The 52,958-nt window shown below is 52.8% G+C and carries 48 protein-coding genes (1 of these 48 only partly in view); 32 read left to right on the top strand and 16 right to left on the bottom strand.

What is annotated here, in order from left to right; all coding sequences use genetic code 11:
• The first annotated feature begins 1,155 nt into the window (after window positions 1-1,155).
• Window positions 1,156-2,229 carry an RHS repeat domain-containing protein gene (locus G497_RS0103800; protein ID WP_500683358.1) on the top strand — a complete coding sequence of 358 codons (1,074 nt, stop codon included), beginning with the start codon at window positions 1,156-1,158 and terminating at the stop codon, window positions 2,227-2,229.
• 80 nt (window positions 2,230-2,309) lie between these two features.
• On the opposite strand, the gene G497_RS0103795 is transcribed toward G497_RS0103800, so the two are convergent.
• Both G497_RS0103795 and G497_RS0103790 read right to left on the bottom strand, forming a co-directional pair.
• Window positions 2,310-2,708: a hypothetical protein gene (locus G497_RS0103795; protein WP_027187149.1), complete on the bottom strand. Its 399-nt coding sequence runs from the start codon at window positions 2,706-2,708 to the stop codon at window positions 2,310-2,312.
• Between the two features lie 9 nt (window positions 2,709-2,717).
• Window positions 2,718-3,515: a hypothetical protein gene (locus tag G497_RS0103790; protein WP_027187148.1), complete on the bottom strand. Its 798-nt coding sequence runs from the start codon at window positions 3,513-3,515 to the stop codon at window positions 2,718-2,720.
• Window positions 3,516-4,240: 725 nt separating this feature from the next.
• Here G497_RS0103790 and G497_RS0103785 point away from each other — a divergent pair.
• Window positions 4,241-4,489 carry a CopG family ribbon-helix-helix protein gene (locus tag G497_RS0103785; protein ID WP_027187147.1) on the top strand — a complete coding sequence of 83 codons (249 nt, stop codon included), beginning with the start codon at window positions 4,241-4,243 and terminating at the stop codon, window positions 4,487-4,489.
• Window positions 4,479-4,757, top strand: a complete 279-nt coding sequence (locus G497_RS0103780) for a type II toxin-antitoxin system RelE/ParE family toxin (protein ID WP_027187146.1) — start codon at window positions 4,479-4,481, stop codon at window positions 4,755-4,757. Before G497_RS0103785 ends, G497_RS0103780 begins: the two co-directional genes overlap by 11 nt.
• A 72-nt stretch (window positions 4,758-4,829) precedes the next feature.
• On the opposite strand, the gene G497_RS0103775 is transcribed toward G497_RS0103780, so the two are convergent.
• Entirely contained in the window at window positions 4,830-5,435 is a 606-nt protein-coding gene (locus G497_RS0103775; protein WP_156907906.1) for a hypothetical protein, read from the bottom strand.
• Between the two features lie 212 nt (window positions 5,436-5,647).
• Entirely contained in the window at window positions 5,648-8,644 is a 2,997-nt protein-coding gene (locus tag G497_RS0103770; protein ID WP_027187144.1) for a hypothetical protein, read from the bottom strand.
• Between the two features lie 461 nt (window positions 8,645-9,105).
• Here G497_RS0103770 and G497_RS0103760 point away from each other — a divergent pair, with 461 nt between their 5' ends.
• From G497_RS0103760 to G497_RS16610, 3 genes are all read left to right on the top strand, one after another.
• Complete coding sequence (locus G497_RS0103760) at window positions 9,106-9,810, top strand: phosphoribosylaminoimidazolesuccinocarboxamide synthase (RefSeq protein ID WP_027187142.1); 705 nt, start codon at window positions 9,106-9,108, stop codon at window positions 9,808-9,810.
• Between the two features lie 305 nt (window positions 9,811-10,115).
• Window positions 10,116-11,210: an MBL fold metallo-hydrolase gene (locus G497_RS0103755; protein ID WP_027187141.1), complete on the top strand. Its 1,095-nt coding sequence runs from the start codon at window positions 10,116-10,118 to the stop codon at window positions 11,208-11,210.
• A gap of 83 nt (window positions 11,211-11,293) precedes the next feature.
• On the top strand, window positions 11,294-13,066 hold the full coding sequence (locus G497_RS16610) for a small ribosomal subunit Rsm22 family protein (RefSeq protein WP_027187140.1): 1,773 nt from the start codon (window positions 11,294-11,296) through the stop codon (window positions 13,064-13,066).
• Window positions 13,067-13,231: 165 nt separating this feature from the next.
• On the opposite strand, the gene G497_RS0103745 is transcribed toward G497_RS16610, so the two are convergent.
• Window positions 13,232-14,686: a DASS family sodium-coupled anion symporter gene (locus G497_RS0103745; protein WP_027187139.1), complete on the bottom strand. Its 1,455-nt coding sequence runs from the start codon at window positions 14,684-14,686 to the stop codon at window positions 13,232-13,234.
• A 435-nt stretch (window positions 14,687-15,121) separates the two neighbouring features.
• On the opposite strand from G497_RS0103745, the gene G497_RS0103740 reads away from it, so the two are divergent.
• The 7 genes from G497_RS0103740 to G497_RS18950 all read left to right on the top strand — a co-directional run bounded on the left by G497_RS0103740 (window position 15,122) and on the right by G497_RS18950 (window position 21,460).
• Complete coding sequence (locus G497_RS0103740) at window positions 15,122-16,090, top strand: methionine ABC transporter ATP-binding protein (RefSeq protein ID WP_027187138.1); 969 nt, start codon at window positions 15,122-15,124, stop codon at window positions 16,088-16,090.
• A 13-nt stretch (window positions 16,091-16,103) separates the two neighbouring features.
• Window positions 16,104-16,778, top strand: a complete 675-nt coding sequence (locus G497_RS0103735; RefSeq protein WP_034636504.1) for a methionine ABC transporter permease — start codon at window positions 16,104-16,106, stop codon at window positions 16,776-16,778.
• 40 nt (window positions 16,779-16,818) lie between these two features.
• Window positions 16,819-17,601: a hypothetical protein gene (locus tag G497_RS0103730; protein WP_027187136.1), complete on the top strand. Its 783-nt coding sequence runs from the start codon at window positions 16,819-16,821 to the stop codon at window positions 17,599-17,601.
• 120 nt (window positions 17,602-17,721) lie between these two features.
• Window positions 17,722-17,967, top strand: a complete 246-nt coding sequence (locus G497_RS20040; protein ID WP_156907905.1) for a hypothetical protein — start codon at window positions 17,722-17,724, stop codon at window positions 17,965-17,967.
• Between the two features lie 153 nt (window positions 17,968-18,120).
• Window positions 18,121-19,590 carry an outer membrane homotrimeric porin gene (locus tag G497_RS0103720; RefSeq protein ID WP_027187134.1) on the top strand — a complete coding sequence of 490 codons (1,470 nt, stop codon included), beginning with the start codon at window positions 18,121-18,123 and terminating at the stop codon, window positions 19,588-19,590.
• A gap of 176 nt (window positions 19,591-19,766) precedes the next feature.
• Complete coding sequence (lgt, locus tag G497_RS0103710) at window positions 19,767-20,570, top strand: prolipoprotein diacylglyceryl transferase (protein WP_027187133.1); 804 nt, start codon at window positions 19,767-19,769, stop codon at window positions 20,568-20,570.
• 74 nt (window positions 20,571-20,644) lie between these two features.
• Complete coding sequence (locus G497_RS18950; RefSeq protein ID WP_051257812.1) at window positions 20,645-21,460, top strand: hypothetical protein; 816 nt, start codon at window positions 20,645-20,647, stop codon at window positions 21,458-21,460.
• 1,037 nt (window positions 21,461-22,497) lie between these two features.
• Here the strand turns inward: G497_RS18950 and G497_RS0103700 are convergent.
• From G497_RS0103700 to G497_RS18945, 6 genes are all read right to left on the bottom strand, one after another.
• Window positions 22,498-23,166 carry a hypothetical protein gene (locus G497_RS0103700; protein WP_027187132.1) on the bottom strand — a complete coding sequence of 223 codons (669 nt, stop codon included), beginning with the start codon at window positions 23,164-23,166 and terminating at the stop codon, window positions 22,498-22,500.
• A 68-nt stretch (window positions 23,167-23,234) separates the two neighbouring features.
• Complete coding sequence (locus G497_RS0103695) at window positions 23,235-23,771, bottom strand: HDIG domain-containing metalloprotein (protein WP_027187131.1); 537 nt, start codon at window positions 23,769-23,771, stop codon at window positions 23,235-23,237.
• Between the two features lie 119 nt (window positions 23,772-23,890).
• A complete protein-coding gene (locus G497_RS16600; RefSeq protein ID WP_051257811.1) occupies window positions 23,891-25,357 on the bottom strand; it encodes an efflux transporter outer membrane subunit in 1,467 nt (488 codons plus the stop codon).
• On the bottom strand, window positions 25,350-28,517 hold the full coding sequence (locus G497_RS0103685) for an efflux RND transporter permease subunit (protein WP_027187130.1): 3,168 nt from the start codon (window positions 28,515-28,517) through the stop codon (window positions 25,350-25,352). The genes G497_RS16600 and G497_RS0103685 overlap by 8 nt, the downstream gene beginning before the upstream one ends.
• Window positions 28,518-28,676: 159 nt before the next feature.
• Window positions 28,677-29,906, bottom strand: a complete 1,230-nt coding sequence (locus tag G497_RS0103680; RefSeq protein WP_027187129.1) for an efflux RND transporter periplasmic adaptor subunit — start codon at window positions 29,904-29,906, stop codon at window positions 28,677-28,679.
• Between the two features lie 122 nt (window positions 29,907-30,028).
• A complete protein-coding gene (locus tag G497_RS18945) occupies window positions 30,029-30,553 on the bottom strand; it encodes a MarR family winged helix-turn-helix transcriptional regulator (RefSeq protein WP_156907903.1) in 525 nt (174 codons plus the stop codon).
• 231 nt (window positions 30,554-30,784) lie between these two features.
• On the opposite strand from G497_RS18945, the gene G497_RS18940 reads away from it, so the two are divergent.
• From G497_RS18940 to potC, 6 genes are all read left to right on the top strand, one after another.
• Window positions 30,785-31,216 (top strand): rhodanese-like domain-containing protein, encoded by a 432-nt coding sequence (locus tag G497_RS18940; RefSeq protein ID WP_051257809.1) that lies wholly within the window; start codon window positions 30,785-30,787, stop codon window positions 31,214-31,216.
• Between the two features lie 484 nt (window positions 31,217-31,700).
• Window positions 31,701-32,009, top strand: coding sequence for a helix-turn-helix domain-containing protein (locus G497_RS0103665; protein ID WP_027187128.1), 309 nt, complete (start codon window positions 31,701-31,703; stop codon window positions 32,007-32,009).
• Between the two features lie 67 nt (window positions 32,010-32,076).
• Complete coding sequence (locus tag G497_RS0103660) at window positions 32,077-32,490, top strand: hypothetical protein (RefSeq protein ID WP_051257808.1); 414 nt, start codon at window positions 32,077-32,079, stop codon at window positions 32,488-32,490.
• 622 nt (window positions 32,491-33,112) lie between these two features.
• A complete protein-coding gene (gene potA, locus G497_RS0103650; RefSeq protein WP_034636488.1) occupies window positions 33,113-34,216 on the top strand; it encodes a spermidine/putrescine ABC transporter ATP-binding protein PotA in 1,104 nt (367 codons plus the stop codon).
• A gap of 1 nt (window position 34,217) precedes the next feature.
• A complete protein-coding gene (locus G497_RS0103645; protein WP_027187125.1) occupies window positions 34,218-35,108 on the top strand; it encodes an ABC transporter permease in 891 nt (296 codons plus the stop codon).
• Window positions 35,109-35,110: 2 nt separating this feature from the next.
• A complete protein-coding gene (gene potC, locus G497_RS0103640) occupies window positions 35,111-35,881 on the top strand; it encodes a spermidine/putrescine ABC transporter permease PotC (RefSeq protein ID WP_034636436.1) in 771 nt (256 codons plus the stop codon).
• A 173-nt stretch (window positions 35,882-36,054) separates the two neighbouring features.
• On the opposite strand, the gene G497_RS0103635 is transcribed toward potC, so the two are convergent.
• Together G497_RS0103635 and G497_RS0103630 are read right to left on the bottom strand one after the other, a co-directional pair.
• Window positions 36,055-36,510 (bottom strand): hypothetical protein, encoded by a 456-nt coding sequence (locus G497_RS0103635; RefSeq protein WP_027187123.1) that lies wholly within the window; start codon window positions 36,508-36,510, stop codon window positions 36,055-36,057.
• A gap of 170 nt (window positions 36,511-36,680) precedes the next feature.
• Window positions 36,681-37,139, bottom strand: coding sequence for a hypothetical protein (locus tag G497_RS0103630; protein ID WP_156907901.1), 459 nt, complete (start codon window positions 37,137-37,139; stop codon window positions 36,681-36,683).
• 663 nt (window positions 37,140-37,802) lie between these two features.
• Between G497_RS0103630 and G497_RS0103625 the strand changes: the two genes are divergently transcribed.
• On the top strand, window positions 37,803-38,873 hold the full coding sequence (locus G497_RS0103625) for an ABC transporter substrate-binding protein (RefSeq protein WP_027187121.1): 1,071 nt from the start codon (window positions 37,803-37,805) through the stop codon (window positions 38,871-38,873).
• Window positions 38,874-39,164: 291 nt separating this feature from the next.
• Window positions 39,165-40,061 (top strand): glucose-1-phosphate thymidylyltransferase RfbA, encoded by an 897-nt coding sequence (rfbA, locus tag G497_RS0103620; RefSeq protein WP_027187120.1) that lies wholly within the window; start codon window positions 39,165-39,167, stop codon window positions 40,059-40,061.
• Between the two features lie 190 nt (window positions 40,062-40,251).
• On the opposite strand, the gene G497_RS0103615 is transcribed toward rfbA, so the two are convergent.
• Both G497_RS0103615 and G497_RS0103610 read right to left on the bottom strand, forming a co-directional pair.
• A complete protein-coding gene (locus G497_RS0103615; protein WP_027187119.1) occupies window positions 40,252-41,601 on the bottom strand; it encodes a phosphoglucose isomerase-related protein in 1,350 nt (449 codons plus the stop codon).
• 405 nt (window positions 41,602-42,006) lie between these two features.
• Window positions 42,007-43,179 (bottom strand): pyridoxal phosphate-dependent aminotransferase, encoded by a 1,173-nt coding sequence (locus tag G497_RS0103610; RefSeq protein ID WP_027187118.1) that lies wholly within the window; start codon window positions 43,177-43,179, stop codon window positions 42,007-42,009.
• A gap of 552 nt (window positions 43,180-43,731) precedes the next feature.
• Between G497_RS0103610 and sfsA the strand changes: the two genes are divergently transcribed.
• The 11 genes from sfsA to fliQ all read left to right on the top strand — a co-directional run bounded on the left by sfsA (window position 43,732) and on the right by fliQ (window position 52,351).
• Window positions 43,732-44,493 (top strand): DNA/RNA nuclease SfsA, encoded by a 762-nt coding sequence (gene sfsA, locus G497_RS0103600; RefSeq protein WP_051257807.1) that lies wholly within the window; start codon window positions 43,732-43,734, stop codon window positions 44,491-44,493.
• 434 nt (window positions 44,494-44,927) lie between these two features.
• Window positions 44,928-45,854, top strand: a complete 927-nt coding sequence (gene era, locus G497_RS0103595) for a GTPase Era (protein ID WP_027187116.1) — start codon at window positions 44,928-44,930, stop codon at window positions 45,852-45,854.
• Between the two features lie 11 nt (window positions 45,855-45,865).
• Entirely contained in the window at window positions 45,866-46,687 is an 822-nt protein-coding gene (locus G497_RS0103590) for a YggS family pyridoxal phosphate-dependent enzyme (protein WP_051257806.1), read from the top strand.
• Between the two features lie 381 nt (window positions 46,688-47,068).
• On the top strand, window positions 47,069-47,830 hold the full coding sequence (locus G497_RS0103580; protein ID WP_027187114.1) for a motility protein A: 762 nt from the start codon (window positions 47,069-47,071) through the stop codon (window positions 47,828-47,830).
• Between the two features lie 2 nt (window positions 47,831-47,832).
• Window positions 47,833-48,699: an OmpA/MotB family protein gene (locus G497_RS16585; RefSeq protein ID WP_051257805.1), complete on the top strand. Its 867-nt coding sequence runs from the start codon at window positions 47,833-47,835 to the stop codon at window positions 48,697-48,699.
• A gap of 2 nt (window positions 48,700-48,701) precedes the next feature.
• Window positions 48,702-49,430 carry an OmpA/MotB family protein gene (locus G497_RS0103570; protein ID WP_027187113.1) on the top strand — a complete coding sequence of 243 codons (729 nt, stop codon included), beginning with the start codon at window positions 48,702-48,704 and terminating at the stop codon, window positions 49,428-49,430.
• A 21-nt stretch (window positions 49,431-49,451) separates the two neighbouring features.
• Window positions 49,452-49,943 (top strand): flagellar basal body-associated FliL family protein, encoded by a 492-nt coding sequence (locus G497_RS0103565; protein ID WP_027187112.1) that lies wholly within the window; start codon window positions 49,452-49,454, stop codon window positions 49,941-49,943.
• 77 nt (window positions 49,944-50,020) lie between these two features.
• On the top strand, window positions 50,021-50,545 hold the full coding sequence (fliN, locus tag G497_RS0103560; protein ID WP_027187111.1) for a flagellar motor switch protein FliN: 525 nt from the start codon (window positions 50,021-50,023) through the stop codon (window positions 50,543-50,545).
• 4 nt (window positions 50,546-50,549) lie between these two features.
• The gene (locus G497_RS18935; protein ID WP_051257804.1) at window positions 50,550-51,149 is read left to right on the top strand and encodes a FliO/MopB family protein; all 600 of its coding nucleotides are present in this window, start codon (window positions 50,550-50,552) and stop codon (window positions 51,147-51,149) included.
• 103 nt (window positions 51,150-51,252) lie between these two features.
• On the top strand, window positions 51,253-51,996 hold the full coding sequence (gene fliP, locus G497_RS0103550) for a flagellar type III secretion system pore protein FliP (protein WP_051257813.1): 744 nt from the start codon (window positions 51,253-51,255) through the stop codon (window positions 51,994-51,996).
• A gap of 73 nt (window positions 51,997-52,069) precedes the next feature.
• On the top strand, window positions 52,070-52,351 hold the full coding sequence (gene fliQ / locus G497_RS0103545; protein ID WP_027187109.1) for a flagellar biosynthesis protein FliQ: 282 nt from the start codon (window positions 52,070-52,072) through the stop codon (window positions 52,349-52,351).
• 126 nt (window positions 52,352-52,477) lie between these two features.
• On the opposite strand, the gene G497_RS0103540 is transcribed toward fliQ, so the two are convergent.
• Window positions 52,478-52,958, bottom strand: partial view of a hypothetical protein gene (locus G497_RS0103540; RefSeq protein WP_027187108.1) — the 3' end only. It continues 1,034 nt past the right edge of the window; only the last 481 of its 1,515 coding nucleotides appear in the window; the start codon falls outside the window, past its right edge; it ends in the stop codon at window positions 52,478-52,480.

Genomic DNA, 52,958 nt, shown 5'->3' with positions numbered 1-52,958 from the left:
CGATACATGAATATGAAACAAGAGATTTCGGTATAAGCCACCAAAGCTAACCCACATGGCTGCTACAAAATGTGCGAAAAATTCTGGACACTACCCATTATGGACGATATAATTGCGAGGGCAAGAATAATTGCAAAACGGAAGGGAGAGAAATTAGAGGTAGAATAGCGCAAGGCAATTACACCCAGTCCCATAGTGTTTCATTTTCACTCCGCATGTAACAAGCCATAATCTAAATGGCTTGTTACACGCGGGATAGGTTACAATCCAATGTTAAGGATGGTATATAAAACAATCATAGATTCAGCATAGGTTAAAAACAAGACATACCAAAGAACACTTAAAAAAAATGTGTTTAGCAAAATATACAATATGCTTAAGTGGTTACTATGCAAAAAAAAGTAAGAAGACAAAAAAGCAAAAGCCAGTGCAATAATGTCATAATAGGGATACTCTGTAGAAAGAGAATTTTCAGATAGAGATTTTGAAAAATCGATTATAGGATCAGGAACGTTGAGGCACAACAAAAAAAACACAACTACCATCAAAACAAAACGCCGCACAGAAACTAGCTTGAAAAAACCAGAATAAAAAAAATAGATCAGCAAAAGTACGCTAATGGCAAGGCGAACAAGAAATTCAGTGAGCATTAAAGGCTCCTTGCTGGAAATTGTATATATAATAATACATGAAACCTTTTACGCTGGCAATGGTTGTGTTGCAGTCTTTTTTCCTGCAATCCTATGAACTCGGCGTCTTCGCCGCACCTTACAGATAATTCTCCGTGTTCCCCCCACCCCACGCGCGCTTTGCTGCGCTCGCCCACTCATGCGGAGTACTGTCGTTTCTTTTCCACTTCCCTACTGGGCATCACTTACCTTTTGTGGCACAGGCTTTTATTCCAGCAAGTAACCGATAAGCGCCCCTTTCTCATGCCCTGCACGATGGTTTCCCCGCGCGAATATATTTGTGCAGCGGACGAGTCTTCGAGTGAGCGGAACAAATCTACCTGAGCGCGGGCCGTAGCCTAGCTGGGTCACGGGGTGCAACCCCGTGGGTGTGGGGTTGTCAGGGGGCCGCACAAGGGCCCCCTGACCCAAGCGGAGCGGCAAACAAAACAAGAAACAACAGTCTGGGGCGGCGGCACGCCGCACGATCCCATGCCATTCCGCTCTTACACACGCTGATGCGGCGCTTGCACCACACAACCCAAGGGCTACAGACACCCTGCTCCTGCACATCGAGGCCGACCAAGTGGGCAGCGTGCGCACCCTGAGCACCGAAGACGGACGCATGGTGAAGGAAATAGAGTACGACAGCTTTGGCAATGTCCTCCACGATTCCTTCCAGCAACTGTCGTTCCCCCTCGGTTTTGCGGGCGGCCTTGTGGATGAACACACAGGCTTTATCAGGTTCGGTTACCGCGACTATGACCCGCAAACCGGACGCTTCACCGCCCAAGACCCGGCCCGCGACCTGCGTGGCGATGCGGATTTGTACGACTACTGCGTGGATGACCCTGTGAGTTGCATTGACCCGCAGGGGTTGCGTTTTACAGAGGCCGAGGCAAGCTCTGGCGGCGCTTCACATAAAGGAATCTCGCACCCCTTTGGTGCCCCACATGGGCAGAGTGCTGGCAATGGCGTTGACCAAAATGATGAAGATAAGAGTGCATCTAATACACTTTCCCCAGCGGGAAATGAACAACGCATTGGGGACAAAGTAAAAGAAGTAGAAAAAATTAAAGTAGAGAGCAAGTGGAAGGAATACTATGTAATTGGAAAACGGCCTTTGAAGGGCTGGGGGGGAGAAACAGGGTACGGTAAAGGAGAAAACAAACTACAGCATCGCCAGTTCATTAAAAATAATGGATATAACTTTGGTTTGTCTGGAGAGAATGGGGGTGTTGTTCCCTTTCAGGACAATGAAGATCAACTTAAGAAATATGAATACTTTGATGGAAATAAGTACAAGGCAGAGTTTATTGATGCAGCGAGGGCGGAACTTGAACAAGAGTGGCAGGAAGAATTTGGGAGCAGCAAACAGCATAACCAGGAAAGAATTACGCCCGCAAGAACAGGTGCAATATTCCATGGTATGGATGAAGGCCTTCAACGTGAAACAAGGTACCGCTTAATTAATTATAACTGCCAAAACTATGTTGACGATGTAGTTGCAAGGGCACGAAAGATTGCGGAACGAAAAGGAGAAAAACTAGAAGTTGAATAAAGTAGGGCATTGTTCCTAGCTTGTAGTGCTTTGTTTCCATTCCACAAGCAAGTTTGCTTCCAACTTGCTTGTGGAATGGATTATAGACCAATACCAAGAGCCGTGTACAATAAAATTGAGCCCCAGAAAATTGTTAAGAACAAGACGTACCATATAACAAACAAATAAAATGTGCATAGCAAAAAGACGTAATTATCCTTTGTTTTTTTATAAATAAATAACCGAGGGATAAAAATAGCTAAAATTAAGGCAACGAAATCATACGAAGGGTATTCTGTGCCAATAAATGAAAGATATTCTTTATCAAATGCGATAAGGGGAACGGTCAGAAATGATATAGCGCCATAGATTAGCGTATAAAACACAACTGTCATCAGAATAAAACGTCGTCCAGAAACCTGCTTGAAAAAGCCGGAATAGAAAAAATAAACCAGCAAAAGCACGCTTATGGCAAGACGAACAAGAAATTCAACCAGCATGGAAGGCTCCTATTTGAAATGGGTATAAGATGTAATACTACATGAAGTGTATTCTGTATTCCTACCAATCGGGGGGCGGCACTTCTTTCCAGTCGCCTTTCTTATATTTTTCCAAGCTGGGCTTACCACTTCAAACTCAGGAACTCCTGGTTCTATTCCTTTGTAGACAATATCACCTTGCAAGCGGTAGGGGCCGAGTCTCCCATCACCATTATAACCTGGTGCATTGGGGCAAAACATTCTTGAAAAGGGACCCGCCGAACCAAAGCCCATTTTACCATACAATACATTCCGTTGTTTTTTAGTATCTATAAAATACATCTGAAACATGGGCTCCTCTACGCATTCCACCGTGCCTTCTAAAGTTTGATAGGGCAAAACTCGCGTGTTACGGGGAATTCCAGGCCGGGTGTCAAGGCGAATAGCGCTGGGCCTTAGCCAGTCGATGCGAGGAACACCATTTTTTTCTTCTACCAGTATTTTTTCAGGCGTAATGATGAATTGCCTACCAAGGTTTTGCTCTCGTGCATTGGCGTCATAGGGGTCGAAGGTTGAAGAATATATTCCTATCTCCCCGCATAAATCCTTATTTTCCCCATCATCACATAAGAGAATAGTAAAATTATTGCCATCAGGTTCTGAAAAAACACAAGTGGCACTCCCTTGACCATAGTAACACGAAACAAACTCCGCCACGATATCACCCGGTGCCGGGGACACAGGGGCAGCACTTGCAGCAGCCAGCGCAGGGCTACCTGGAAGCAGTATACAAAAAAAGGTGAACAGGCAGAACAACATACGGCGCATATGGCCCCCGGATAGTTGGCGGTGCAGGGCAACGAGTAAATATACACATGACTATATATGAAGGCCAGGGCAGTAGCAATGGGTAAAGAATTGGGCTATCGCGGCGCTTCGCCGCACCTTACAGGTAATTCTCCGCGTTTCCCCTACCCCACGTGCGCTTTGCTGCGCCCGCCTACTCACACGAAGTGCGGTGTTTTTTCCCCGCTTCCCTAATCTATGGCAGTTACCTTTTGTGGCACAGCGCATTATTCCAGCAAGCAACCGATAAGCGCCCATTACTCATGCCCTGCACGGTGTGCTCCCTGCGCGAATATATTTGTGTAGCGTACGAGTCTTCGAGTGAGCGGAACAAATCTACTGAGCGCAGGCCGGGAGCTAAACGGGGTCTTGGGGCAGAGCCCCAAGGGTGTGGGGTTGTTAGGGGGCCGCACAAGGGCCCCCTGACCCAAGCGGAGCGGCAAACAAAACAAGAAAAGAGGAATGGTGTGGCGCTTGCGCCGCAAGAAATTAGCCTAACTCCCTAAGAATACTGGATCCCCGCCTGCGCGGGGATGACAGTGCTTAGGCCATGGCGGAGGCACGCCGCATAAAACTACGCGCTATCACATTGAAAATACTGGATCCCCGCTTGCGCGGGGATGACGGTGCTATTACACCTCCCGCCCCCCTACTTGCTTTATCACTTCAAAAGCACTATTTTCCATGTAGCAAGAAGGAGAAACCCTATGCTTCCACTACAGAGTATAAGCACTCAGGTCAGCCCGGATATTCGCGCACGGCTGGAACAAATAGCCCATGAAAAAAACTGCTCCAGTTCTGATATTCTCAAAGACCTTATTGAAGACTATGTGAGTTACAGAACCCATTTAGAAGCAAAAGTGAACCAGGGGCTTGAAGACCTGAAAGCAGGGCGCACAGTTCCCCATGAAGAAGTAAAAGAAATGGTTCGGGGCATGGGCTTTCATGTTGATTAAATGGGCGTTAAGGGCACAGGAAGACCTCAGAAGCATTCTTCAATACTTCATCGACGAGCAAGACGAAGAAACAGGTCAAAAACTTGTAACGAGTCTTTTTAGCGCAACAGCAAGACTTGAAAATTTTCCCCTCTCAGGAAAGCCAAGTGAAATCAAAGAAACACGTGAGCTTGTTTTACCTAAGCTCTCGTACATTTTGGTTTACAAAGTAAATTCTGCTACAGTTGAGATTATAAGCGTACTCCATACTTCCAAGCTGAAAGACTAATGAACTCTATCACGGCGGCCCGCCGCACAAAATTACATATTACCACTTATTAAAAAAACCGTCACATGGGGTCTACCCCACAATAGACTGGTGTTGCAACAACGCATGCAACGCCTCTTCTTCCGTGCCCACAGGCTGGGCGGCAAGCCCCCCTTGCGTGTGCTGCTCCGCATGGGCTCCCCCCGTAAGGGGGGCCTCACCCGCAGGCTGTTCACCCGCGTTTACAGGGTGTTCCTGCTGGGAAAGGGAAATTTCTGCGCCGTTAGGGGGCAGTTCGGCACTGCTTTGGGGGAACAGGTTCTCGTGTGGTTTGTCGTCTTCCAGCACGTCCTGAAAGCGCAAGGGCTGCGGTTGGCTGTCCGATGTGTGGGGTAAGTTGTGCAGCGGCGCGGCCTGAGGCAGGTAGCCGGGAACAGCGTCATGCGGCAATGCGGCCTCAGTGTGCAATCCTTCAGGCTGGGCAGCATCCCCCAGCAGGCAGGGTGCGCCATTGGGCCGGAATGATTCAAATGTGTTGTCTATCAGGGGCATTAAGTCTTTGGCTTCCACCAAAATGTCGCCGGGCAAAACAAACACAGGCATTTCTGTTTCATGGGCAAAGCCAAAAAAACCATCAAGAATAATATGGCCGCCATCTTCTGCTGTAATGATTAAATTTTTGCCACTCCGTTCGAACATCACCTCTTCCATGGAAAAAAGAAAGTGAATATGACAGTTGGGAGGTACATGTACCTGTACCTCTTTTCCCAGTGGCAATGCCAAGGTGACCTGTGTTGTCATATTCTCTCCCAAACGGTGCGTTGCTCTGTTTTGCCAAGTTGCCCAGAACTATAATAAGTATTCTTTCAGGCTATGGCAATGCTTGCAAAATAAGTGCCCAGGCTTTGCTATTAGGCCACCGGGGGTAAGCTGCGCAGTAACCGCTGTATTTCGTGTAAATATTCTTCATGTTTTTCCAGGTAAAAGGCCAGGGGCTTGGCAAATTCAAGCCCGGTCAGGCCGTCCACAAACATTTGGCTTACTTCCTGTACACGCAGCAGCATCATTTGGGTGCTGGCAAAAATTTCCCGTTCGTCACTGCTCATTCTTGCAAGGGCATGGGCAAGGGTTACTCGTGAACGGGGCTGGTACATCCAAAAATAGAGCAAGTCCAGGGCCGTAATACTCAGCCTTTTTTCCAGCTCGGCTACTTCTTCTGCGCCGCTTTGCAAGAACACCTTGGGCCGTTGCAGGTAGTCAGATGTATCTTCTTCCGGCAGCAGCAGGTCCAGCTGGGAATAGTCGGCAAACAGTTGGCGCAGTTTGCCGTTATAATCCCAATACCGCATGCGTAAATATTCTGCCTTGTCGGCAAAACCTTCAATAACTGCGGCTACGGAATCAGAGGCAAGTTTGGAAATAACAGAAGCGCCCTGTTGCAGCACAATCAGCTCTTCCGGGGTGCCCCAGCCAGCCAGTAAAAATAAATAGCCAAGGGCGGCGCTGTAAAAAACGGAAAGGGGAATGGCAAGAAAACTGCGAAAAATATTGCCCACCACGGCTTCCGCCGGAAGGCCCCGGATGAGGTTGTGGGAAGAAATATAGGCGCTGTTCACCAGGGACATAACCGTAAAAAAAAGGACAGGGCTGTTGGTGGAGTTTATGCCAAACCCCCATTCCAGCAGAAGCTTGCGTACCCCAAGTTCCAGAATGGGCACGGAAAGGCCCGTGAACATGAGGGAGTCGGCAATGCGCGACCAACTAATGCAGTTGTTCAGGCGCAGCAGGGGGGACCGCTTAATGCCCCCGGCCCCCAGCATGGTTTGCAGCACGTTGCGCAGGCCTGTAATGGCAAACCAGATGATGGGGCCAAACCAGGCCAGAAACCACCATGACTGGGTGTAGGCAAAGGTGGCTGCCGTAAGGAAAAAGCCAAAGGCCACTTTCAGCACATTTTGCCAGTTAGTGCTGAGGTAGCCAAAGGAAAGGCCCTGGTCTTTGTGGGAAGAATGCAGGGTGGGGGGCTTGTTTATGCCGCCAAGGGGGGTGATGTTGCCCGGCTCCTGGTAATGGCAGGTGCGTTCCTTTTCCACCCATTCTTCCTGCTTGCGGGTGTTGAAGTGGCGCAGCAGGGGTAACGTGCGCACAAAACTGGCCACCTTGTTGCCCATAAAGCTGTAGCGCTTGGGGCAGTGGGTGGTGCGCTCGCACACGTCCATGTGCAGGGGAATGGGGCGGCGGGGTGTTTTTGTGGCTGCCAGTTCTTTTCTGGCTTTGGGTGGCAGTGTTTCAGAAAAGGCAAAGCCCATGCCCAGGCTTTGGGAATAGCGGCTTGTGGAGTCGCTGCCAATGCGTACCCCCAGGGGGGTGGTGGTGTAATAGTTTTGCAGGCGGGGGATGTTGCGCAGTATTTCTTGAAAAATCACGCTGCGTTCCTGCGAATCTTTGGTGTTTTCCGCGTCCAGTTCTTTGAGCATGGTGCGAATAAGGCGCTTCAAGGCAACGGCGCTGCCTTCATTAATGGCCGTATGCAGGGCGCTTATTTCCCGCACGTGGGGCATGGAACCTGCCAGAAAGTTCTTCAGGTTGAACAGCTCTAAGTGGCTGATAGCCCCATCGCATTCATACAGCAGTTCCAGCACATCTTTTGCCGTGAGCTGGCTCAGGTTCAGAATAATGTGGCAGGGCGTGTGTATGGAAGTGAGCCAATCAATAAGGGTTGTGGGCAAAAGGCGCATTATTTCAGGAACATGCTGCCCGTCTGTGACCATCAGGGGCAGTTCAATGTCCGGGTTCTTGTGCAGGGAAAACCATACATCAATAATACTGTCTGGGGTAAGTGCTTCGGCCACGGCATAATTGGGGGGGCTGGCTGGCTGGGGCTGGGTGTGCAGGCTGGCTTCTTCCGCCGCTTGCAAGGCCGCGCGCACCCGCAGAAAAATCAGTTCTGCCAGGTGGGTGCGCGAGGTTTGCCCCACCCCTACAAAAGCCAGAATTTCGTTCTCTTCAATGGGGGCCAGGGCAAGGCCAAGCTCTTGGCCCATTTCATGGCGCAGCGCCACGTTGTAGCGCTCCAGCAGGCGCATGACATACTGGTGGTGGTAAAGTGAAGCTTCCTTGCCCATGCGCATAAGGTGGCGCATGGGCTTTTCTTCCATAAACGCCCGCATTTCTCGCACGGAATGAAAACCCCTGGGCTGCCAGATGAACTGCACATAACGCCCCCGGAAGCGGGCCTGAAATTCTACCCCCACCCGTACCTTGATGCCCACAATGTCTGCGGCGTGCAGCAATTCTTCCATGGCAACAGGTTCAATAAAATTGTAGTACACCACGTCAAGCTGGCGAATGCCCTTGATCCAGGCGTCCATAACCAGGTGGGTAGGCGATTTGCGCCCCTTGGTGTTGGCGTCGTGTACGTGGTGGTCAAAGCTGAGTTGGTTCCAGCTTTCCGGCATTTCCAGCAGGTGGTAGCGGCGCAGCAGGGAACGAATAATGCGCCTTTTGCCAGAGGCTGCCTTGCGAAAGTCGTGGGCAAGGCAAAGCTGCTTGGAATAATTACCATGGGCGCGCACCAGGTCTTTCATAAGCTGGATAAGCACGCGCCCCGTGTTGTGGCGAAAGGACGTTCCGGTGGAAAGCACTTCTTCATGCAGGGAACGCAGGGCCGCAAGCCTGTCTTTGGCCTGGCCTGCCTCAAGGGAATCCAGCAGGTTGATAACCGCATAGGCCACGCGAATTTCCTGGGAAACCGCCAGTTCCTTGATGCCGTGGGGGTGCAGGCTGGTGTGGAAAAAGGGGCGGGCGTGCTCTTCGGTTACCTGGTTATCGCGGTCTAAAAAACGGTTGATAACAGCAAGCAGGGCGTAGTCTTGTTTATCAAAATAAAAGGAATGGGTGTTATGCATAGTGCTTGCTCGTGCTGGTCAAAAGGCATGTGGTAAGGGAAGGATTACAGGGCATCGGAGAATGGGTGTACAAGCGTTTGTGAATACTGGCACATAAAGGGCTATTGGGTCAACTGTCCCATGGGAATATCCTTTGAAATGGGGCAAAGGGAAGGCAGCCCCGTGCGTTGTCTTTGCACACAACCTGCTACCAGCCTTTCTGGCTGCACTGGGGAACATGTTGCCCCTGCCGCTGGGTAATGCAAAAAGTGGGCAATGAAGGCGTGGCAGGAAAGGGTGTACTGGGCATAAAAAAATGAGATTTTTTTTATGCCCAAAGACAGCACCTAACAATTTGATATTACGGTTATATGTTTGTGATGCAGGCTGGGGGCGTAAAATTTTCCGTAAATAGGCACTTGTGTCATGCTGCCTATTGGGCGTATAGATTTTTTTTGGTAACAAAAGCAAGGAGCTATCCAATGCAACTGCTGTATCGAGGGAAGACAAAAGATGTCTACGAAGCTGGTCCAGAAACACTGCTGTTGCAGTTTACTGACCGCGTAACCAAAAATGACGCCGGGGAAATTGACCCAGGCGGCAATACAGTGGCGGAAGACACTGCTCCTGGTCAGGGTGGGGCTTGCCTCGCCATGACCTCTGTTCTGTTTGAAACGCTCCAGAAAAAGGGCGTGGCAAACACCCATTTGGTGGATTACGACTTGCAAAAACTTACCATGACAGTGAAAAAGGGGAAATTGTTCACCCCTGGGCTGGAATGGGTAGCACGCTGGGTGTGCACAGGCAGCTTTTTGCGCCGCTATAGCATGATAGCTGGCACTTATGACGGCATGGCCCTGCCAAACCCGGTGTTTGAAATAACCTTGAAAAATGACGCCGCAGGCGACCCGCCCATTGTGCCTTCTGCCCTTGTGGCACTTGGCATTGTGCCTGCTGCCACCATGGAAAAACTGTTGCCCCTGAACGAACGCACCCTGCAAGCCATTCGTGGCATGTTTGCAGAACGCGGGCTTGATTTATGGGATATTAAAATAGAGTGGGGGCTGGACGCAGCCGGTGAACCACTGCTGATTGATGAAGTTTCCCCCGGCTGTTGCCGTGCCTTCAAGGCTGGCACGAAAGAACGGGTGGCTGGCCTGGAATTGGCTTCCTACTTCAAAAAATAGCTTAAAACGCTGAGTTGTTCCGTTTGGCTTCGTTACTTCATTTTTCTTGAAACAGTCGAGGACAGAAGAGTCCACTCCTGCTTCAAGAAAAATTCGTGCCTTGCCAAACGAAAAACTGAGCGTTTCAAAAAAGCACTTGACCTCTTAGTGCTTTAAACGGAACATAACTAATAAGGCACACTCCATCATGGCATGGGGTGTGCCTTATTAGTTATTCCCCTGTGTGGTGGGCTGTGGTATAAAGAAACCTGCTTGGCAAAGGCACGTGCTGTTTTTTCATCCTGTTGCATAACCCACGGAATGTTATGTCTTTTTTTCTAGTCTTTTTCCTTGTTGCGTTGGTGCTGTATCGGCTGTACCCGCGTTTGACAAGTTTTGGAAAAGCACCCCGTGGGGAGCGGTTGGCACGCATTCAGCGCTCACCCAATTATATTCAGGGTCGTTTTCAGAATGAAACAGACCGGGGCCGCCTTGCCGAAGGCGTGAGTGAATGGCACATTTACCGGGACTTTTTTTTGGGCAAGCGTAAAAACACCCGTCCGGAAAGCCCCATGCCCAGCCAGAAAACTGATTTGCACAATTTGTCCCGGCAGGAAGATGTGCTGGTGTGGTTTGGGCATTCTTCCTACTTTTTGCAACTTTCCGGGCAACGGTTTTTAGTAGACCCGGTGTTTAGTGGGGCCGCTTCCCCTTTTCCTTTTTTCACCAAAGCGTTTGACGGGGCAGACATTTATACCCCGGAAGACATTCCTGAAATAGACTGCCTGCTTATAACCCACGACCACTGGGACCACCTGGACTACGAAACACTGCGGGCCTTGCGCCATAAGGTTGAAGCTGTTGTGTGCGGCCTTGGGGTGGGGGCGCACCTTGAACACTGGGGCTATTCTTCCCAGTGTATCACGGAGCTGGACTGGCACGATTCTTTGGCTCTTCGGGGTAGCATTACCGTGCATTGCCGGCCTACCCACCACTTTTCCGGCCGGGGGGCATGCGGCAACCCCACCCTGTGGGTTTCCTTTGTATTGCAAACCCCATGGGTGGTGGTATATTTGGGGGGGGATAGTGGCTATGGCCCCCATTTTGCCGCCATTGGGGAAGAATTTGGCGGGGTGGACGTGGCTGTTCTGGAAAATGGCCAGTACGACAAACGCTGGCCTTACAGCCACATGCACCCGCAAGAAGTGATGCAGGCCGCTGTGGACCTTGGTGCCAGAACCCTTTTCCCCGGCCATACCAGTAAATTTGACATCAGCTACCACCCCTGGAAAGAGCCCCTGGAAACCATAGTCCATTTGCCCCATGAAGGGATTCGGCTTATTACCCCCATGATTGGGCAAAAGGTGCTGCTGCACGACACAACCCAAACGTTTTCCCACTGGTGGGAACACGTGGAATAAATCAGCTATCCCAAAAGTCGTTTACGCAGCGCGTTCCTGCGGCACGCAAGTTTTTTTCACCTTAACGTAGAATCGAGCATACCTTGTCTTCTTCCCTTTTGCTTTCTCCTTCGGCACAAAGCCAAACCGTGCTGGACCGCCTGATGTACGCCGTAAAGGCTGTGCGCCCCATTCCCCGTGGGCACCAGCGCGACCTGCCTTTTGCCGTGCGCGACCTTTCCCGCATGCTCACCACAGAGCGGGGCAACCTGCACAAGCCCTATTGGGCTGCGCCCCGGTTTCTTTCTGCGTATATGCACTTTTTTATGCCATGGAACGTCTTCCGCCTTTCCTGCCTGCTGCCGGGGTTGCCCCTGCACCTGGAAGCAGACGACCTGATTCTGGACCTTGGCAGCGGGCCCCTTACTTTGCCCCTGGCCTTGTGGTGCAGCTTGCCTGCCCTGCGGGAAATTCCTTTGCATTTTGTGTGTACCGACGTGACCACACGCCCCATGGAAGTGGGGCTTGGCGTGTTCCGCCACCTGGCCGGGGAACAAAGCCCTTGGCGCTTTACGCTGCAAAAGGCCCCTGTGCGCCAAGCTATTGCCGGGCTGGAACGCCCCGCAGCCTGCATTATGGCGGGCAACGTGTTGAACGAATTACAAGCGCCCAAGCAAGGCACCCTGGAAGATGCCACCACCTCACTTATGAGCTTTGCCGCCCGCAAGCTTGTTCCCGGCGGCACCATGCTGCTGGTGGAACCGGGCACCCGCCTTGGTGGCAAAATGGTCACTCTGGCCCGGCAGGGATTGCTGGAAGCAGGGGTGGCCCCCTTGGCACCGTGCACCCATGCCGAAGCATGCCCCATGCAACCAGGGCGTGAACGCGAAGGGTATGGCCCCACCTACACAGGCTGGTGTCACTTTACCCTGCCCGCGGAGGCAGCCCCGAAAGCGCTGCATGGCTTGGGGGAACGGGCAGGTATTGAGCGGGAAAGTTTGGCTATAAGTTTCTTTTTGGGAGAAAAGGTGGGCCGCGGCCTTAGTAAAGGGAAAGATGCAGAAACCTTGGATGAACTGGAGGCGCTGTACGAGGAATTGCAGGAAGAAGACCACATGCAGCCAGAACAGTTTGCCCCTTCCGCCCAGCAGCCCCGTACAAAAGGGTTGCGGGGTGCCGCCACCTGGCCCCCAGTGGAACCGGGCACGCCCTTTCCTTTGCGGGTTATTTCTGCCCCCATCCGCCTGCCGGACGAACAGTACCCAGGCCGCTATAGCTGCGGGGAACATGGTCTTACGTTATTGCTGGACGCCCGCTATTACCACTCCGGTGCCGTGGTGGAAGCCGTGCCCCTGCCCTTTGCCCCAGGGGAGCGCCCTCAGCGCGACCGAAAAAGCGGCGCTTTGCTGGCAAAACCCACTAATCCCTTTGTGCCTAGACGCGAACCGCGTGACCCTGAGGGTGAGGGCGATACAGGTGGCCAGCGGCCCTATACAACAGCCCCTAAAGCGCCTTTTGCCAAAGGCCATGCAGGAAGCCGTGCATGGCAGGAAGAATCTTCCCGTACAGACAAGGGAAGACCTGCTCCTAGGCCAAATACACGGCCTGATGCTGGCCCAGCCTCCAGGCCAAAATTTGGGAAGGATGAACGCAGGCAAGGGGAAGGCGCACCCACAGGGCGCAAGCAGACCGGGAAAAAACAGTGGGAACAGACGGAAAGTGAGCACGTGAGGAGTGAACAGGGGCAGGGCGAGGGCAGGCCACGTGATGGCAAGCCACGCGAGCCAAGGCCACACGAACCCAGACAACAAGAGCCCAGGCAACGCGCGTTCAGGCCTGGTGATGGTTCCCCGCAAAAAGGGAGCAGACGCAAGTAGCGTAAATTGTTGTACCAGTAAATTCTGAATAACTGGTATTTGGGAAACTCGCCGTTATGTCGTTTGGCAAGGCACGAGTTTTTTTAAGGCGGGGCAAGACTTTTATGTCCTGCCCCGCCTTAAAAAAACGAGAAGCGAAGTCCAAATGAATGACTGCGCGTTTCCCTAGAACAGTCCCAGCATACGCCACCACACCAAACCAACAGTAAAGAAGATGATTTGGTTCAAAATGCTCACCACAAACCCGGTGCGCCACCATACGGATGTGGGCACATACCCGGCGCCATACAAAATGGGCCCGCGGGCATGGGTGTATTGGGTAAGGGAGCAGGAAAGGCTGCTGGAAAATGCCAGCATGAAGGCCATGGGGGCTGGCGGAATGCCAAGGCTTATGCCAACACTTAAAAATACGGAATACAGGGCCACAATTTGGGCATTGCCGCTGGCAAAAAAGTAGTGGGCATACAAATAGGCGGCATTGAGCAGCAGCATAATGAAAATCCAGTTGCTGCCGCCCATAACATGGGCAAGGCTACCTCCCACAAGGTCGCCAAACCAGGTCATAAAGCCGAGGTTCTTCAACTGGTTTGCCATCATCAGCAAGGCTGCAAACCACACCAGGGTGTCCCATGCGCCCTGTTCTTTTTTAATGTCGTCCCAGGAAAGTACCCCGGTGAGCAGCAAAAAGGAAAGACCCACAAAGGAAGCGGTTGTTGGGTCTATGCCCAGCATACCGCCAAAAATCCAAAGTACCAGCAAAAGAGCCACTGTGAGCAGCATAAGCCATTCCGAACGGCTTACGGGGCCAAGCTTGTGCAGTTCTGCCTGGGCCATGGCCGGGGCGTCGGCAGTGTTGCGAATCTCCGGGCGGGCAATCCAGTACACACACAATGGCACCAGCAGCAGGGAAACAAGGCAGGGCACTACAGAAGCTGCAAGCCAGCTTCCCCAGGTAATGGCAACCCCGGCGTTGGCTGCAAGTTTTACTGCCAGCAGGTTTCCTGTGTAGGCTGTCATGAACATGGCAGCGGTGGTGTCGTTAATATTGCCGATGCACATAATAAGGAATGTCCCTATTTTAGAACGGCTTTCATTTTCAGGAAAAGACTGGTAGCTGCGGGCAAGGGAGTCTGCAATGGGGTAAATAACCCCGCCGCAGCGCGCGGTGTTGCTGGGCATGGCTGGGGCAAGAATAAGGTCTGCCACAGCAAGGCCATAGGCCAGCCCCAGGGTACGTTTGCCAAGCAGGCGTATCATAAGCAGGGCAATGCGCCGGCCAAGCCCTGTTTTAATAAAGCCGCGGGCCACCATAAAGGCCACCACAATCAACCAGATAATGGAGCTATTCAACTCGCTCAGCGCGGCCTGAATGGCTTTGTCGGGCGAGGCTGCCCCGGAAGCATAGGTAAGGGCAAAAGCGGTAATGCCCAAAATACCAATGGCCCCAATGGGTAAAACGTCTGCCACAATGCACACAATAGTGGCAATGAACAGAACCGCCGTGTGCCATGCTTCTGGCTTAAGCCCTGCTGGGGCAGGCTGGAACCAGGCCACTGTGGCAACAATAACGATGAGAAGTAACGACAGCCAGCGCAATCCGTATGTAGTTGTTGATTTCATGGTGGGCCATTGTGTGAGAGAGTTCTCAGCAGATTAAAGGGTTAAGTAGTAAAGGGTGGGGCTTTGGCAAGCCCTAGAAACATGGGGAAAAGTATATAAAAGTTTTGCTCCAAATGATAGTGAAAAATATAACTGATTGTTCCCTTGCACTGAAAGCCACTGCGAAGGCGGCACTGCCTTGCGCAGGTTGTATTTTATAGCGCTGTCGTGTACAAACAAACTGTATTTAGGATTACTCGTGTCTGGCTACCTTTTTGTTCTCTGTCATGTATTGCAATACAAAAGTGAGGCAAAAAGAGGTGATTATAAAGGCAAACGACACGCTACGCAGAGCAATTTTGCCAGCTTGTTAGCCGGACAGCATTGATTTAGAATGTGAGGACGTTGCCCAATGGGTACTATTTTGTTTTTGAGCATTTCCCGCAGGCAGGCAGCATGATTGAAGTGACGAATCTTGAAAAATCGTTCGGCAGCGTGACCGTACTGAAAAACCTCAACTTTACCATAGAAAAAGGCGAGGTATTCGGTGTTGTTGGTCATTCCGGGGCGGGCAAATCGACCCTGCTACGCTGTTTCAATGCCCTGGAAGGCTATCAGGGGGGCAGCATAAAAGTTATGGGCAAGGAAGTGGCGGCGCTAGGCAGGGAAGGCATTAAAACCCTGCGCCGTGACATGGGGATGATTTTTCAGAACTTCAACCTGATGGCCCGTAAAAATGTGTTTGACAACGTGGCCTTTCCGTTAGAAGTGTGGCACACCCCTGCCCAGGAACGCAAGCGCCGGGTGCTGGAACTTTTGGACCTTGTAGGCCTTACTGACAAAGCCTACCAACGGGTGCAAAACCTTTCCGGCGGGCAAAAGCAGCGTGTGGGCATTGCCAGGGCCCTGGCCCTTTCCCCCAGTATTTTGCTGTGCGATGAAGCTACTTCTGCCCTGGACCCGCGTACCACCATTACCATTCTTGAATTGCTGGAAAACATACGCAAAAGCCTTGACCTGACCATTATAATGGTGACCCACCAAATGGAAGTGGTAAAGCGCATGTGCAACCGCATTCTGCTGCTGGATGGCGGGGAATGCCAGGGGCTTGGGCAAACGGAAGCATTTTTTCTGGCCCCCACCCCCAATGTGAAAACCCTCATCGAAGATGAATTTACCCTTATTCCCGGCGGCACCAACATTCGCATGTGGTTCCCCAGGGAAATTTCCCAGAATAGCGTGATAACCCGCATGGCCCGTGCCCTGGATGTGGACTTTGCCATTGTGGGTGGCAAGCTGGAACGCTATGTGGACGATGTACGCGGCTTCCTTATTATTAATGTAGATGATGAACACCTCGAAAAAGTACTGAATTATTTGCAGGAAAAAAAGCTGTTCTGGGAGGTAATGGACGATGCCAGCTAACAGCAACACCTTCATGGCTGCTTTGCAGGCGGTGCAGGCTTCCTACCTTGCCATACGTGACGATTTGTTCCAGGCCTTGTGGGAAACTGTGTACATGGTTTCCGCTTCCACCGTATTTTCCCTGGTGTTTGGCTTTTTGCTGGCGGTGGTTATGATAACCACAGGCCCCCATGGCTTGCGGCCCAACGCCCGGGTTTACCGCAGCATTGACATGGCCGTGAACCTGCTGCGTTCCTTGCCCTTTATTATTCTTATAATAGCCATAATGCCCCTTACCCGCCTTGTTATGGGCACGGGCATTGGCACCACCGCCACCATTATGCCCCTGACCATTGCGGCAGCCCCCTTTGCTGCGCGGCTTATTGAAGGGAGCTTTCTGGAAGTGGACAAAGGCGTGGTAGAGGCGGCCCGCTCCTTTGGGGCCAGCCGCTGGCAAACCATTTTTATGGTGATGCTGCCTGAAGCCATGCCTGCCCTGGTGCTGAACATTGCCGTGCTGGCCATTACCTTGCTGGGCTATTCTGCCATGGCAGGCACAGTGGGCGGCGGCGGCCTGGGCGACCTTGCCTACCGCCTTGGCTACAACAGGTTTCAAACCGATGTCACCATATGGTGTATTCTGCTGCTTATTGTGCTGGTGCAGGTTATTCAGTCCACCGGGAATTTTTTATACAAGCGCCTGCGGTAGCTCCCAAGACATTGTAATCAGCCATACCCAAGGAACCCTTATGAAAAAAATGCACCCACTCTTGCTTGGCGGCATTGCCCTGAACCTGCTGTATGCAGCCATGCTTTCCTTTGGCCTGTTCCATACCCTCATTGATACTATGCCAGGGGCACTGGCAGTGCGCCTGCTTTCATTGGTGGAATTTGTGCTGTGGTTTGGCCTTGGTTTGCAGGCCCTTTCCATTGCCCTTGTGTTATGGGTTCCTCGCGTGGCTCTTGCGGTGGGGCTTGTGGGCTGCGCCCCGTATTTTCCTGTGGGCCTTATTTTTGCCTGGGGCCTGCGCTTTACGCAGTATGAAGCCCAGTACGCAGCCTTTGAAAAAACATTGACACCCCCCACGCGCAGCCGTGCCACTTTGCATTATGCCCAGGGCGGCCTGCTTTTGCTCAGCGCTGTTATGCTGGTGGTGGTGGGTGTGGGCAGCCTGTATCTTCCATTTTTTGCCATCCTGGCAAAGCAGATTTTTGCAGCAGCCTGTGTTTTTTTGGCAGTGCAGGCGTACATTGTGGGCACAGCCATGCGCAGCCGGGCCTATTTTTATGTGCTGGAAGACAAGCTGGCCTTTGCTCCGGTACTGTGCCAGCCCCTGGTGTACATTCCCTTTTCCGCCATTGAAAAAGCCAGCGTAACCGACCGCGCCATAACCCTTACAGTATTTGCCGGGGAAACGCGCCGCACACTGCATGTGCCCCTTGTTTATGTTGCCAGGGAAAAACGCATGGAAACCAGCATAAGCATGCGGCATTTTATGGAGCAGGCAGTGGGGGCCACTACTCTTAGGTAATGAGCCGTTCTAACGAGCCCTTTTAGCCTGCCAAAACACCGTCAGAACGTCATTGTTCTGGCGGTGTTTTTTTGTGCTGTAGCGGATTTTGCTGCGGGCATTTACTGGAAATGAAAATATATGGTGGTTGTATTTGGGCCTGTTTCCCCTACATACACGCTGGGTGCAAAGTGCAAATTCTTATACCAAACCATTTTTGCACCGGAAAAATACCAGCATTTCCTTTGGCAGGTACAGTTTATGCAAAAGAGTACCAAGGCGTTTTTCAGGCGTTGGTGCCGGAATAAATTCCCTGCAATGGCGCATATTGTGGCCTGTATAAAAATTGCGACTTTTCTCGAGTTGCTCAAAAAACGGGGAAAATGAGTCTATTAATGTGTTTTTATTGGTTAAAAATAAAAATACAATAATATGCCCGGCAATGAAGTAAAAAAAATTAAACTTTTTACTTGCCAAACAGGACAACACACGCTATTGCTTTTTCACACCTGTTTCATGCTCTTAACAAAGGAGGAATGTATGAAACGTTTATCAACACTTCTGCTTTCAGCTGCCATGGTTTTTGGTGCTGTTAGCGCTGCCCAGGCCGTGGACATCAAGGCCAAGGGTCAGTTCGAATTTGCTTTTGGCTGGGCCAAAAACATCGCAAACCGTAGCTATGAGAACGGTACAAACGGTGGCTTTCAAAGCAACCGCGCTCACCAGGACTTCATTGCTCGCCAGCGTGTGCGTACCCAAATCAACTTCATCGCTTCTGAAGCTCTTCAGGGCGTATTGATGTTTGAAATTGGCGACACCAACTGGGGCCGTACTAATGCCAATAACACAGGTGGCGGTTCCGGCGGCGCACTTGATGCTGACGGCGTGAACATTGAAACCAAACGTGCGTACATTGACTGGATCGTGCCTAACACCGATCTGTCCATCCGCATGGGTATCCAGGGCCTGGCTCTGCCTTCCGCTACCGGCTTTGGCAACCCCATGTTTGACGCTGACGTAGCAGCTATTACTGCTAGCTACAAGTTTAACGACATGTTTGCTCTGACAGGTTTCTGGGCACGTCCTTTCGACGCGTATGCAGATCGTTACTCTGATAACGATGGCCGTCGTCGTCTTGATGACAGCATGGATATGTTCGGCCTTGTGGCCCCCATTACTGGCGAAGGTTGGGCAGTGACCCCCTGGACAGTGATGGCCAACGTGGGCAACTCTTCTGGTTATGCCAACTACCTGTTCAACGGTGCAAACCTGAACGATGCTGACGTTTCCCGTCGGTACATGACTCAGGAAAATGACCGTGCTTTTGCATGGTGGATGGGCACAGGCTTCGAACTGACCATGTTCGATCCCCTTACCTTTGGCATGGACGTAATGTACGGCCGCATGAGCGACCTCGAGAATGCTGATGGTGGCGACACTATCCGTGCTCGTGGCTGGTTCGTGGACGCACGTCTTGATTACAAAATGGATTGGGCAACTGCTGGCCTGTTCGGCTGGTGGAGCACTGGTGACGACGCTGGCGACCAGCGCGATGGTCACGCAAAGCTTGGTCGTATGCCCGTTGTTGGCACAGACGGCGGCTTTAACCCCACTTCCTTCGGCTTTGGTGGCAGCGACATCCGCGGCGACAACGCTGTGGCTAGCACCACTGGCATGGGCACCTGGGGCATTGGCGCACAACTGGCTAACATGAGCTTCATTGAAGACCTCAGCCACACCCTGCGTGTTGCTTACTACAAAGGTACCAACGACCGCGACCTGGCTCGTAACGGTTTTGGCTGGGCAGCAAGCTATTCCCCTGACCAACTGTACCTGACCACCGGCGACGCCGCTTGGGAAGTTAACTTTGACCACAAGTACCAGATTTACGAAAACCTGGCTGCTTACCTTGAAATGGGCTACATCAACCTCGACTTGATCAAGAACCACTTCCAGAGCGATTCCGACGACGCTTGGAAAGCTCAGGTTGGCTTCAAGTACGAATTCTAAGATTACCTGATTCAGTTTCACTTGCATTACGGGGGCCATGGTGGCCCCCGTTTTTTTGTTTCAGGCGTTACTGAGCGCATTTTCCTTATGGTTCATGCAGCATGGCGTAAAAAAGAGCATGGGGTTCCCCATTGCTCTTTTCTTGCTTGGTAACGGCTCTGCTGGTATTATACCGTATGCTAATGTACCCTGAATTTTCCCCAGAGGCGTTTCGCCTTGGCCCCATTGCCGTTCGCTGGTATGGGCTTATGTACCTGTTTGGTTTTTTCGCTGCTTGGCTTTTGGGCAGGCAGCGTTCTAAAACGCACCCGTTTATGACTCCGGCCCGGTTCGAAGACCTGCTTACTTACGGTATATGCGGTGTTATTTTGGGTGGGCGTTTGGGCTATGTGCTGTTTTACGACCTTTCTGCCTACCTCAGCCACCCAGCCTCTATTTTTGCCATATGGGAAGGGGGCATGTCCTTCCACGGGGGGCTGTTGGGCGTACTCATTGCCATGGCCCTGTGGGCACGGCGCATGAAGCGGCCATTTTTTGAGGTGGTAGATTTTGTGGCCCCCCTGGTGCCCCCCGGCCTTTTTTTTGGGCGAATTGGTAATTTTTTGAATGCAGAACTGTGGGGCCGCACCACCACAGCCCCCTTGGGCATGGTGTTTCCTGGGGCAGGGCCATTGCCGCGCCATCCTTCACAGCTCTATGAAGCTGTGGGGGAAGGGTTGTTGCTGTTTGCAGTGCTGTGGTGGTTTTCTTCCACCCCCCGGCCAAGGCGGGCAGTGAGCGGTGTGTTTGCCATGGGCTATGGCCTTGCCCGCTTCACAGCGGAATTTTTCCGTGAGCCGGATGCCCACCTGGGGTATGTTGCGTTCAATTTTCTTACCATGGGCATGGTGCTTTCCCTCCCGTTAATTTTCTATGGCGCATTTTTGCTGTGGCAGGCCTATGCCGCAGCACCCAATATACCCGCTCACCGTGCACAGTAACCTGTTTCAGGCTCCTGCGTTGTGCCTTTTCTGCCTTTCTCCATTGATTTTTCACCGGACCTACTGAGGTTTCCATGAAGCTTAAAGACGACCAACCGCAAAGCGACTATAAACGGCCTGAGACATATGGGCGCCGTGACAATGAACTTACCCGCCAGCGTAAGGAACTGTGGTTGTATACAGGGGTAGCCATTGCCGCCCTTGTGTGTTTGATTACCGTGGCTGCTGTAAGTTACGGCTTTATTACGGCTGGCACTGGGCAGGGCGGGGAAACACGCATTAATTTTCCGTTGCTTTCGTGGTTGGCAGGCATTGTTTTTTTACCCACAGGCCTTGTGCTGGCGGTGCATTATGCCGGGGTAGGGTTGTTTGAACGCAGCCCGCGCACAGCGGAAGAAGAGGCTGAGTGGCAGGCCCGCCTGCCGGAGCGCTTCCAGCGGGTGTACCGCTTTTTGAAGGGGGCCCCGGTGGCCGTGGTGTTGCTGGCCCTAATTATTGCCGGGGCCACCCTTGCCACCATTGATGGGGCTTTTTCTGCTTTTGTACGTGTTGCGGGGGTGTTTGCCCCGTATATCCCGCATATTGTTATGAGCCTTGCTGCGGTTATTTGTTGTTTTTTAGTAGTAGCAGCCTGGTTCAAGTTCCGCACCCGCAAGCTGGAAGTGGAAATGGCCTTCCGGCGGGAAGTTTTTGAACGCACAGGTATGCTCATTGTGGACAAAAACCACATTGCCTTGCCGCCAGGAGGTGGGCAGGGTGGGGGAGGGGTACAGGCGTTGCCCCAAGCATTGCCCCAGGTGCTGGATGCCGAGGTGGTGGAGGCAGGGCAGGCGGCATTGCCCGCGGGTGAGGGAGAGGGGGATGCTGCGGAACCGAAAGACAAAGCGTAGAGGTTCGTGCGGCGGTACGCCGCAATAATGCCTCTTTTCTCTTCTGTTATCCGCTCCGCTTGGGTGGGAGAACGATTTTTTTTCTTTAGGTTTAGCATAAGCCCCCGGCACCGTCATTCCCGCGAAGGCGGGAATCCAGTATTCTTATATGGTTAGGTTGTATGTTGTGTAAAGCAAGAGGGGGCAGATGAGGGCTACTTGGGTTCGTGCGGCGTGCCGCCGCCTTCTACCTCTTTTTCTCTATATTCATCCGCTCCGCTTGGGTTAGGGGGCCCTTGTGCGGCCCCCTAACAACCCCACACCCACGGGGTTGCACCCCGTGACCCCGCTAGGTTACGGCCTGCGCTCAGTAGATTTGTTCCGCTCACTCGAAGACTCGTACGCTGCACAAATATATTCGCGCGGGAAGTACACCGTGCAGGGTATGAGTAATGGGCACTTGTCGGTTGCTTGCTGTAATAATTAGCTGTGCCACATAAGGTAATTGCCACGTAGGAAGAGCATAGAGGCAAAACAACCGCACGTTGCATGGGTAACAGGGCGCAGCAAAGCGCGCGTGGGCTAGGGGGAACTCGAAGAATTACCTGTAAGGTGCGGCGAAGACGCCGCGATATTGTCTATTACCAAGAATAGCTAAAATAACCTGTATTCCACAACATCGAACCAATAATGAAGCTATTTCTAGTGAGTAAGTATCGTCATTGTCTGGATGAATTTCTACATATCTGGATATAGTCTGGAATTCATTTTCAAGGATTAAAAACAGTTCCCAATGCTTATAACGCGGAGGGGGCTGTATTTGCTGCGTAGACATTTATGACACTCCTTGTTGGTATAGATCACCCTAAAAAAGATACAATAATGATATCGGTGCTAAAGGAGCTTGAAGATGGGCGTAAATCAATTGATTTTGGGAAATGCTCAGTTTTTCGTTTGGCAAGGCACGAGTTTTTTTGAGGCGGGTGCTGGACTCTTCAGTCCTGCCCCGCCTCAAAAAAATGCAGTAACGCCGCCAAACGGAATAACTGAGCGTTTCCCTAGTTCGTCATTTGTTGCTCACACAAACTACTCGCAAACACCGTACGGAAGCCCGTGGGCTGGCTGGCATCTTCTATAAACTCCACGCCAGGGAACATGTTTTGCATGGGTACATCGTCGTCTTGGCGTTGGTAGTTAAGCAGGTTGAAGGAATCAAAAATACCATGGAACAGAGCCATGTTGGCGCTTTTGTTGCCCGGTGCATAATGCAGTTGGTACAGGCCGGGGGCCCCGGTATTGCCCACGCGGGTTTCCACAAAAGCCCGCACGCCGTCTTTGCACACGTAATACGTTTCAAATACGCCGGGGCGCACCACTTTTTTACAGCCCTTCACCTGGTTTTGCACAGCTTCAACTGTGGCATCTCCTACTGAAAAGGCGGCGCTCACGCGCAAGGTGCCCCCGGTTTTGGGGTACATCACAGCCCCAAGGTTGGGGGCAGGTGGCGGGGCCACGCACACAGCCAAAAATTGTTCGGCATCGTATTCAAAAGAAAACGCATAGGGCAGGTTGATGAGGTTTTTGGCAACCCGCACCTTGGGCGCAGCCGCATGGGCTTCCATGTTTCCTGCACTGAAAATACACAGAAAAACTGCCAGCATTGCCGCAAGGGCATAGAAGGGCAGGCGGGAAAGAGATTGTACAAAGGGAAGTGAACGTATTGGCATACTCGCTCCATGAAAGTGGGATAACGTTGTATATAGCCTGCCTTGGGCGTTGGGGCAAGGCTATTTCCTTATGCCTGCTGCCCTTGCATAGCTTCAATACTCAAGGCCAGGAACGTATCCAGGGGGACACCCGCTTGCTCACATTCCCGAATCCGTTCCCGGCTTACGCTGGCAGCAAATGCCTTGTCTTTCATTTTCTTTTTAATGCTTTTCACTTCCATGCCCTCCATGCCTGTGGGGCGCATAAGCGCAGCCGCAGCAATAAGCCCGGTAACTGTTTCCGCCGCACGCAGGGCATAATCCAGCCGGGTTTTGGGCTCTGCCCCGGTATATTCGCTATTGTGGGCCTTAATGGCATACACCAGCTCTGGTGCCAGCTTGCCCGCCAGCATGGCCTCGGCCTGCACACCATGCTGCTCCGGCGTTTCCCGCGTGTGCGGAAAGTCAATGTCGTGCAATAGGCCCGTTATGCCCCACAAGAGAGCGTCTTCCCCAAAATGCTCTGCAAGACGCTGCATTACTGCTTCTGATGCAAGGGCATGCTGCACCATGTGCGGCTCTGGCTGCTCCGCAGTGAGAAGGGCAAAAGCTTGCTCGCGTTCCATATAAACTCCTTATTCGTTAATGCAGGAATGAGTATTGCGGAGGAAAAGGGGAAACAGGCTAATCTGCCCCAATGCCTCTTCAAACCTACTTCATGGCACAACCCAAAAAGACAAGGAATTTATTGCCAGCCCCCACCAAGGGACTTGTACAGGGACAAATTATTGCTCTCTCGCAGCAAGTACGTGGCAATCAGGTTCTGCCGGGAAGCCAGGTACGTGCGCTGGGCATCCAGCAATACAAGGTGGTTATCCACCCCGGCCTTGTAGCGCTCATTGGCAAGGTCAAAGTTTTGCCGCGCAGCTTTGGCCCGTTCTTCTTCAGCTGAAATGATGGTGCCCATTTCCTGGCGCTGGGCCAAGGCGTCTGCCACTTCCCGGAATGCCGCCTGAATGGTTTTTTCATACTGGGCCACAGCAATTTTCTTTTCTTCCCCAGCTACGCCCAAGGTGGCAATGTTGCGGCCTGTATCAAACAGGGGCATGCTTATTTGGGGTAAAAAATTCCAGCCTTGCTGCACACCGGTAAACAGGTTGGTATATTCCGTACTCATGGTGCCCAATGCCCCGGTGAGCATTATACGCGGGAAGAAGTTGGCCCGTGCGGCCCCAATGTTGGCATTGGACCCTTTCAGGCGGTGTTCGGCTGCCAGAATGTCTGGCCTGCGTTCCATAAGGCTTGAAGGCAAGCCTGCCGGCACGTTGGGCAGTTTTTTGGCATCTGCAAAGGAAGCAGGCAGGTTTACATTGGCAGGAATGCTTGTGCCCAAAAGCAGGGCAAGGGCATTTTCTGTTTTGGCTACCGTGGTTTTGGCCCTGGCAAGGCCGGAACGCGCTTCTTCATAGGCCACCTTGGCTTGACTGAGGTCCATGGCAGAAGCCACACCCGTGGCATTGCGTTTTTGCATCAGGCCCAAGTGCTGTTCCCTGTTTTGCATGGTGGCCTGCATCAGGCCCAGGGTTTCTTTGTCTGCCACCAGTTGGTAATACAGGCCTGCCACTTCCGCCACCAGCGTAAGCTGGGCGGTGCGGGCGTCCTGTTCCACAGAATAATGGGTTTCCACGGCCTGGTCGCTCAGGCTGCGGATTCTGCCAAACAGGTCCAGCTCAAAGGCGCTGAAGCCAAGGGTGGCTGAATACTGCCGGGTAATGGTTGAGGTGTGGGTGGGGGAAAGGTCGGCAGGCAATGACTGCACGGTTTCCTGGGCAACCCCGTTAATGGTGGGCAAAAGGTCTGCCTGGCGAATGCGGTACTGCTGGCGGGTTTTTTCCACATGCAGCATGGCTACGCGCAGGTCGCGGTTGTTGGCAAGGGCCAGGGAAATAAGGCCCTGCAAGGCCGGGTCGTTAAAGTAGTTTTTCCAGGCAGGCAAGGTGCCTTCTGCCGTGGAACCATACACATAGGTGTTGGGAATGGGGGCCGGGGGCCGCTGGTATTTGGGGGCCATGGTGCACCCCGCAAGGCTTGCCGCCAGCAAGGCCAGGGCCAACGGGGCAAAGGGAGCCTTTTGGCGCACGGGGCGCATAGGGCTTGCGGCGCAAGCCGGGGTGGGTGCCACTGCGTGCCCAAGGGCAAAGCCATTACTCATGGTGGGCTCCTTCAGTCGTAGTCTGCGGCTTCTTTTTCATAAAGAACGAGCAGATAAGCACAAAGAAAATGGGCGTGAAGAAAAGGCCAAGGCATGTGGCCATAAACGTGCCTGCCACCACAGCGGTGCCAATGGCGTTTTGGCTGCCGGAACCTGCCCCGTTGCTTATGGCAAGGGGCATAACCCCCAGAATAAAGGCCAGGGATGTCATGATAATGGGCCGCAGGCGCATGCGCACCGCATGCAAGGTGGCTTCCAGCAGTTCTTGCCCTTCTTCATGCAGGTCTTTGGCAAATTCCACAATAAGAATGGAGTTTTTAGCCGAAAGGCCAATAACCGCCAAAAGCCCCACCTGAAAATACACGTCGTTGCTCATGCCCCGTGCCATTACCCCGGCAACCGCACCCAGTACCCCCAGGGGCACCACCAGCAGTACGGAAAAGGGCACGCTCCAGCTTTCATACAGGGCGGCAAGGCACAAAAACACTACCAGAATAGATATGGCATACAAAATGGGGGCTTGCGCACCGCTCAGCCGTTCCTGGTAGGAAAGGCCAGACCAGGCATAGCCAAAGCCGGGGGGGAGTTTTCCGGCTAATCCTTCCATCATGAGCATGGCCTCGCCGGAGCTGCGCCCTGGCTGTGCTTCCCCCAGAAATTGCAGGGAAGGTACGCCGTTAAAACGCTCCAAACGGGGAGATGCCTTGCCGTAACTTGTGGAAACAAAGTTGCTTAGCGGCACCATTTGGCCATTGTCGTTGCGCACATAATAGCGGTCAAAGTCTTTTTCCTGCATGCGGAACGGCTTGTCTGCCTGCAAATACACTTTTTTGGTGCGGCCCCTGTCCATGAAGTCGTTTACGTAGGAACCACCCCAAAAAGCTGCAATGGTGGAATAAATACTTTGCGGGGCAACACCTTGTGCCCCTGCCTGGGGCAGGTCTATGGCAAGGCGCAGTTCGTCCACGTCGGGCAGGCCGTTTTGGCGTGTTTTGGTAAGCACATTGCCGGGGGTTTCCCCATTCACCATTACCCCCGCGGCGGGGTTGTAAATCATGTTCATCATCTGCCCATTGGCCTGCATCAGGGCATCGTGCCCAAGGCCTGCCATGTCCATCAGGCGAAATTCAAAGCCTGTGGCGTTGCCCAGTTCCAGCACGGCTGGCGGGGCAAAGGCAAACACCATGGCTTCCTTGATGCGCGCGAAGGAACCGTAAGCACGCCCTACAATGGCATTCACGTGCTGGGATGCACTTTTGCGTTGGTTCCAGTCTTTCAGGCGTACAAAGCCCATGCCCGTGTTCTGGCCGCTACCGGCAAAGCTGAAGCCTGCAACGGTAATAAGCCCTTCCACGTTGTCTTTTTCTTCCACCAGAAAGTGGTGTTCAATTTGTTCCAGCACCTTCACCGTGTTTTCCAGGGTAGAGGTGGGGGGGAGCTGGGCCATGGTGAACACAATGCCCTGGTCTTCGTCCGGGAAGAAGGATGTTGGCAGGCGCATCATGATATAGGCCATAAGCCCCAGGCAGGCCCCGTAAATGAGCAGGTAGCGCAGCGGCTTGTTAATCATTTTGGCAACCCGGTTCTGGTAGTTGCCGGAAGTTTTGTCAAACCAGCGGTTGAAACGGCCAAAAAAGCCGTATTTTGTGGCTCCTTCCTGGTGGGGCTTGAGCATGGTGGCGCACAGGGCCGGGGTAAGTATTAAGGCTACCAGCACCGAAAGGGTCATGGCAGAAACGATGGTAATGGAAAACTGGCGGTAAATAACCCCCACCGAGCCACCAAAAAAGGCCATGGGAATGAACACGGCTGAAAGCACCATGGCAATGCCCACCAGGGCTCCGGTTATTTGGGTCATGGACTTTTTGGCGGCTTCCTTGGGGGAAAGGTGCTCTTCCTGCATGAGGCGTTCCACGTTTTCCACCACAACAATGGCGTCGTCCACTAACAAGCCAATGGCCAGCACCATGCCGAACATGGTGAGGGTGTTAATACTGAAGCCCGCCACCGCCAACACGCCAAAGGTGCCAAGCAGTACCACAGGCACAGCAATGGTGGGAATAAGCGTTGCCCGGAAGTTTTGCAAAAACAAATACATAACGCAAAATACCAGGAACACGGCCTCGGCCAGGGTTTTGTACACTTCATCAATGGCAATACGCACAAAGGGCGTTGTATCAAAGGGGTACACGTCTTTCAGCCCGGCAGGGAAGAACTTGGAAAGTTCATGCACTGTTTGCAGCACTGCCTCCTGGGTGGCCAGGGCGTTGGCCCCGGAAGCCAGCTTCACGGCAAGGGCCGCAGCGGGTTCGCCATTATAGCGGGCAAGGGACTGGAAGTTTTCACTGTCCAGGTCAACACGTGCAACGTCTTTCAGCTTTAATGCCGCACCGGAAGGAAGGGTGCGCAAAATGATGTGTTCAAACTGTTCCCTGGTTTGCATCAGGTTGGCAGCGTTCACGGTCAGGTTAATTTGCTGGCCTTCAATGGAAGGCAGGCCACCAAGTTGCCCGCCGGGTACCTGTGCGTTCTGGGCCTGTATGGCAACTACCACGTCTGAAGGCATAAGCCCGAATTCACGGAAGCGCTCCGGGTCGCACCAAATGCGCATGGCATACTGGGCACCAAAAATGGTGAGCTCCCCAACGCCGGAAACGCGGCTGAGCGGATCCTGAATGTTACTGTATACATAGTCGCTGATGTCTGCCGCGTTCATGCTGCGGTCGGTGGAAACAAAGCCCACCACCACAAGAAAGCTCATGGCCGACTTGGTAACGGAAACGCCCTGGCGCTGCACAGCTTCCGGCAGGGAAGGCATGGCAAGCTGCAACTTGTTTTGCACCTGCACCTGGGCGGTATCAATGTTTGTGCCAGAATCAAAGGTCAGGGTAATTTCTGCACTGCCGGTGGCGTCGCTGGTGCTGGAAATGTAGGTTAAGTGGTCAATACCCTTCATGTTCTGCTCAATAACCTGGGTCACGGTGTTTTCCACCGTTTGGGCCGAAGCACCAGGGTATGCAGCATTAACGGTTACCATGGGGGGGGCAATGTTGGGGAATTGCGCCACCGGAAGCTGGGTAAGGGCAATGCCCCCGGCCATCATGATAATGATGGCAATAACCCAGGCAAAGATAGGTCGGTCAATAAAAAAATGTGCCATATGAGTTTCCTGAATCTGGAGTCACTTGGCAGTCAAGTAACTCGGTGGACGCGGGGCAGGCAAGCCGCCCGGCGTTTCGTGTTTGGAACGTGCTTTATTGGGTGAACAACACCGCTTCAGGCACTGCGTTGTGGGCAGGTTACCTGGCAATGTCTTTGGCTACTTGGCAGGTGCGCCCGGCGCGCCCGCTGGGGCAGCATTCGGCTTGTAAGGTGTGGCAAGCACGGTGGAGCCGCCCTGGCCCAGCTTCATGATGCCGTCGGCCAGAATGCGCTCGCCCGGCTTGACACCGTCAATAACAACCCACTGGTTGCCCTGGGACTGGGCAATGGTAATGGGCCTTGGTTGCACATCATACACGCCCATGCTGGGGTCTGGCAGCTTGGGTGCCTTGGCAGGGTCGTCAAATTGCTTGGGCACCAGCACCATAACCATGGGGTCGCCTTTGGGGTTGCGGTTCACAAGGCGCTGGGGAATGAGAATGGCATTTTCACTGATGGCGGAAGGCACATTCAGGCGCACAAACAGGTTTTGCATCAGTACCCCTTCCGGGTTGGGGAATTCGGCGCGAATAATAAATGAACCTGTGCCGGAATCCACCGTCACTTCGGAAAACAGCAGCTTGCCTTCATGGGCATAGGTGGTGCCATCCGGCAGGGTCATGCGGGTGGTGGCCCCTTCCAGGGGGCTGCGCACCAGGTTTTCACCCTGGGTGCCTTTTTTCAGGCGCAAAAGTTCCGTGGCAGACTGGGTAACGTCCACATACATGGGGTTTGTTTGCTGCACACTGGCAAGGGGGGTGGGCTGCCCGGCGCTAACAAGGGCACCTGGGGTAACCGATGACTTACCGATAATGCCGGAAATAGGGGAAGGCACTTTGGTGTATTCCAGGTTGATTTCCGCTGTTTGCAGTTGGGCCTTGGCGGCTGCCACGGCCGCAGTGGCCTGTTCCGCAGCGGCGCGGGCGTTGTCATATTCCTGCTTGCTTACGGCATTGCTTTTTACCAGGGTGGCATACCGCTGGGCCAAAAGCCCGTTGGAGCGGGCCGTTGCTTCCGCCTGCATCAGGGCAGCCTTGGCAGAACTGACAGCCGCAAGGAACAGGGCCGGGTCAATTTGGTACAGCAGTTCGCCTTCCTTTACCATGGCCCCTTCTGTAAACAGGCGCTTTTGGATAATGCCACTTACTTGCGGGCGAATTTCCGCAGAACGGTAGGCCGTTGTGCGGCCGGAAAGGTCGTTGGAAAGCTGGGTGGGGGTGACTTGCAGTTCAAGAAAGCTTACTTCCGGCATTCCGGCAATGGACATGGGTTCCGGGCTACAGCCTTGCAACAGGCCAGTGCTGAGCAGCAGGCTAAAAAGAAGTAACAGGGAGGTACGTTTGGTCATTGTCTATTTCCTCGCTTGGAAAGTATCTTGGGCAAGGCTGGCAACCGTTGGTGCAGCACTTGAAGGGGATTCGTTGGGGGGGGAAGCCGTTTCGGCAAGCCCGTAGCTGGGGTGTGCTTCTGTTATGGGCTGTGGGTGGTGAGGTCGTAAAGCGGGGGCACCGGCTGTGGGCACTGTTCTTCCTCGTTCACCCCGGCTACAAGGCGCAGGGCAGCGTTGAGCGCTTGTAAATCAATGCCCTTGTTTTCAAACAGAAATTTGTCTACCGTTTCCAGCAATACAAATGCCTTGCAGGCAATTTCTTCCCCGGCTGGCGTCAGGAACAGGTTGTTGGCGCGGCTGTCTGCGGCGTCGGGTTCACGCACTACATAGCCTTTGGCAATAAGCTTTTTAAGCACAGTGGAAAGCATGGACTTGTTGAGCATAATATAGCGTGCCAGGTCGTTCTGAGTAATTTTCTGGCGCTGGCGGGTAAGCTCGTAAATGCCATACAGCATTTGGCAGTGGGCAGAGGTAAGGCCAAGCTTTTTCAGGGCTGTATTAATTTCACGCTGTTGCCGCTGGCCTGCCAGTAAAAGCAAATAGCCGGAACGGACGCTTTCCGCCACGTTGGCAAGGTAATCTTCCAGTTTCGCTTGTTGGGGCATGGGAATGCTCTTGTCATGCACGGCCAGTAACACCGTGGTAAAAGAAGCGGCACAAGGGAAAAGGGTGTGTGTTCTTTTCAATTGTGTTCATATGGGCCCAAAACAATAGTCCGCGTGTAAACTAATTGCAAGAAAAAATGTGGCCCCACTTGTGTTGGCGCGGCAGTGGCCTTACATTATATTCTTAAAAAGACATGAATGCCAAGCTGATTTGGCAAAAGGACGGATGCTATGAACAATAAGCAAATACAAAAAAATAGCGTTTCTTCCAGGTGGAAGCAGTATGTGTGTGTGGGGCTATGTGCCCTTGTGCTTGTGCTGGGCAGCGCCGGGGCGGGCCTTGCCGGGCAAGTGGTCAACGTAACCAATGAAGATGCCAAGGCTCTTTTGGAGAAAAAGGAGCCGTTACGTATTATTGACCTGCGCACCCCCGGCGAATTCTCCCGTGGGAAAATTCCGGGGGCAGAGAATGTTGATTTTTATTCCTCGGACTTTGAAGCGAGAGTTGCGGCAACGGCAGGCCAGAATAGCGGGCCGTGGCTTGTGTATTGCCGTTCCGGCAACCGTAGCACCCAGGCGTTGCCTGTGCTGCAAAAGCGCCTTTCCGGTACGGTGTACCATTTGTACAAGGGCATACAGCACTGGGATGGGCCTTTGGAATAACCCAAGCTACAACACATTGGGCATGAGAAGTCATTTCGCCCAAAAAGCACGCAAAACGGAGTTTTGCAGTGGTCTTACATTAAGAAAAGCCGCCCTTGGGCGGCTTTTTTGTGGCAAAGGGCAAGTTGCTTCCAGTGTACTTGAGTGGTGTAAGTACAGTTGAGTTGCGTTGGGTTTTGAATACTGCATAGTTCCCTTGGTGAAAGTAGATAAAGATACTTTTTGTAAGAATAACTACGAGTTATCTCGGTTATCCTGCCTTATGTGCTTGTTTCTACGTAAGTATGGTATTCAGGGTGGTTAACAGGTAAAACCGGGTGAAAGTGATGTTACAGCACGTTATTTAGACAAAAATGACGCCAAAAGATAAAAACAGCGTAAAACATTGTTCAGTGGCTACGAGTTGTGTTAAAGGGCGTGCATTGACAAAAGTAGCCAGTTGGGGGTAAAAATAGAAAGAGATATAAAGGGAGCATATTGAACCATGCGGGAACCTGCCGTAAAAACAACCTATACTCTGGCAGAAGCCGCCGATTTACTGAGCTGCCACAAGGAAACGCTGCGCCGCGCCATTCATGGCGGGGAATTGCTTGCTGCAAAGCTGGGGCGCGAGTACAGGCTTTCACGCAGAGACCTGGAAGCGTTTTGGGTAGCCAGTGGCGGTGGTGAGTTGTTTGAAAAAATAGAACTGGCCCCGCAGGCCGCAGGCGATGCCCCTGTTGCCCTTGAGGCGACGAAAGATAGCAAGAAAAAAGATGAGCCGGAGCAGCTTAGCCTGTTTCCCATGGCATAAATACCATTACAGTTGCCACACAGGCACCAATAACCGCATAACGCCGCTTTTGTAGAAAGGGGCATTCATGAACCACCAGCGCACGGAGCAGGAAGCAAACCGTGGGAGCGAGCGCGCGATGGAACGAATTATTTTGCAGAGCGACAATGGAACACGGCTTGAATTTACCGGGCGTGTGTTTTCTGAAACATCGTTTTATGATGAAGAAAGCGGTAGCCTGACCCGCATGCGCCTGTTTCTTACAGACGAAGGCTCTCAGGTCTATTCCATTGTGGTTGCAGACGGCGGGCGCAAGCAGCGCAGGCATTACAGCGTGAAGCCGGAAGGTGAGCTGTGCATGATGAGCGACGGCCTGCAAACCCTTGCTGTGCCCACGGAAATGCTGTTTGCCTCCGTTTTTGGGCTGTGCGGTTTGGACCCTGCCAGGGCCGACGATTTACGCACGACTTTTGCTGAGACTCTCCGCCTTGCCATTGCCTAGGCCCTGCACACAAATGGCTCTTTTGCCCGCTGGCGTCGTCATATTTCGCCATGCATTTCCGTCGAGTACGTGAAGAGTACACTCCTTCATGCATGTCTCATCTTCCTTGCCAGCGAACAAAATTGCCTATTTGTGAGCAGGGCCTGAGGAACCGCTGAGTTGTTCCGTTTCGCTGCGCTGCTCACTTTTTTTGGGAATAATATCTCGTGCCTTGCCAAACGAAAAACTGAGCGTTTTCTGCATTGCATTGGTGCAGTGGTTGCTTAAGCCTTCTGTTAGGGGCATGGAGAGTGGTTCCATTCCCATGTGCATAGCGTGTTACGGCTCTCCCCTACAGTTTTTTCAAGCCCGGTTCTTCCGGGCTTTTTTTGTGTCTTATTTCCAAGTAAGGGTGTAGGGTATTAGGGTAACTGACTTACTCGGTTGGCGGTGCGGCACGGCTGCCTGCCCCCTGCTTTTCTGCTTGTCTGTTAGGTAAAAACATGGCAATGCAATGCAAGCGGCACATTGGCCTTCCCTTGTTGTGGGTATGCTGATGTGCTGTGTTCTTTTATCCGTCTCTAAGGCCATTGGCCCTACTCCCATAACGCACTGTTTTCCTTATATTCCCGGTGAGGTTTTTGTGGAACAAGCACCTGTTTTTGAATTGCGTGGGGTGACCAAGTATTTTGGCACCACCTGTGCTTTGCATAGCGTGAACCTAGTTATTGGCAACGGTGAATTTTTAACCTTGCTTGGCCCTTCCGGTTGCGGAAAAACCACTATTTTGCGTATGCTTTCCGGCTTTGAAAGCCCCACCAAAGGGGAAATTTTCTTGCAGGGCGAGTGCGTGAACGAGCTGCCCCCGGAACAGCGCCAGGTAAACACCGTGTTCCAGAACTACGCTTTGTTCCCCCACATGAGCGTGTGGGACAACGTGGCCTTTGGCCTGCGTATGCAGCGCCTGCCCAAAAATGAAGTGAACCAGCGCGTGGCGGAAGTGTTGCGCCGGGTGCACCTTGAAGGTATGGCAGACAGAATGCCCCGTCAGCTTTCCGGCGGGCAGCAGCAGCGCGTTGCCATTGCCAGGGCCATTGTGAACAACCCCCTGGTACTTTTGCTGGACGAACCCTTCAGCGCCCTGGACTTTAAACTGCGCAAGCAGATGCAGTTTGAAATTAAGCACTTGCAGCGCCAGCTTGGCATTACCTTTGTGTTTGTTACCCACGACCAGGAAGAGGCTTTTGCTATGTCTGACAGGGTGGTGGTTATGAACGAGGGCAGCATTAAGCAAATTGGTTCGCCCCAGGAAATTTACGAAGAGCCGGAAAACCTGTTTGTGGCCCGGTTTGTGGGTGACATTAACGTGCTGGAAGGGCAGGTAACTGAAGTGCGCGACGGTGGCAGCCTGACAGCCGACATTGAAGGGGTGAGCTTTTCCCTGCGTACCCGGCGCGAATTTTCCGAGGGCGACAAGGTAAAGGTATTGCTGCGCCCGGAAGATTTGAAGGTGCACCTGGAACACGAGCAGGCCCTTGAGCCGCCGTTTTTTACCGGGCACATTGATGAAACCGTGTACAAAGGGGCCACGGTGGATATCATTCTGACCCTGGACAACGGAAAAACCTTGCAGGCCGCAGAATTTTTTAACGAAGATGATGAAGACATCAACTACCGGCCCGGCGAAAAAGTCACAGTAAGCTGGGTAGAAGGCTGGGAAGTTGTTCTAGAAGATGAGGAGGAATAGCATGCGCCAAGGGCAGCTTTTCCGGGTAACCAGCATTGGGGTAACGTGGTTTTGGCTGGGGGTGTTCGCCCTGTTGCCAAACATTGCCCTGTTGCTGGTGGCCTTTCTGGACAAAGGGGAAACGGACTTTTTCATTCCCGTGTTTACCCTGAACAACTTTGAAGAACTGTTTTCCCCCATTTTCCTTACCGTGCTGTGGGACACAGTGCGCCTTGCCGTGGCAAGCACCCTGGTGTGCCTGGCGGCAGGCTATCCCTTTGCCTATGCTGTTGCTAAAGCTTCGCCCCGCAGGCGGCCCTGGTTGCTGCTCCTGGTCATTATCCCCTTCTGGACCAACTCCCTCATTCGCACCTACGCGCTTATTCTTATTATTGGCGCGCAAGGCATGATGAACAAGGCCCTTATGGCCCTTGGCCTTATTGCCAGCCCCATTGAGGTTATGTACACCGACCTTGCCGTGTTCATTGGCCTTACCTACACTTTTTTGCCCTTTATGGTGCTGCCCCTGTACGCTTCCATTGAAAAGCTGGACCCGCGCCTTGTGGACGCTGCCAAAGACCTGGGGGCCAGTTCCTTGCGGGCCTTCTGGCACGTTACGCTGCCCCTTACCCTGCCGGGTATTGTGGCGGGGTGCATGTTGGTGTTTCTGCCTGCCCTTGGCTGTTTTTATGTGCCGGAAGTGCTGGGCGGTGCCACCAACATGTTGCTGGGCACCTTCATTAAAAACCAGTTTCTTGTGGCGAACAACTGGCCCCTGGGTGCGGCGGCCAGTTCTGTTATGACACTGCTGCTTATTGCCCTTGCCCTGGTGTACCGCACGGTAAACAGGCGTATTTCCGGGCGTGAACGGCGGGGCGACATGTTTGTTTCCGGTGTGGAAGGGGGGGCATAGCCATGTTGCGTGTAGTACGTCGTTGTTATATGTGGCTGACCTATGCCTTTTTTTACGTGCCCTTGCTTGTGGTGTTCGTGTATTCCTTCAACAGCAACAAGTACACCACGGCATGGGGTGGCTTTTCCCTGCGCTGGTACAAGCTGCTGTTGGATAACACCGCCATTATGGATGCAGCCCTGAACTCCCTTTTGGTGGCGGTGTCTTCTGCTACCATGGCCACCCTGGTGGGGGGGCTCGCGGCCCTTAGCGTGAAGCGCTACCGCTTTTCCGGCAGAAATTCCATGTATGCCGGGCTGCTCATGCTGACCCTTTCCCCGGATATCGTCATGGGCATTTCCCTGCTCATTCTGTTTATTGCCTGCAAGGTGGAACTGGGCTTTTTCACCCTGTTCATTGCTCACACCACCCTGTGCACGCCCTTTGTGGCCCTTACGGTGCTGGCCCGGCTGGCAGAATTTGACGAACACCTTATTGAAGCGGCCCGCGACCTTGGCGCATCGGAAGCCGGGGCCTTCCGGCACATCCTGCTGCCCCTGACGGCCCCTGCCGTGGCCGCAGGGTGGCTGCTCAGCTTCACCCTTTCTATGGATGATGTGCTTATCAGCACATTCGTGACAGGCCCAAGCTTTGAAGTGCTGCCCGTAAAAATATACTCCATGGTGAAACTGGGAGTGAAGCCGGACGTCAACGCCCTTTCCGCTATTATGTTTGTGCTGACCCTGGTGCTGGTGCTGACGGCGCAGGCCATGCTGCAGGGGAAGAAGAAGTAGAGGGGAGAGATTGGGAAACGTTTTATTAGTAATGTGTTCCACATGCTAATTTGAGAGTAGAGACTCTTGCTATCTTTGGTAACTGTGTGTCCATCAAGGAATTGCCTTGTAAACACACAGTTACTTTTTTAGAGGAAGCTGTTTTTAGGCGTTATGCTTATAGGGACAATATTCTAATAAGAAATAAGTAGTTTTGCCTCAACATTTGACTTGTATAGCGCTCCAAATCCCCCTGTCTTCATTGTGGCAGCCAGAAAGCTATCATTGCCAAATGTCACAAGAGCATCATCCTTTTTCAAGTTGATTAACCAACCCATTTCTGTGTTAGCTGTAGCGCCAACATAGTTTTGACCATCTGCAAAAACGATATCACCAGCCTGCCAGCCATTTTGTGGTGCTATAACTTTAAACACCAGCCGGGGTATAACCAGCCAAGGCGTGGCAAGGTTAAGTTTATGTTCAAAAGTATATGCCTTACTTGCAGCTATTGTGAACCAGCCACTTTCCCAGGTTTGAAAGCCTTCTCCAGAAGGTCCCGGAGCGGGAAATATATTTTCTGGTAGTGTCAGCTTAATACCCAAAACAGGAACTTCGAAAGAGGGTGTTTCACAGGTGCATTCTTGGCTCATATTTTTTATCCTTTCAAGAGAGTTTTTGTTTTTTCGGAGTAGAGTCACTAGATATCTAGCGTTGTAATTGTATGCACATTATGAAAATCAAAAGTTGATGCGGAACAGGAATCTGCATTTTGAAAGTAGTGCTACTGCTATTGTGCGAGTCCGCCTGTTCCAAGAATTAGTTAGTAAGTAATCACAAGATTCGCTTCAACACTCGATTTGTACAAAGTTCCAAACCCACCACTCTTTTTCGTGCCAAATAAAAGATTGTGATTTCCGAATGTTACTTGAGCTTCTGTTGCTGTTGCACTTATTGCCCAGCCCATTTCACTGCTTCCTGTAGCCCCGACATAGTTTTGCCCGTCTGCAAAAATAATATCTCCAATTTCCCAGCCACCCTCGGCCTTGATAACTCTAAACACGAGCCTTGGCATGATTAACCATGGCTTTGTAAAATTCAGGTTATGCTGGAAATTATAGGCACGATTTTCAGCAATTTTGAACCAGTCGCTCTCCCAAGTCTTAATTCCTGACTCAGAAGGACCAGGAGCTGGGAAAAAGTTTTCAGGTAATGAGAGTTTAATGCCTAGAACAGGAACTTCCATAGTTGGGGTTTCACAAATGCATTCTTGGCTCATCAAGATTTCTCCTTTAATGTTATTGCACCTCTTAGCTCATGTGCAGTACAGGCTACTCAGTACAAATGTTTAACGGGCAAGCATGGCTAAACATAAATTAGTCCAGGGATGAATATTGGATAACGTACGCAAAGTTTATGAAACAAGTTTGATGAGTTCGTTTATCCAAATTTTAGTTGCTTATAACAAACCGATCATTTTTGCTTAGGGCAACCAAGCTTTTTGCGCTGAAATTTTCAGCTTTAGAAGGCCTTTTAAGTGTTCACCAATCGTCATTGGTAGCTCTCTCCCTTTGAACTTAGCAACTTTCAGAGGTTGAACAGTGCACTTGAAATATGACTATAGTTATTTTTGAATGTATTTATCATATTGAACTATTTCATTAAAAGGTATCTATCTTTTACTGTTTTCTATAATGCGAGTAGGCCAACAGTAAGCATGGGTGAATAAACGCTGTTCATAATACAAGTAGTGCGCAGCGTATCCCCCCCCCCTTGCAACAAGTGTTTGGTGTTTTCCCAAAAACCGTCTATATTTTGTCATGCGCTATTCTGTCATACGTCGTGTGGCATTTCACGCATGGGGTTGTGTCGATAATTGCCATGAAGTTTTCCCTCATGGCCCCGCATTGTGCGCATTTTTTGTTCATAATAGGAAGGAGAAATAATGAAACGCCGTATTGTTGCTTGTTTTTTGCTGCTGGCTGGTTTGGCGGTGTTTGGTGCCGGGGGTGCCGTTTCGGCACTGGCTGCCTCCAAGGGGGGCAAGAACGAAGTTGTTGTGTACAACTGGTCGGAATTTATTCCCCAGAGTGTGCTGGATGATTTTACCAAAGAAACAGGCATTAAGGTGGTGTATTCCACTTTTGAGTCCAATGAAGCCATGTTTGCCAAGGTAAAGCTGTTGCGCGGCAAGTCTTATGACGTTGTGTTCCCTTCCGGCTACTTTGTGGGCCGCATGGTGCAAAACAAGCTGCTGGACGTTTTGGACCACAGCAAGCTGCCTAACATGAAGCACCTGGACCCAAAAATGCTGGGCATGGGCTTTGACAAAGAAAATAAATACAGCTTGCCTTACATGTGGGGGGCCGTTGGCCTTGCCTACAATACGAAATTTATTCCTAAAGGTTCCATTACCAAGTGGAACGACTTGCTCCGCCCGGAATTTAAGGGCAAGCTTATTTTAACCGACGACCTGCGCGATGCCTTTGGCCTTGCCCTGCAAGCCAAGGGTTTTTCTGTGAACAGCATTGTGCCGAAAGAAATTGGCGCGGCCTATGAATTTTTGCGTGCGCTGAAACCTTCTGTGCGGGTGTTCGACGTTACCGCCATCAAGCAGGCTTTGATTAGTGAAGAAGTGTGGGCAGGCCCCATTTGGAATGGCGACTTTTTGGTGGCCAGGGAAGAAAAGCCGGAACTGGAATTTGTGTTCCCGGAAGAAGGCAGTATTGGCTGGGTAGATAACTTTGTTATTCTGAAAAATGCCCCCAACAAAGAAAACGCCTATGCCTTCATTAACTACCTGCTGCGCCCAGACGTGGCCAAGCGGGCTGTGGAAGAATACAAATACTCCACCCCAAACCGTGACGCCCTTTCCCTGCTGCCCGCAGAAATGCAGCAAAACCTCATTCTGGTGCCCACGGAAGAGGTGCGCAAGCGTATGGAATTTCCGCAAGACGTGGGCGATGCTTTGCAGATGTACGAGAAGTATTGGGAGCAGTTGAAGACTATTAAGTAGAGATTATCTACTTGGGGAGGCGCTGCCTCCCCAAGCCCCACCGCCAAGGGCATGATGCCCTTGGAACCTGCATCAGCGTGTACGTTTCCGCTTTGCGGGAACGTACACGCAAAAGGGGGCCAATGAATTTGGCCCCCTTTATTGTGTATTCGGCCTGCGGTGTTGCCAGGCTGTTGCCAGTGCAACTTTTACTCGTGGCCCAGTTGTTGCAAGAATTATCGCACTCTACTAAAGCTTATTGCTCCCCTGGGCCAGTGCAGGCCTTGTGGGGGTTCATTGAAGGAGGTTTTCATGGCAGCATCTTGGCGTGGCATTATTTTGGCGGGCGGTTCCGGCACCCGGCTGGCCCCCCTTACCCATTGCATAAGCAAGCAGCTTTTGCCTATTTACGATAAACCAATGATTTATTACCCGCTTTCAGTGCTTTTGCTGGCGGGCATACGGGAAATTGCCATTATTTCCACCCCTGACCACCTGCCCTTATTTCAGGCGCTACTGGGCACAGGGGAGCAATGGGGCTGTTCCTTCACCTATGTTATGCAGCCAAAGCCCGAAGGGTTGGCCCAGGCCTTTTTGCTGACAGAAGCCTTTATTAAAGGGCACAACACCTGCATGGTGCTGGGGGACAATATCTTTTTTGGGCACGGGTTTTCCGGCCTGTTGCAGGCCGCCAAGCAGCGTACCACCGGGGCCACCGTGTTTGGCTACCATGTGAACGACCCGCAGCGCTACGGCGTGGTGGAATTTGATGATGCTGGCCGCGCCCTGAGTATTGAAGAAAAGCCCGTCAAACCGCGTTCCCATTATGCGGTAACCGGGCTGTATTTTTACGATGAGCATATTGTGGAAGTGGCCCGCAGCATAAAGCCTTCCCCCAGGGGAGAGCTGGAAATTACCGACGTGAACAACGTGTATTTGCAGAACAATACTCTGCACGTGGAACGCTTTGGCCGCGGTGTGGCCTGGCTGGACACCGGCACCCACGACGCCCTGCTGGCTGCCAGCGACTTTGTGCAAACTGTGGAAGCTCGCCAGGGCCTGAAAGTTTCTTGCCCGGAAGAAATTGCCTGGCGTAGCGGATTTATTGACGACACCACCCTGCTGGAGCAGGCCGCCCGGTATAAAAATGCCTACGGTGAATACTTGAAGAATCTTGTGGTTTTGGGTGACAGAAGCAAGCCGGAGTAAAGAATTATTTGCTTTTTGGGGAGGCTCTGCCTCCCCAAGCCCCTCCGCCAAGGGCATGATGCCCTTGGAACCCCACCTTTACGTTCAGCTTTTCGCAGAGCGAAAAACTGAACGCTAATGGGGGTCAAGGGGCGTCACGTCCCTTGCAGGGGGTTGGGGGACAGCGTCCCCCAAGAAACGTAATATTTTTTTAAATAGTATCCACGTCTTTGCCCTGCTCGGCCATAAACCGGGCCAGGGCTTTTTCTTCTTCTGCGTAGCCGGGGGCACCCAGGCGGGCATTGGCAAGGCGCTTGCCAAGTTCCACCGCAGGTTGGTCCAGGGGGTCAATGTCCAGTAGCCAGCCAGTGAACACCGTGGCGGCCATGGCAAGCTGCATAAAGCGGCCTGCGGCCTCTTCACCTGTGCCACCAAGGGCAAGGTGGGTAACGGGCACGCCACTTTGGGCCAGGGCCATGCGGGTGCCCAGGCCTTCGGCCTGGAGCAGGTCACCAAAGTGCTTGCCTTGCAGGTAGGTCCAGCGTGGCCCCAGTTCCGCAGGAAAGGCCCGGCCTTTATCCTGTGCGGCACAGCTAACAAACAGGCAGCCCTTGTCGCGGGGGCCATCCAGAAACATCTGGTTGGTGGAGTGCTGGTCGGTAACGCCCACAGCAGGCACAGGCAGGGAGCCTTTGCCCTGCTTGCCAAGGCTTTCAGCCCAGAGTTGGGCAAACCAAGCCCCCATGTATTGCCACTGGGGCACATAACAGAAAAAGAGTAACTGGCTGTAGTCTGCGCCCATAAGCGCTTCATTCCACAGGGCAAGGCGAAAGGCCGGGTGGGTTGCCAGGGTTTCCGGTTGTTCCAGCAAGCTGGTGGAAACCGCTGCCGCGCCGCTCAGCAGGGCTTGGTAGTCAATGCCCAAAAAGGCGGCAGGCAACATGCCCACGGCGCACAGCACGGAATAGCGCCCGCCCAGGTGGTCTGGCACGGGCAAGGTCATCAGGCCATGGGTTTCGGCTTCATGGCGCAGTTCACCGCAGGTGGCGTCTGTTACCAGCACCACATGCTGCTTCCAGGCATCCCCCAGGGCGTTTTGCAGCCATGCACGCACCAGAATGAACTGGGCCATGGTTTCAATGGTGCCGCCAGACTTGGAAACCACCACCACCACCGTGTCGTGTGGGGGTAGGTTGTGCATCAGGGCATCAAGGGCCGGGGCGTCAATGTTGTCTTCCACCCACAGGCACTTGCCAGTGTGGCCGGGCCAGTCTTGTTGGGGGTAAAAGGCTTTTTGCAAGGCCCGTGCCCCTAGGGCAGAACCGCCAATGCCCAAAAGCACCATGTGCTTGTACGGGGCAATGCGTTCCAGCACAGGGGGCAGGGCTTCTTCTAACGGTTTGCGGAATGACAGGGAGAGAAAAGGCAATGTGTCTGCCTGTAAATGGGCACGCAGCCGGGCAGCCAGGGATTGGGCCCTGCCAGCTTGCCGCAGGGTGGAAAAACCGCTTCCTTCCAGCCTGTGGGTGAATGAGTGTGACCAGTCCAGTATGTGTTTCATTGCTTTCCTTTTTTCCGCTTGGGCTTCGTGGAGATGTACAGGCAGCCAAGCTGCCCGTACCCTCCGCCCTCGCTCGACTTCCTTCCGCTTGGGCTTCGTGGAGATGTACAGGCAGCCAAGCTGCCCGTACCCTCCGCCCTCGCTCCACGGCTCGCTACGCTCGCGACTGCCGTCGGCTTTAGGGTGGGCTTTCTCCGCTTGGGAAATGCGCAGTTATTTCGTTTGGCAAGGCGCGAGTTTTTTTTGAAACGGCGGCTGACAATTCCGCAGGAAAGCGGAATTGGGCACCACCCGTAGGGTGGGAGCCGAAGGCCGAGGCCCAGGACGGGCCGAGTCAACTCTTCGGCCCTGCCCCCGTTGCAAAAATGCAAGCAACGCAGCCAAACGGAATAACTACGCGTTTCCCTAGCCGAACAGTGTTTTGCCGACTTTGGTCAAGGCGCTTTCCAGTGTTTCGTCGCTCACGGCATAGGAAAAGCGCAGGCAGTTGTCGTTGCCAAAGGCCGCTCCAGGCACGGCTGCAATGCCTGCTTTGTCCAGCAAAAAGGCGCACATGGCGGTGGAGTCTGGCATGGCTTTGGTAAAGTGGTGGTGCATGTCCGGGAAAATGTAGAACGCACCCTGGGGCCGGGGGCACAATACGTCAGGCCAGGTGTTTACAATGTCCATGGCTAGGTTGCGGCGGCGTTCAAAGGCTTTTTTCATCACTTCCACTTCCGCAAGACCGCCGCGCAGGGCTGCTTCTGCGGCTTTTTGAGCTACGGAACATACGTTGGAAGTAGACTGCCCCTGCAGGCGGGTCATGGCCTTGATGTAATCGGGGTGGGCCAGGGCATAGCCCACGCGCCAGCCTGTCATGGCAAAGGTTTTGGCTGTACCGTTCAGCACCACCACGTGTTCCGGGTTTTTCTCCCACATGGGGGCAAGGCTTAAGGGGGTTTTGCCATCGTACACAAGCTGGTCGTAAATTTCATCAGCCGCCAGCAACACGTTGTGGGCAATTGCCCAGGCGGCGATTGCTTCCAGCTCTTTTTGCGTGTAGCATGCACCTGTTGGGTTGGAAGGGGAGTTTAGCACCAGCATGCGTGTTTTGGGTGTGTGGGCTGCTTCCAACGCGGCAACGGAAATTTTAAACCCTGCCTCGGCAGTGCTGGGAATAATTACGGGTTTTGCCCCGGCCAGTTCCACCATAGGCGGGTAGCTCACCCAGTACGGTGCAGGAATAAGCACATGGTCGCCAGGGTTCAGCACGGCCTGAAACAGGTTGTACAGGCACTGCTTGCCGCCATTCCCAATGATAATGTTCTCCGGCCCGGCCTGCACCCCATAATGCTGCTTGAAGTAACCCGCTGCTGCGGCGCGTAAATCTGGTGTGCCCGGCACAGCAGTGTAGCGGGTAAACCCGGCATCAATGGCATTTTTTGCCGCGTCGCAAATATGCTTTGGGGTGGGGAAATCTGGTTCCCCCACGGAAAGGCTCAAAATATCGTGGCCTGCGGCTTTTAATTCCTGGGCTTTGGCGCTAATGGCCAGGGTGGCTGAAGGCTTAAGGTGTTGCACCCTGTCTGCAAGCTGCATAGAATTCTCCTTCCCATAGGTGGCAGAGGCAGGTGATACTAAGGAAACGCTGATTTATTTTGTTTGGCGGCGTTATACCCGTAAAGCCGACGGCAGTCGCGAGCATCGCGAGCCGTGGAGTGAGGGCGAAGGGTGAGGGTGAGTTAGCCACCCGCACATCTCCACGAAGCCCGAGCGGATAAGGAAACAGTCGAGGACGGAAGAGTTGACCCGGCCCGTTTTGAGCCTCGGCCTTCACGCCTGCTTCAAAAAAAAGCTCGTGCCTTGCCTAACGAAATAACTGAGCGTTTCCCAGATTTCATGTAATCGCATTTTCAACGGCTGCTATGTACACTGCACTGGGAACACCCCAGTGCAGGAATGCCCCATGTGGGGCAGCCAGCCTTATGCCCCTTGGTATCAGCTTACGGGCTGGTTGTAAATTCACCCGGCACGCTGCTTTGTGCCACGGGGTGCAAAAATGCTTCTTTTACACGGCCCATGCCCTGCCTTGTGGCTTGTTATTCCTTGTGCCACTTGGGCTTGGCACTTTAACCACACATTTATTTCATTATGAACAATTCTCAAAAAATTCCCCAACAACCACCTTTGCTGCCTATGCCAGCAGGGTGTGTTGTGGGCACATTGCAAGAACGGGTAAAGCGGTTTAGCGTGCGCTGCACTGTGAATGGCCAGGAAGTGTGGGCACATACCAACAATTCCGGCAGCATGCTGGGGCTTGTGCCCCAAGGAGTGCAGGTGTTGCTTTCCCCCGCTGCCAACCCTGCCCGCAAGCTGGCCTGGACACTGGAACTTATTGGCCTGCCCGGCGGGAAAGAGCCTGTGTGGGTGGGGGTGAATACCCAAACCCCTAACAGGCTCTTAAAGGCGGCCTTTTATGCCGGGCAACTGCCCTGGGCCGCTGGGTATACCCAGTTTTCGGCAGAAGCACGCTGCGGTGAAAGCCGTATTGATGCCCTGCTGCAAGGTGAAGGATTGCCCGACCTGTGGGTGGAGTGTAAAAATGTCACGCTGGTGGAAGATGGGGTGGCGGCGTTCCCAGATGCCGTAAGCACCCGGGCGCAAAAACATATGGGCACCTTGATGGAAAGGGTAGCTGCGGGCCAGCGGGCAGCTACTTTTTACTGCATTGAGCGGGGGGACGCGGCCTGCTTTGCTCCGGCAAGTTATGTGGACCCAGACTACTCCCGCCTGTTTTTGCAAAGCCTGAAAGCCGGCGTGGAGATGTACCCCCATGTGGTGCAGGCAGATCTGTCAGGAATTTGGCTTGGGCCTACACTGCCCCTTGCTCCCCTGGCCTATATTGGCGTATAACCCACCCAAGCGCGTTGTTGCCTAGGGAAATGCTGATTTATTCCGTTTGGCGGCGTTACTTCACTTTTTTTGAAACAGTCGAGGACGGAAGAGTCCACTCCTGCTTCAAAAAAAGTTCGTGCCTTGCCAAACGAAATAACTACGCATTTCCAAAATGCCATTTAATCATTGTTACCCTAGCGTTGTGTGTTGTGGCAGGTGCTTTTGTTGTAAAAATAAGGTCCTTGTTTTTACAGGATTTTGGGCTGGAAAGTGTGATTTTTAGCCCATTCGCACTACATTGAGCCACTGCAAACTTGAAAGAGCCACGTACTGGCGGGCAAGGTTGGCCACGCCTGGAGTGACTCGGGTAACGCACGCGATTATAACATTTTTTGAGCGAGGGTGCTGTTCCGTGAACAGCGCTTCATCGCTCCCAAGCAAGGATACTTATTATGTCAGAGACTCCGTTCCGCTGTGGTTGGGTTGCCCTTATGGGGCCGCCAAACGCCGGCAAATCTACCCTGCTCAATGTCTACCTTGGGCAAAAGGTCGCCATTGTTTCCCCCAAGCCCCAAACCACCCGGAACCAGATAACCGGCATTCTTTCTGAAAAAGATGCCCAGGTCATTTTTATGGATACCCCGGGCGTGCACCAACTGCGCGGCAAAATGAACCGCCTTATTGTGCAGTCTGCCTGGCAGGCCATGGAAGGGGCAGACGTTATTGCCATTATGATTGATGCAGACTATTACGCCCGCACGCCAGAAGCCCTTGCCCGCGACATTGGCCCCTTCATCAAACCCATTGAGGCAGAAACACGCCCCGTGTTTGTTATTGCCAACAAGGTTGATTTGTTGGGCGACAAGTCTTTGTTGCTGCCCCTGTTTACTACTTTGCATGAAAGCTGGCCCAAAGCAGAAATTTTCCCCCTTTCCGCACTTAAGGGTGAAGGCCTGCCCCAACTGCTGGAAGCCCTCAAAAAAGCGTTGCCAGAAGGTGAAGCCCAGTTCCCGGAAGACCAGCTTTCCACTGTGCCCACCCGGTTTATGGCTGCGGAAATTGTTCGGGAAAAGTTGTTCCTTTCCTTGAAGCAGGAACTGCCCTACCTTACCGCTGTGGACATTGAAGCCTGGGAAGAAGACCCGGTAACCGGACATGTGACCATTCATGCCGTTATTTATGTTGCCAAGGCCAGCCACAAGGCCATTGTTATTGGCCATGCCGGGCGGCATATTAAAGAAGTGGGGCAAAGCGCCCGCAAAGACATTATGGCCCTGCTGGGGTGCAAGGTGCACCTTGAGCTGTGGGTGAAAGTACGGGAAAACTGGGTGGACGACGTCTCCTTCCTGCATACCCTGGGCCTTGGTTCCCAGGTATAAGGCACTTGCCCATGTGTATGCCTGAAGAAGCCCAGCTCAAAGAGCGTTTTGATGTTGTGTGGGAAGCCTGCACCGGTGCTGCATTGCGTGCTGGGCGGGCCCCGCACGACGTGCAGCTAGTGGCTGTTTCCAAAACCTACGGGGCTGAACCTGTGGCCGCCATTGCCCGCCATTGGGCCGCGTGCCACGGGGCTAATTGCTCTGGGGCCGATTGCCTTGGTGGAAGTCCCCTTGTGTTTGGTGAAAGTTACATTCAAGAAGCGCTGGAAAAGCAGGTGACCGTTGCTGCCTTGTTGCAGGGGGGCAATGCCGCCCCTGCGGTGCAGCCCCAGTGGCACTTTATTGGGCACATTCAAAGCCGCAAGGCCAAGGAACTGCCGGGGCATTTTTCCCTGGTGCATTCGGTTGATTCCGTAAAGGTTGCCAAAGGCCTGCAACGCGGGTGGGAAGCCCAGGTGGCAGGCAAACCCGCACCGCTGCACGCCCCGGCCCCACAGCCCCAGGGGGTGCTTTTGCAGGTGAATATTGGCAGGGAACCGCAAAAAAGCGGGGTGGCACCGGAAGAGGCAGAAGCCTTGTGCCTTGCCGTTATGGGTTTTGCGGGCCTGCGGGTGGAAGGGCTTATGTGCCTGCCCCCTGCCAGTGCGGAAGGCGAGGGTGCCCGCCCTTATTTCCGTGCCCTGGCAGCCCTGCGTGAACAGATACGTCAAAATACGGGCCTTGCTTTGCCCCACCTTTCCATGGGGATGTCTGGCGATTTTACCGTGGCCATTGAAGAAGGGGCAACCCTGGTGCGGGTGGGGTCCAGTATTTTTGGGAGCCGTAAAAAATAACGGGCCATCTCTTTTTTCTGTTCTTCTCTTCTGAAAAAGGCTATTTATTGTGTGAATAGCCTTTTTTCTTAGTAGTTGTATATTCTGCTGTAGTGCCTTCCCCCTTATGGGTTTCCGCTTTAGGCCGATACAGTAAACAAGGCCCGGAATGTATTTTGTAGGTATATGACCATTACCTGTTAGGTTGCCACAGTGCCTTTTGGCATTGTATTTGGTATGGGCTGGCATGGGCTTTGCATTGCTATGTAAGGAAGCAGGAGGCGCATTTTGGCGCTTCCCGGGCAAAGCACGTAAAAGGCAATTTGCAATGGTCTTTTTGTAGGCAGGCAACACACAATAACGCAGCCTTTTCAGGCCGCACCACGCGCAAGGATAGCATTCATGGATTTAGCAACCCCTTTAGGGCTTGTGGTCTCCTTTGGGCTTATCACCGCAGCACTGCTTGATGGCGCAGGGGGCTTAGGCCTTTTTATTCACGGCCCTTCCATGCTTATTGTGCTTGGCGGCACCATTGGGGCAACGCTTACCCACTACCCCCTTGGTACGGTGCTCAGCACTGGCAAAATTATTGGCAAAACCTTTTCCAGCTCGTTACCCACCACCGACGATGTTATTGCCCAGTTTATTGATTATGCCAACCGCGCCCGGCGTGAAGGCATTCTGGCGCTTGAATCCATCGTGAATGGTATTGATAATGCCTATGTTAAAAAAGGGTTGCAGCTTACGGTGGATGGTATGGAGCCGGAAATTATCCGCTCTATTCTTGAAGCGGAAATAAGCAATGTGGAAGCCCGCCACGAAACAGGCATAGACCTATTGAGTGCTCTTGCGGCATATGCCCCGGCCCTGGGGATGATTGGTACCGTTATTGGCCTTGTGCAAATGCTGAAAAACATGAACGACCCTTCCTCCATTGGCCCTGCCATGGCCGTGGCCCTTATTACCACCTTTTACGGGGCGGTATTGGCAAACCTTGTGTTTTTGCCCATGGTGGGCAAGCTCAAGTGCCGTTCCAAGGAAGAAGTGCTCATTATGGAAATGCAGCTTGAAGGCATTGTGGGCATTTCTAAAGGCGAAAACCCGCGCATTATTCTGGAAAAGCTCACCAGCTTTCAGCCCTATTACCGGCGTAAAAAGGCATAGCAGTGGCAAGGGAAAAAAAGGAACGCGCGCCAGAAGGCCAACCTGCCTGGCTCATCACCTTTTCCGACCTCATGACCCTTTTGCTCACATTTTTTGTATTGCTTGTGAGCATGTCGGTGATTGATGAGCGGTACAAGCTGGAGGTGCTGGGTTCTGTGGCCCGCCAGTTTGGGGTGGGGGAAGCCTTTTTGAACCCAACTGCCCCTTCCGGTAAGCTGAATGTGCATGAACCCGGCAAAATGGACTTGCCCCCGGAAGACCTGGAACTGTTGCGGGATAAAATATTTGACGACAGTACCAAGGACTTGAATTTTCAGGAAAACAAGTACGTGCAAATCTTTTCCATCAATAGCGAGGTGCTGTTCCGTGAAGGGGCCACGCAACTGAGCGATAAAGGCATTGCCTTGCTGGATAAGCTGGTGCCGTACCTGTTGGAAATTCCTTACCCCCTGCTGGTGGCAGGGCATACCACCAACCTGCGCGACGAAGAAGGACGTAATTATATTGTGAGCTTTAGTCAGACGGTTATGGACGCTTCCTGGCTGCTTTCCCTGCGCCGGGCCATGGCCGTGTACAGCCACTTTTCCCTGCGGGGTATTCCCCCGGCCCGCCTTTCCCTGGAAGGGTTTGGGCAGTTTCGACCCAAAGCCAGCAACAACACCCCGGAAGGGCGCGCAGCCAACCGCCGGGTAGACCTGGTGCTGGACAAACGGAACCTTGAATGGGCCAAAAAAGTAGATCGCCTGCGGGAAAATGCCCCCCCGGAACAAACAGACCTGTATTTTAAGGGCTTCCGGTTTGACCTGACCATGCCAGGGCAGAACGCCACTTCGCGCGTTCCCCGAAACGTACTCCCAACAAGGCCCTGACCATGGCACGCCGCAAACGTAAAAGTTCCCCTGCATCCAGCGACGGCTGGCTGGTGACGTTTTCCGACCTTATGACGTTGCTGCTGACTTTTTTTGTGCTTTTGCTCAGTATGTCTTCCATGGACACGGTGGTCATTTCCCGCATTAGCGCCCACTTTGCCAACCCTTCCATAGACGCCACCGAAGCAGCAGGGCGCATTCCCGGCCGTGTTATGGAAGTGCTGGAACTGTTGCGCGACCCGGAAAACGTGCTGTTGCAGCAGGACCGCATTAAAGATTTGCTCTTCCCCTATGATGTGCTGCCGCCAGAAGTAACCACAGGGGACATTCAGGAAAACGTGCGCATTTTGCAGCACCCGGAAGGGGTGGTCATTGTTTTGACAAATGGGCTGTTGTTCCCGGAAGGTGCGGCAGAACTGACGCCAGTAGGGAAAAAGTTGCTTGAAGCGCTTTCTCCTGTTATTCTTGCTGTAGAAACGGATGTGAACATAAGCGGCCACACCGACAACATGGAAGCAGCAGGCCAAAACCCCTATGAACTTTCGGGTTTTCGGGCAATTGCTGTTTTGGAACGATTTTTGCTGTATCAAATCAAGCCGGACAGATTTTCGGTGAGCGGTTATGGGCCAGACAGACCAGTGGAGCCAAACAGCACCGCAGAGGGAAGGGCCAAAAACCGGCGTGTTGAAATTTTACTGAAGGTCAATAAGTGGGTTGGCGGTTACAGCTAACCGAAAATGTAAGGAGCGCATATGGCTGACGAGCAGGAACCCAAAAAAAAGAGCAAGCTGAAATGGCTTGTGTTAGTTTTTATCCTGTTGCTGCTTGGCGGCGGGGGGTATGCCGCTTGGCATTTTTACCTGGCAGATATGCTGAATAAAACAGAAGATGGCGGAAGCTCTGCTAAAAAAGTGTCTGCCGAAGCGAAAGTTTCTGGCATGAAAGGTACTGTGGTGCCCCTGCCCGTGTTCCGGGTGAACCTTGCAGACCCGCTTGGCAAGCGCTTTATCAAGCTGATGGTGGAGGTAGAAGCCGCCAACCAGGATGTTGCCGGTGAACTGGAAACCTACCAGGCCCCTATACGCGACGCCATTATTTTGCTGCTATCCAGCAAAAGCAATGCAGACCTGGCCACAGTGGAAGGCAAGCTGGTGCTGAAAAGTGAAATTACTGACCGTATCAACCAAATACTTGGCGGCCCCAAAGTGCTTCAGGTGTTTTTTACCGATATAGTTATTCAATAACGTAATTCCCCAGAGACTTTTACGTTACAACGTATGCGCCGGGCACACACTGCCGCACGGCCCCTAAGGAACATGACATGGCTGACGAACTGGATCAAGACTCCCTTGCTGCGGAATGGGCCGCTGCCCTTGAAGAAACCACCCCTGAACCACAAGCCAGCAAACCTGCTGCTGTAGTGCCAGACCCGGCCAACCTGGCCGATGAATGGGCTGCTGCCCTGGCGGCAGACGAGCAAACGGCAGTAAAAAAAGAGAAAGAGCAAACAGCGCTTTCTGCCCAGGCCAAGGTTGCCACCTTTGCAGACCTTACCGAAGAAGCAAAGGCCCCGCGCCCGGATTCACGCCGCGAGCTGGATTTTATTCTGGATATTCCCCTGGATGTTTCCGCTGAACTGGGGCGTACCCGCCTGCTTATTAACGAATTGTTGCAGCTTGGGCAGGGGTCTGTTGTTGAGCTGAACAAGCTTGCAGGCGAGCCGCTTGAGGTGTATGTTAACGGGAAAATGGTGGCCCGTGGTGAAGCCGTTGTTATTAACGAAAAATTTGGCATTCGCCTTACAGACATTATCAGCCCCATTGAACGGGTAAAGCAGTTAGGGTAATTACATGGCAGGCACTGGGTTTTCCCGTTTCAGGGCATTGTTCGCCGCTGCTGTTGCCCCTGTTGGGGGTGGCGCACTTTCGCAAACAGTACAGCAAACCCAGGGTGGGGGGCTGCCCCCTGCCCTGGTTGCCCCGCCCTTAGTGCCTGTTGCAGGGGCTGCTACCCCTGTTCCAGTTGCCCCTGCCGCCCCCACAACCGAAATTGTACGCCAGGGCGCGGAGAATATTTCTTCCGCCGTGCAAGGTGTGGGCGACCTGTTTTCCTGGAGCAGCTACCTGGAAATGGTAGGTATGCTGTTTTTGCTCCTGGCTGTGCTGTGGTTTGCCTTGTGGCTTATCAAGCGCCGGGCTTACAAGGCTGCTGGCGGGGCTGTACCTGCCATGTACATTGAAAGCCGTTTGCCCCTTGCCCCCAAAAAATGGGTGGTTATTACCCGGTTTATGAACACCCGGCTTGTGCTTGGCCTTACTGACAGTAACATAACCCTGCTTGCCGCGCTTGACGTGGAAACAGGCAAGCCAGCCCCACCAGACAAGGCACAGGGTGAAGCTGATTCTGCGTTTGCCGACTTTTTACGCAACAGCCAACCTCCCACACCCTAACCCCCAGGTGACCATGCGCCGTACCGCTAATTTTCGCCTTTGTTCTGTGCCCCCCCGGTTAACACCGGGCCGGGGCTTTTGCCTTTTATTTCTGCTGGTTGCCATGGCGGGTGCTTTGGCTGCGCTGCTGTGGCACCCAGGCGCTGCCCTTGCCGCGCAAGATGGTGCCGTGCCCAACTTGCAACTTACCCTTTCCGGTGGCCAAACGGAGCCAGAAAAAGTTTCCACTGCCCTGGAAATTATGTTTCTGCTCACCATTCTTTCCCTGGCACCTGCCATTGTGCTTACGGTAACCAGCTTTACCCGTATTATTATTGTATTCCACTTTATCCGGCAGGCCATAGGCATTCAAACGTTGCCCCCTAACCAGGTGTTGGCAAGTCTTGCCATTTTTATGACCGTTGCCATTATGATGCCCGTGGGAAAACAAATCAATACAGAGGCATTGCAACCCTACCTGGAAGAGCGCATTGGCCTTTCGGAAGCTGTGAAAAAGGCGGAACAGCCCTTGCGGGTCTTCATGTTCAAGCATACCAGGGAAAAAGATCTTTCCATCTTCTATACCATTACCCAAATGGAACGCCCAAATAACAAAGAAGAAGTGCCTACCACCACTCTTGCGGCGGCCTATATCATCAGCGAGCTGAAAACAGGGTTTACCATAGGCTTTTTGCTGTTTGTGCCCTTTTTGGTGCTTGATATGGTGGTGGCCAGCATATTGCTTGCCATGGGCATGATGATGCTGCCCCCCATGATGGTGTCATTGCCCTTCAAGTTGCTGCTGTTCGTAATGGTAGACGGTTGGACACTGTTGGTGGGCTCGCTGGTAAACAGCTTTTTGCTGTGATGCGATGAGTGTTTTTGATGCGGTGTTCTATTGTTAACGCCCGCCCTGTGGCTTTAAGGGAAGGATAGAGAGTATGACCCAGGACTTTGTTGTTGGCTTTGCCAAACAGGCCATTGAGCTGGCCTTGCTCCTTTCGCTTCCTATGCTGGGCATTGGCCTTGCTGTGGGCCTTGCGGTCAGTATTATTCAAACCGCTACCCAAATTCAGGAACAAACCCTGACCTTTATTCCTAAAATTGTGTCCATTTTTTTGGCCCTGCTGTTCTCGTTTCCGTGGTTGATGGATAAAATGCTCCGGTTTACGCACACGGTGTTGACGGAGTTTCCGCTTTATATTCGTCTTGACGGCAGTTGAAACATAGCCAAACGAAAGAAATCAGCGTTTCAATAACACAGCCCCCTGTTAGCCTTATGGGCCAGCAGGGGGCTGTGTTGTACCTCAACAGTTTGCAAGCAGGCTGTGGAGGTTTTTTGTCGTTGGTTACTTGGCAGCAGGGGTAAAGCTGCTTTCAAGGCCTTCAGTTACTTCACCAAAGGCAGCCGGAGCAATGGGGGTTTTGGGGGCAAACTTCATTTCAAAGCGCCCTTGTTCCAGTATTGCACGGGAAAGGTTGGTAGCCATGGCTGTTACAGCTTCACTTGTGCCGGGTTTTACGCGGTTCAGGTCTTGGGCTGTGTCTTCGCGCAGGGCCTTGGCGGTGGCTTCCAGCACTTCAGGGGCAGCAAGGCCCACCATTTGGGTGGCAATTACTTTGCTTGCCAGGTCCACAATGCCTTTGTTTTCAAAGCTCATGGTCAAGGAATGCAGCTTGGAACCATCCAGGGCAGCCAGGGCTTCTTCTTGCAGCATGGCAGAAGGGCTGGTTATGGCCGCGCTCAGGGTAGCAGTGCCAAGGTTTGGTTCTTGCACCTGGGCATTGCGCAGGGTCAAGGCCACTGTTTTTGCAGCGTCATCGGTGTTG

The organism is Desulfovibrio cuneatus DSM 11391, assembly GCF_000430005.1.
Classification (GTDB): Bacteria; Desulfobacterota; Desulfovibrionia; order Desulfovibrionales; family Desulfovibrionaceae; genus Frigididesulfovibrio; species Frigididesulfovibrio cuneatus.
This window is presented reverse-complemented; position numbering and strand designations above follow the sequence as displayed.

Excerpts from the sequence above, each read along its gene's own strand:
- rfbA (WP_027187120.1), top strand. The coding sequence starts at position 39,165 with ATGGCAGCATCTTGGCGTGGCATTATTTTGGCGGGCGGTTCCGGCACC.
- G497_RS0103615 (WP_027187119.1), bottom strand. The coding sequence starts at position 41,601 with ATGAAACACATACTGGACTGGTCACACTCATTCACCCACAGGCTGGAA.
- G497_RS0103570 (WP_027187113.1), top strand. The coding sequence starts at position 48,702 with ATGGCACGCCGCAAACGTAAAAGTTCCCCTGCATCCAGCGACGGCTGG.
- G497_RS18935 (WP_051257804.1), top strand. The coding sequence starts at position 50,550 with ATGGCAGGCACTGGGTTTTCCCGTTTCAGGGCATTGTTCGCCGCTGCT.
- G497_RS0103660 (WP_051257808.1), top strand. The coding sequence starts at position 32,077 with ATGAACCACCAGCGCACGGAGCAGGAAGCAAACCGTGGGAGCGAGCGC.
- G497_RS16600 (WP_051257811.1), bottom strand. The coding sequence starts at position 25,357 with ATGAGTAATGGCTTTGCCCTTGGGCACGCAGTGGCACCCACCCCGGCT.
- G497_RS0103590 (WP_051257806.1), top strand. The coding sequence starts at position 45,866 with ATGTGTATGCCTGAAGAAGCCCAGCTCAAAGAGCGTTTTGATGTTGTG.
- G497_RS0103735 (WP_034636504.1), top strand. The coding sequence starts at position 16,104 with ATGGCTGCTTTGCAGGCGGTGCAGGCTTCCTACCTTGCCATACGTGAC.
- G497_RS0103680 (WP_027187129.1), bottom strand. The coding sequence starts at position 29,906 with ATGACCAAACGTACCTCCCTGTTACTTCTTTTTAGCCTGCTGCTCAGC.
- G497_RS18940 (WP_051257809.1), top strand. The coding sequence starts at position 30,785 with ATGAACAATAAGCAAATACAAAAAAATAGCGTTTCTTCCAGGTGGAAG.
- G497_RS0103700 (WP_027187132.1), bottom strand. The coding sequence starts at position 23,166 with ATGCCAATACGTTCACTTCCCTTTGTACAATCTCTTTCCCGCCTGCCC.
- G497_RS0103720 (WP_027187134.1), top strand. The coding sequence starts at position 18,121 with ATGAAACGTTTATCAACACTTCTGCTTTCAGCTGCCATGGTTTTTGGT.
- G497_RS0103730 (WP_027187136.1), top strand. The coding sequence starts at position 16,819 with ATGAAAAAAATGCACCCACTCTTGCTTGGCGGCATTGCCCTGAACCTG.
- G497_RS0103565 (WP_027187112.1), top strand. The coding sequence starts at position 49,452 with ATGGCTGACGAGCAGGAACCCAAAAAAAAGAGCAAGCTGAAATGGCTT.
- G497_RS0103795 (WP_027187149.1), bottom strand. The coding sequence starts at position 2,708 with ATGCTGGTTGAATTTCTTGTTCGTCTTGCCATAAGCGTGCTTTTGCTG.
- G497_RS0103785 (WP_027187147.1), top strand. The coding sequence starts at position 4,241 with ATGCTTCCACTACAGAGTATAAGCACTCAGGTCAGCCCGGATATTCGC.
- G497_RS0103645 (WP_027187125.1), top strand. The coding sequence starts at position 34,218 with ATGCGCCAAGGGCAGCTTTTCCGGGTAACCAGCATTGGGGTAACGTGG.
- G497_RS0103770 (WP_027187144.1), bottom strand. The coding sequence starts at position 8,644 with ATGCATAACACCCATTCCTTTTATTTTGATAAACAAGACTACGCCCTG.
- G497_RS0103610 (WP_027187118.1), bottom strand. The coding sequence starts at position 43,179 with ATGCAGCTTGCAGACAGGGTGCAACACCTTAAGCCTTCAGCCACCCTG.
- G497_RS0103745 (WP_027187139.1), bottom strand. The coding sequence starts at position 14,686 with ATGAAATCAACAACTACATACGGATTGCGCTGGCTGTCGTTACTTCTC.
- G497_RS0103695 (WP_027187131.1), bottom strand. The coding sequence starts at position 23,771 with ATGGAACGCGAGCAAGCTTTTGCCCTTCTCACTGCGGAGCAGCCAGAG.
- G497_RS0103635 (WP_027187123.1), bottom strand. The coding sequence starts at position 36,510 with ATGAGCCAAGAATGCACCTGTGAAACACCCTCTTTCGAAGTTCCTGTT.
- fliQ (WP_027187109.1), top strand. The coding sequence starts at position 52,070 with ATGACCCAGGACTTTGTTGTTGGCTTTGCCAAACAGGCCATTGAGCTG.
- G497_RS18950 (WP_051257812.1), top strand. The coding sequence starts at position 20,645 with ATGAAGCTTAAAGACGACCAACCGCAAAGCGACTATAAACGGCCTGAG.
- G497_RS0103665 (WP_027187128.1), top strand. The coding sequence starts at position 31,701 with ATGCGGGAACCTGCCGTAAAAACAACCTATACTCTGGCAGAAGCCGCC.
- G497_RS0103580 (WP_027187114.1), top strand. The coding sequence starts at position 47,069 with ATGGATTTAGCAACCCCTTTAGGGCTTGTGGTCTCCTTTGGGCTTATC.
- G497_RS0103775 (WP_156907906.1), bottom strand. The coding sequence starts at position 5,435 with ATGTTCGAACGGAGTGGCAAAAATTTAATCATTACAGCAGAAGATGGC.
- G497_RS0103755 (WP_027187141.1), top strand. The coding sequence starts at position 10,116 with ATGTCTTTTTTTCTAGTCTTTTTCCTTGTTGCGTTGGTGCTGTATCGG.
- fliP (WP_051257813.1), top strand. The coding sequence starts at position 51,253 with ATGGCGGGTGCTTTGGCTGCGCTGCTGTGGCACCCAGGCGCTGCCCTT.
- potC (WP_034636436.1), top strand. The coding sequence starts at position 35,111 with ATGTTGCGTGTAGTACGTCGTTGTTATATGTGGCTGACCTATGCCTTT.
- G497_RS0103740 (WP_027187138.1), top strand. The coding sequence starts at position 15,122 with ATGATTGAAGTGACGAATCTTGAAAAATCGTTCGGCAGCGTGACCGTA.
- fliN (WP_027187111.1), top strand. The coding sequence starts at position 50,021 with ATGGCTGACGAACTGGATCAAGACTCCCTTGCTGCGGAATGGGCCGCT.
- era (WP_027187116.1), top strand. The coding sequence starts at position 44,928 with ATGTCAGAGACTCCGTTCCGCTGTGGTTGGGTTGCCCTTATGGGGCCG.
- G497_RS18945 (WP_156907903.1), bottom strand. The coding sequence starts at position 30,553 with ATGCCCCAACAAGCGAAACTGGAAGATTACCTTGCCAACGTGGCGGAA.
- G497_RS0103780 (WP_027187146.1), top strand. The coding sequence starts at position 4,479 with ATGTTGATTAAATGGGCGTTAAGGGCACAGGAAGACCTCAGAAGCATT.
- sfsA (WP_051257807.1), top strand. The coding sequence starts at position 43,732 with ATGAACAATTCTCAAAAAATTCCCCAACAACCACCTTTGCTGCCTATG.
- G497_RS0103685 (WP_027187130.1), bottom strand. The coding sequence starts at position 28,517 with ATGGCACATTTTTTTATTGACCGACCTATCTTTGCCTGGGTTATTGCC.
- G497_RS0103790 (WP_027187148.1), bottom strand. The coding sequence starts at position 3,515 with ATGCGCCGTATGTTGTTCTGCCTGTTCACCTTTTTTTGTATACTGCTT.
- G497_RS0103625 (WP_027187121.1), top strand. The coding sequence starts at position 37,803 with ATGAAACGCCGTATTGTTGCTTGTTTTTTGCTGCTGGCTGGTTTGGCG.
- lgt (WP_027187133.1), top strand. The coding sequence starts at position 19,767 with ATGCTAATGTACCCTGAATTTTCCCCAGAGGCGTTTCGCCTTGGCCCC.
- G497_RS20040 (WP_156907905.1), top strand. The coding sequence starts at position 17,722 with ATGGTGGTTGTATTTGGGCCTGTTTCCCCTACATACACGCTGGGTGCA.
- G497_RS0103760 (WP_027187142.1), top strand. The coding sequence starts at position 9,106 with ATGCAACTGCTGTATCGAGGGAAGACAAAAGATGTCTACGAAGCTGGT.